This is a genomic window from Halomonas sp. 113, assembly GCF_904067645.1.
GTDB lineage: Bacteria > Pseudomonadota > Gammaproteobacteria > Pseudomonadales > Halomonadaceae > Vreelandella > Vreelandella titanicae.
In genome coordinates this window covers 2055464-2112458 of the sequence record NZ_LR881453.1, presented here as the reverse complement: position 1 = coordinate 2112458, position 56995 = coordinate 2055464, and the positions used below count along the sequence as shown (strand labels likewise).

Annotated in this window: 55 protein-coding genes (2 of these 55 cut by a window edge); 5 read left to right on the top strand and 50 right to left on the bottom strand. The window is 55.6% G+C overall.

Annotation, left to right across the window (positions count from 1 at the left end):
* From mazG to cysM, 4 genes are all read right to left on the bottom strand, one after another.
* Window positions 1–563, bottom strand: the 5' portion of a protein-coding gene (mazG, locus tag YERSI8AC_RS09885) for a nucleoside triphosphate pyrophosphohydrolase (protein WP_022523833.1). The gene continues 277 nt to the left of window position 1, outside the view; only the first 563 of its 840 coding nucleotides appear in the window; its start codon is at window positions 561–563; its stop codon lies beyond the left edge, outside the window.
* Window positions 563–2839, bottom strand: a complete 2277-nt coding sequence (relA, locus tag YERSI8AC_RS09880; protein WP_027959135.1) for a GTP diphosphokinase — start codon at window positions 2837–2839, stop codon at window positions 563–565. The genes mazG and relA overlap by 1 nt, the downstream gene beginning before the upstream one ends.
* 73 nt (window positions 2840–2912) lie before the next feature.
* Window positions 2913–4310, bottom strand: coding sequence for a 23S rRNA (uracil(1939)-C(5))-methyltransferase (locus YERSI8AC_RS09875; RefSeq protein WP_022523835.1), 1398 nt, complete (start codon window positions 4308–4310; stop codon window positions 2913–2915).
* Between the two features lie 2 nt (window positions 4311–4312).
* Window positions 4313–5221: a cysteine synthase CysM gene (gene cysM, locus YERSI8AC_RS09870; RefSeq protein ID WP_009286444.1), complete on the bottom strand. Its 909-nt coding sequence runs from the start codon at window positions 5219–5221 to the stop codon at window positions 4313–4315.
* Between the two features lie 91 nt (window positions 5222–5312).
* Between cysM and YERSI8AC_RS09865 the strand changes: the two genes are divergently transcribed.
* Complete coding sequence (locus tag YERSI8AC_RS09865; RefSeq protein WP_022523836.1) at window positions 5313–8045, top strand: response regulator; 2733 nt, start codon at window positions 5313–5315, stop codon at window positions 8043–8045.
* 83 nt (window positions 8046–8128) lie between these two features.
* On the opposite strand, the gene acpS is transcribed toward YERSI8AC_RS09865, so the two are convergent.
* The 12 genes from acpS to rpoE all read right to left on the bottom strand — a co-directional run bounded on the left by acpS (window position 8129) and on the right by rpoE (window position 19301).
* A complete protein-coding gene (gene acpS, locus YERSI8AC_RS09860) occupies window positions 8129–8506 on the bottom strand; it encodes a holo-ACP synthase (protein ID WP_022523837.1) in 378 nt (125 codons plus the stop codon).
* Between the two features lie 33 nt (window positions 8507–8539).
* Window positions 8540–9364: a pyridoxine 5'-phosphate synthase gene (gene pdxJ / locus YERSI8AC_RS09855; protein ID WP_022523838.1), complete on the bottom strand. Its 825-nt coding sequence runs from the start codon at window positions 9362–9364 to the stop codon at window positions 8540–8542.
* A gap of 56 nt (window positions 9365–9420) precedes the next feature.
* Window positions 9421–10116: a DNA repair protein RecO gene (gene recO, locus YERSI8AC_RS09850; protein WP_022523839.1), complete on the bottom strand. Its 696-nt coding sequence runs from the start codon at window positions 10114–10116 to the stop codon at window positions 9421–9423.
* Between the two features lie 8 nt (window positions 10117–10124).
* Window positions 10125–11024: a GTPase Era gene (era, locus tag YERSI8AC_RS09845; RefSeq protein WP_009286442.1), complete on the bottom strand. Its 900-nt coding sequence runs from the start codon at window positions 11022–11024 to the stop codon at window positions 10125–10127.
* On the bottom strand, window positions 11021–11713 hold the full coding sequence (gene rnc, locus YERSI8AC_RS09840; RefSeq protein ID WP_009286441.1) for a ribonuclease III: 693 nt from the start codon (window positions 11711–11713) through the stop codon (window positions 11021–11023). The genes era and rnc overlap by 4 nt, the downstream gene beginning before the upstream one ends.
* Before the next feature lie 67 nt (window positions 11714–11780).
* Window positions 11781–12584: a signal peptidase I gene (lepB, locus tag YERSI8AC_RS09835; protein WP_159176667.1), complete on the bottom strand. Its 804-nt coding sequence runs from the start codon at window positions 12582–12584 to the stop codon at window positions 11781–11783.
* A gap of 15 nt (window positions 12585–12599) precedes the next feature.
* Window positions 12600–14417, bottom strand: a complete 1818-nt coding sequence (gene lepA / locus YERSI8AC_RS09830) for a translation elongation factor 4 (protein WP_022523840.1) — start codon at window positions 14415–14417, stop codon at window positions 12600–12602.
* Between the two features lie 195 nt (window positions 14418–14612).
* Window positions 14613–16025: a DegQ family serine endoprotease gene (locus YERSI8AC_RS09825; protein ID WP_022523841.1), complete on the bottom strand. Its 1413-nt coding sequence runs from the start codon at window positions 16023–16025 to the stop codon at window positions 14613–14615.
* Window positions 16026–16106: 81 nt separating this feature from the next.
* On the bottom strand, window positions 16107–16574 hold the full coding sequence (locus YERSI8AC_RS09820) for a SoxR reducing system RseC family protein (protein WP_159176666.1): 468 nt from the start codon (window positions 16572–16574) through the stop codon (window positions 16107–16109).
* Window position 16575: 1 nt separating this feature from the next.
* A complete protein-coding gene (locus tag YERSI8AC_RS09815) occupies window positions 16576–17619 on the bottom strand; it encodes a MucB/RseB C-terminal domain-containing protein (RefSeq protein ID WP_159176665.1) in 1044 nt (347 codons plus the stop codon).
* A gap of 54 nt (window positions 17620–17673) precedes the next feature.
* Entirely contained in the window at window positions 17674–18393 is a 720-nt protein-coding gene (locus tag YERSI8AC_RS09810; RefSeq protein WP_022523844.1) for a sigma-E factor negative regulatory protein, read from the bottom strand.
* A 308-nt stretch (window positions 18394–18701) separates the two neighbouring features.
* A complete protein-coding gene (rpoE, locus tag YERSI8AC_RS09805) occupies window positions 18702–19301 on the bottom strand; it encodes an RNA polymerase sigma factor RpoE (protein ID WP_009286436.1) in 600 nt (199 codons plus the stop codon).
* Window positions 19302–19680: 379 nt separating this feature from the next.
* Between rpoE and YERSI8AC_RS09800 the strand changes: the two genes are divergently transcribed.
* Window positions 19681–20757, top strand: coding sequence for a 3-deoxy-7-phosphoheptulonate synthase (locus tag YERSI8AC_RS09800; RefSeq protein WP_022523845.1), 1077 nt, complete (start codon window positions 19681–19683; stop codon window positions 20755–20757).
* A 38-nt stretch (window positions 20758–20795) separates the two neighbouring features.
* Here YERSI8AC_RS09800 and dinG read toward each other — a convergent pair whose 3' ends face one another.
* Both dinG and rhlB read right to left on the bottom strand, forming a co-directional pair.
* The gene (gene dinG / locus YERSI8AC_RS09795) at window positions 20796–22925 is read right to left on the bottom strand and encodes an ATP-dependent DNA helicase DinG (RefSeq protein ID WP_022523846.1); all 2130 of its coding nucleotides are present in this window, start codon (window positions 22923–22925) and stop codon (window positions 20796–20798) included.
* Between the two features lie 5 nt (window positions 22926–22930).
* Window positions 22931–24205, bottom strand: a complete 1275-nt coding sequence (rhlB, locus tag YERSI8AC_RS09790; protein ID WP_236561334.1) for an ATP-dependent RNA helicase RhlB — start codon at window positions 24203–24205, stop codon at window positions 22931–22933.
* Between the two features lie 144 nt (window positions 24206–24349).
* Here rhlB and YERSI8AC_RS09785 point away from each other — a divergent pair, with 144 nt between their 5' ends.
* Window positions 24350–24607: a hypothetical protein gene (locus YERSI8AC_RS09785; RefSeq protein ID WP_022523848.1), complete on the top strand. Its 258-nt coding sequence runs from the start codon at window positions 24350–24352 to the stop codon at window positions 24605–24607.
* Window positions 24607–25434, top strand: a complete 828-nt coding sequence (xthA, locus tag YERSI8AC_RS09780) for an exodeoxyribonuclease III (protein ID WP_159176663.1) — start codon at window positions 24607–24609, stop codon at window positions 25432–25434. Before YERSI8AC_RS09785 ends, xthA begins: the two co-directional genes overlap by 1 nt.
* Before the next feature lie 18 nt (window positions 25435–25452).
* Here the strand turns inward: xthA and YERSI8AC_RS09775 are convergent, their stop codons facing one another.
* The 14 genes from YERSI8AC_RS09775 to YERSI8AC_RS09710 form a co-directional block, all read right to left on the bottom strand.
* Window positions 25453–26517 (bottom strand): tetratricopeptide repeat protein, encoded by a 1065-nt coding sequence (locus tag YERSI8AC_RS09775; RefSeq protein ID WP_159176662.1) that lies wholly within the window; start codon window positions 26515–26517, stop codon window positions 25453–25455.
* Between the two features lie 4 nt (window positions 26518–26521).
* A complete protein-coding gene (locus YERSI8AC_RS09770; RefSeq protein WP_159176660.1) occupies window positions 26522–27292 on the bottom strand; it encodes an energy transducer TonB in 771 nt (256 codons plus the stop codon).
* On the bottom strand, window positions 27289–27696 hold the full coding sequence (locus tag YERSI8AC_RS09765) for an ExbD/TolR family protein (RefSeq protein WP_022523852.1): 408 nt from the start codon (window positions 27694–27696) through the stop codon (window positions 27289–27291). Before YERSI8AC_RS09765 ends, YERSI8AC_RS09770 begins: the two co-directional genes overlap by 4 nt.
* Window positions 27689–28231 (bottom strand): MotA/TolQ/ExbB proton channel family protein, encoded by a 543-nt coding sequence (locus YERSI8AC_RS09760; RefSeq protein WP_022523853.1) that lies wholly within the window; start codon window positions 28229–28231, stop codon window positions 27689–27691. The genes YERSI8AC_RS09765 and YERSI8AC_RS09760 overlap by 8 nt, the downstream gene beginning before the upstream one ends.
* Before the next feature lies 1 nt (window position 28232).
* A complete protein-coding gene (locus YERSI8AC_RS09755) occupies window positions 28233–29579 on the bottom strand; it encodes a MotA/TolQ/ExbB proton channel family protein (RefSeq protein ID WP_159176659.1) in 1347 nt (448 codons plus the stop codon).
* A complete protein-coding gene (locus tag YERSI8AC_RS09750) occupies window positions 29576–30358 on the bottom strand; it encodes a DUF3450 domain-containing protein (RefSeq protein ID WP_022523855.1) in 783 nt (260 codons plus the stop codon). Before YERSI8AC_RS09750 ends, YERSI8AC_RS09755 begins: the two co-directional genes overlap by 4 nt.
* 212 nt (window positions 30359–30570) lie before the next feature.
* On the bottom strand, window positions 30571–30972 hold the full coding sequence (locus YERSI8AC_RS09745) for an NUDIX hydrolase (RefSeq protein WP_022523857.1): 402 nt from the start codon (window positions 30970–30972) through the stop codon (window positions 30571–30573).
* A 62-nt stretch (window positions 30973–31034) separates the two neighbouring features.
* Window positions 31035–32006 carry a class 1b ribonucleoside-diphosphate reductase subunit beta gene (gene nrdF / locus YERSI8AC_RS09740; protein ID WP_159176658.1) on the bottom strand — a complete coding sequence of 324 codons (972 nt, stop codon included), beginning with the start codon at window positions 32004–32006 and terminating at the stop codon, window positions 31035–31037.
* A 103-nt stretch (window positions 32007–32109) separates the two neighbouring features.
* Window positions 32110–34332: a class 1b ribonucleoside-diphosphate reductase subunit alpha gene (gene nrdE / locus YERSI8AC_RS09735; protein WP_022523858.1), complete on the bottom strand. Its 2223-nt coding sequence runs from the start codon at window positions 34330–34332 to the stop codon at window positions 32110–32112.
* Window positions 34314–34748 (bottom strand): class Ib ribonucleoside-diphosphate reductase assembly flavoprotein NrdI, encoded by a 435-nt coding sequence (nrdI, locus tag YERSI8AC_RS09730; RefSeq protein WP_159176656.1) that lies wholly within the window; start codon window positions 34746–34748, stop codon window positions 34314–34316. Before nrdI ends, nrdE begins: the two co-directional genes overlap by 19 nt.
* 9 nt (window positions 34749–34757) lie before the next feature.
* Window positions 34758–34979, bottom strand: coding sequence for a glutaredoxin-like protein NrdH (gene nrdH / locus YERSI8AC_RS09725; RefSeq protein ID WP_008956787.1), 222 nt, complete (start codon window positions 34977–34979; stop codon window positions 34758–34760).
* 263 nt (window positions 34980–35242) lie between these two features.
* Window positions 35243–35854 carry a superoxide dismutase gene (locus tag YERSI8AC_RS09720; protein WP_138801518.1) on the bottom strand — a complete coding sequence of 204 codons (612 nt, stop codon included), beginning with the start codon at window positions 35852–35854 and terminating at the stop codon, window positions 35243–35245.
* Window positions 35855–36056: 202 nt separating this feature from the next.
* Window positions 36057–36983: an electron transfer flavoprotein subunit alpha/FixB family protein gene (locus YERSI8AC_RS09715; protein ID WP_089690688.1), complete on the bottom strand. Its 927-nt coding sequence runs from the start codon at window positions 36981–36983 to the stop codon at window positions 36057–36059.
* A 70-nt stretch (window positions 36984–37053) separates the two neighbouring features.
* On the bottom strand, window positions 37054–37803 hold the full coding sequence (locus YERSI8AC_RS09710; protein WP_039858181.1) for an electron transfer flavoprotein subunit beta/FixA family protein: 750 nt from the start codon (window positions 37801–37803) through the stop codon (window positions 37054–37056).
* A gap of 495 nt (window positions 37804–38298) precedes the next feature.
* Here YERSI8AC_RS09710 and YERSI8AC_RS09705 point away from each other — a divergent pair, with 495 nt between their 5' ends.
* A complete protein-coding gene (locus YERSI8AC_RS09705; RefSeq protein ID WP_159176655.1) occupies window positions 38299–39963 on the top strand; it encodes an electron transfer flavoprotein-ubiquinone oxidoreductase in 1665 nt (554 codons plus the stop codon).
* 71 nt (window positions 39964–40034) lie between these two features.
* On the opposite strand, the gene YERSI8AC_RS09700 is transcribed toward YERSI8AC_RS09705, so the two are convergent.
* From YERSI8AC_RS09700 to YERSI8AC_RS09615, 18 genes are all read right to left on the bottom strand, one after another.
* Complete coding sequence (locus tag YERSI8AC_RS09700) at window positions 40035–42221, bottom strand: putative bifunctional diguanylate cyclase/phosphodiesterase (protein ID WP_236557281.1); 2187 nt, start codon at window positions 42219–42221, stop codon at window positions 40035–40037.
* A 109-nt stretch (window positions 42222–42330) separates the two neighbouring features.
* Window positions 42331–42768: a hypothetical protein gene (locus tag YERSI8AC_RS09695; protein ID WP_022523865.1), complete on the bottom strand. Its 438-nt coding sequence runs from the start codon at window positions 42766–42768 to the stop codon at window positions 42331–42333.
* A gap of 11 nt (window positions 42769–42779) precedes the next feature.
* Window positions 42780–44009 (bottom strand): porin, encoded by a 1230-nt coding sequence (locus YERSI8AC_RS09690; RefSeq protein ID WP_159176653.1) that lies wholly within the window; start codon window positions 44007–44009, stop codon window positions 42780–42782.
* Between the two features lie 160 nt (window positions 44010–44169).
* Window positions 44170–46380 carry an ATP-dependent helicase gene (locus YERSI8AC_RS09685; RefSeq protein WP_138800098.1) on the bottom strand — a complete coding sequence of 737 codons (2211 nt, stop codon included), beginning with the start codon at window positions 46378–46380 and terminating at the stop codon, window positions 44170–44172.
* Window positions 46377–46949, bottom strand: a complete 573-nt coding sequence (locus tag YERSI8AC_RS09680) for a DUF1285 domain-containing protein (RefSeq protein ID WP_027959114.1) — start codon at window positions 46947–46949, stop codon at window positions 46377–46379. Before YERSI8AC_RS09680 ends, YERSI8AC_RS09685 begins: the two co-directional genes overlap by 4 nt.
* Before the next feature lie 39 nt (window positions 46950–46988).
* Complete coding sequence (locus tag YERSI8AC_RS09675) at window positions 46989–47819, bottom strand: TatD family hydrolase (protein WP_009286419.1); 831 nt, start codon at window positions 47817–47819, stop codon at window positions 46989–46991.
* Window positions 47820–47881: 62 nt separating this feature from the next.
* Window positions 47882–48217, bottom strand: coding sequence for a PilZ domain-containing protein (locus YERSI8AC_RS09670; protein WP_159176652.1), 336 nt, complete (start codon window positions 48215–48217; stop codon window positions 47882–47884).
* 52 nt (window positions 48218–48269) lie between these two features.
* The gene (locus tag YERSI8AC_RS09665; RefSeq protein WP_022523870.1) at window positions 48270–49256 is read right to left on the bottom strand and encodes a DNA polymerase III subunit delta'; all 987 of its coding nucleotides are present in this window, start codon (window positions 49254–49256) and stop codon (window positions 48270–48272) included.
* Entirely contained in the window at window positions 49247–49900 is a 654-nt protein-coding gene (gene tmk / locus YERSI8AC_RS09660; RefSeq protein WP_022523871.1) for a dTMP kinase, read from the bottom strand. Before tmk ends, YERSI8AC_RS09665 begins: the two co-directional genes overlap by 10 nt.
* A 48-nt stretch (window positions 49901–49948) precedes the next feature.
* A complete protein-coding gene (gene mltG / locus YERSI8AC_RS09655; protein ID WP_022523872.1) occupies window positions 49949–50956 on the bottom strand; it encodes an endolytic transglycosylase MltG in 1008 nt (335 codons plus the stop codon).
* Between the two features lie 43 nt (window positions 50957–50999).
* The gene (pabC, locus tag YERSI8AC_RS09650; RefSeq protein WP_138800095.1) at window positions 51000–51812 is read right to left on the bottom strand and encodes an aminodeoxychorismate lyase; all 813 of its coding nucleotides are present in this window, start codon (window positions 51810–51812) and stop codon (window positions 51000–51002) included.
* Window positions 51813–51818: 6 nt separating this feature from the next.
* A complete protein-coding gene (fabF, locus tag YERSI8AC_RS09645; RefSeq protein ID WP_022523874.1) occupies window positions 51819–53057 on the bottom strand; it encodes a beta-ketoacyl-ACP synthase II in 1239 nt (412 codons plus the stop codon).
* Window positions 53058–53249: 192 nt separating this feature from the next.
* Window positions 53250–53483, bottom strand: a complete 234-nt coding sequence (gene acpP / locus YERSI8AC_RS09640) for an acyl carrier protein (RefSeq protein WP_008956801.1) — start codon at window positions 53481–53483, stop codon at window positions 53250–53252.
* A gap of 124 nt (window positions 53484–53607) precedes the next feature.
* Window positions 53608–54351: a 3-oxoacyl-ACP reductase FabG gene (gene fabG / locus YERSI8AC_RS09635; protein ID WP_022523875.1), complete on the bottom strand. Its 744-nt coding sequence runs from the start codon at window positions 54349–54351 to the stop codon at window positions 53608–53610.
* Between the two features lie 58 nt (window positions 54352–54409).
* Window positions 54410–55369 carry an ACP S-malonyltransferase gene (gene fabD / locus YERSI8AC_RS09630; protein ID WP_022523876.1) on the bottom strand — a complete coding sequence of 320 codons (960 nt, stop codon included), beginning with the start codon at window positions 55367–55369 and terminating at the stop codon, window positions 54410–54412.
* A gap of 113 nt (window positions 55370–55482) precedes the next feature.
* Window positions 55483–56532, bottom strand: coding sequence for a phosphate acyltransferase PlsX (plsX, locus tag YERSI8AC_RS09625; protein ID WP_159176651.1), 1050 nt, complete (start codon window positions 56530–56532; stop codon window positions 55483–55485).
* 43 nt (window positions 56533–56575) lie between these two features.
* Entirely contained in the window at window positions 56576–56746 is a 171-nt protein-coding gene (gene rpmF / locus YERSI8AC_RS09620) for a 50S ribosomal protein L32 (RefSeq protein ID WP_007114757.1), read from the bottom strand.
* Window positions 56747–56782: 36 nt separating this feature from the next.
* On the bottom strand, window positions 56783–56995 hold the final stretch of the coding sequence (locus tag YERSI8AC_RS09615; RefSeq protein WP_041158158.1) for a YceD family protein. It continues 318 nt past the right edge of the window; 213 of the gene's 531 nt are visible here — the last part of the coding sequence; its start codon lies off the right edge, out of view — the gene reads right to left on this strand; its stop codon occupies window positions 56783–56785.

Here is a 56995-nt window from a genome sequence, read left to right as displayed (position 1 = left end):
AGCTCTTCACGAATTTTAGCCACCACGCCGCGCGCATCGGGCCAATCGAAGCCTACTCGCGCGGCGCGCTTGGACAGCTTGGCAGCGCGGCTAAGGGCGGGCAGCGTGCGCGGCACATCGTCTAGCACAGAGGGCCGCTCAACGGCTCTCTCGGCACGCTCCTCGGCCTTCAATAACTCCCAGCGGCTGTTGACCTGCTGAGTTTGCACCTCTTCGGCACTCACTCCTGGCGGGCGGCGGGAGGCCAGCGTGCCCTCCGGAAACACGTGCGGATGGCGGCGCAGCATTTTGGCGGTCAGCGTATCGACGATATCGGCAAAGTCGAAGCGCTGCTCTTCCGCGCCAAATTGAGCGTAGTAGACCACTTGAAAGAGCAGATCGCCCAGCTCGCCGGGCAGTTCGTCAAAAGCGCGTCGCTCGATGGCATCGGCGACCTCGTAGGCCTCTTCCAGGGTATGGGGCACAATGCTGTCCCAATCCTGCTGGAGATCCCAGGGGCAGCCCTGTTCCCGGTCGCGCAGCACCTGCATTAGGGTCAGCAGATCATCGATACCATGGCGCATTATGCCCCTCCCTTGCGAATTTGTTGTTCCGGGTCGGCGTTGCGCAAACGGCGCACTTCGGTAACGTTGGGTAACTGCTGAATGCGCGAGAACAACCGCCCCAGGGATTCAAGGCCATCGACTTCCAGGGTAATACGCAGCCGGGCAATGCCTTCATCGGTGTCCGTTAGCGTGTTCACGGCAAGCACGTTGACTTTTTCATTACCGAGCAGGCCCGTGACATCGCGCAGCAGCCCGGAGCGATCCCAGGCCTGAATCTCGATGGTCACCGGGTAGCGGGTCTGGGCGCGTTCGCCCCACTCCACTTCGATAATGCGCTGGGGTTCGTCCAGCCGCAATTGCAGAATATTACTGCAGTCCTGGCGGTGAACGGTGACGCCGCGCCCCTGGGTAATAAAGCCGATAATCGGTTCGCCAGGCACCGGACGGCAGCAGTTGGCCATACTGGTTTTAAGGTTGCCGACGCCGAGCACCGTGATATCGCTTTTGGTGGCTTTGCTGGATTGGCGCTTAGGTTTGGCGAGCAGGCGATCGAGCTGCTCTTGGTCGTCGGTTTCACCAAACAGTTGCTGAGCCTGGTGCAGCACCTGACCGATACGCAGGTCACCAGCGCCGATGGCCGCGTACATGTCCTCGGCGTTTTGGTAGTTGACCGCCTTGGCCAGCTTGGGCAAATCGAGACCTTCCACATCCAGGCGGCGCATTTCACGGTCAAACAGCACGCGCCCCTCGTCCAGGTTTTGATCCCGTGCCTGATGTTTGAACCACGCCTGAATTTTGGCCCGCGCCCGGGAAGTGCGCACATAGCCCAGACTGGGGTTTAGCCAGTCGCGACTTGGGCCACCTTTGGTAGCGGTTAGAATTTCAATTTGCTGGCCGGTTTTTAATTTATAGGTGAGCGGCACAATGCGCCCATTAATCTTGGCGCCTCGGCAGCGGTGGCCAATTTCGGTATGCACCCGGTAGGCAAAATCGATCGGTGTGGCAATCCGCGGCAGATCAATCACATGACCGTCGGGAGTGAAGACGTAAATGCGGTCAGGGGCCACATCGCTGGAGAGCCCTTCGCGCAAATCGCCAAAGCCACCCACCTCGTCCTGCCACTCCAGTACCTGACGCAGCCAGGCAATTTTCTCTTCGTAGCTACGGCTTTTGGCGTTGGTATCGTGGCCTTTGTAACGCCAGTGGGCGCAAACGCCCAGCTCCGCTTCGTCGTGCATGGCGAAGGTGCGAATCTGGATTTCGAGCACCTTGTTTTCCGGCCCCATCACGGCGGTATGCAGCGACTGATAGCCGTTCTTTTTGGGGTTGGCGATATAGTCGTCAAACTCGTTGGGCACGTGGTGCCAGCGCGAGTGAATAATCCCCAGCACGGTGTAGCAGTCCGCCACTTCCGGCACCAGAATACGCACTGCGCGCACGTCATGAACTTGTGAAAAATCGATCCGTTTGCGCTTCATTTTGCGCCAGATCGAATAGATATGCTTGGCTCGCCCATCCACGTCGTAGCGGTGGATGTGCTGAGCTTCCATCAAGCCTTTGATGGTTTCGACCACATCGTGAATATAGCGGTCGCGGTCAAGGCGTTTCTCCGCCAACAGCTTGGCAATCGCCTTGTACTCATCTTCGTGCAGGTAGCGAAACGATAGATCTTCCAGTTCCCACTTAAGCTGACCGATGCCCAGGCGGTGGGCCAGCGGCGCATAAATATCGGCGACTTCACGAGCCACCAGTAAACTTTTTTCCCGGGGAGCGTCTTTTACCTGGCGTAGTGCGCAGGTGCGTTCGGCAATCTTAATGAGTGCCACGCGCACATCACCGACCATATTGACCAGCATCTTACGCAGGTTTTCCTGCTGATTGTGTTGGCCCATGCCATGGTCAGGCGCCAACGGGTAGCTAATAGCGGCCATTTGCAGCACGCCATCAATCAGACTGGCCACTTCTTCGCCAAAGCGTTTTGTCACGGACTCAAGGCTCAGCAGCCCTTCCCGCACTGCACGGTAGAGAACGGCGGCCTCAAGCGTGGCTTGGTCTAGCTTTAACTCACCAAGGATATCGGCCATTTCCAGGCCCATGCGAAAACTAGAGCCTGGCGATAGCCATACGCGATGGGTGCGCGGGGCTTCAAGCTCCAGTTGTTCGGCGAGTTCACAGGCGCCGACTAGACGCTCAGGCTCAGGTAGGCGCACATCCTCCTGCAGGCGCGTTAACCACTGCTGTATATCCACCTTTCCGCCCGCGGTTAGCGGCTGGTCTTCACGCACTTTCACCATGACAATTACTCATCCTTTCAGGGAGACGGTCTCTGCACGACCGCCACCGTGGCTTGATGCGATGGGGAAACGTCTAGTCCCCGTATTCGAACAGCATCAGCGTTTCCATATGCGCAGTGTGAAGGAACATATCCGCCACTGCTACTTGCTTGACCCGGTAACCCGCATGCACAAGATGTGCCGCATCCCGAGCAAGCGTCGCCGGATCACAGGAAATATAGACCACCCTGGGCACCGGGTGATGCGCCAGCGCCTGACAAATAACTTCGGCGCCGCTTCGCGGCGGATCGAGCACAAGCGCATCGCTACCGCCATGAACGGTCAACAGCTCCTTAACGCTGGCAGCGCTGTTTAAATCAGCCTGCTGACCGCTGACCATCAGTTGGTTGCGCTTAGCGTTAATCGCAATGCGCGCCACCATGGCAGGGTTACCTTCCACTGCATAAACCTCAGCACCCGCTGCCGCTATGGGTAGGCTGAAATTACCGATACCAGCAAACAAGTCGAGTAATTTTTGCCCCGGCTTAGGCGCTAACCACTGGATGACCTGGGCGACCATTTGCTGGTTAACCGGGGCGTTGACCTGTAAAAAATCTCCCGGTGCAAAACTTAGGCTAAGCGGTGGTTGGCCGGTAACGGTTAGCGACTCTTCAAGCGCCGGCGCTGCGCCATGCCAGTGCAGTGTGGGTGTTTCTCGCCCCAACCAAGTGCCCAGCGCCACTCCCTGCTGCTGCGCAAAGGCTTGCCAGCGTTCGGCGTCCCCGGTGTGCTCTTTTAACTGACGAACCAACACGACCTGCGCGGTCGCCGTTGCCAATAATTCGATGTGCCCTACCTGGCGCGGCGCCTCTAACGTACCCAGCAGCTCACGCAGAGGTGTTAATAGGCGCTGTAAGGGATCGACCAACACCGGGCAGCGTTCAATATCCACCAGGCGATGGCTATGGGCGGCACGAAAGCCCAGGCGCGTAGTGCCTTGGCTGTCGACTTTGACCCCCAGCCGTGCGCGGCGCCGATAGCCCTGATCGCTGCCTTGAATCGAGCCGATCTCGCTTAGCGTTATACCCTGGCGAGAAAACAGATCGCGCACTACTTCTCGTTTATGGTCGCGCTGGGCATCGACACTTAGGTGCTGCAGATCACAACCGCCACAGTGCCCAAAATGCGGACAAGGCGGCTTGACGCGCAGCTCGGAGGTGGTCAGCAGCGATTTGATATGCGCTTCATCAAAGCGTTTGCGAGTGAGATGAATGGCCACTTCGACCTGCTCACCGGGCAACGCCTTATCAACAAAGACCGTTTTACCGTTGGCTGAGTGGGCAACGCCACGGCCATCGTGCGCTAAGCGCTCAATCACCATAGGAGATGTGTCACCCGTAGCCGCATGACGCGTTTTGCCACCAGGCGTGCCCGCTAGCCCAGAGTGGCCTGACGCGGGCCTGGGCGGCCGCCGTTTTCCCAACATGGCCATGGTTATACTCCTGGGGCAAATAGGCCAGTGGAGAGATAACGATCACCACGGTCGCAGACGATAAACACAATCACCGCATTTTCGGTTTGCTCCGCGATACGTAGCGCGCCCGCGAGACTGCCACCCGATGAGACCCCGGCCAGAATGCCCTCTTCACGGGCCAGACGGCGCATATGCTCTTCGGCCTCTTGTTGGCCAATATCAAGGGTGACATCCACCCGCGGCGCTTCAAAAATAGCCGGCAGGTACGCTTGTGGCCAGCGACGAATGCCGGGAATACTGGCGCCATCGGCGGGCTGCAAACCGACAATCTGAATAGCCGGGTTTTGCTCTTTCAAATAGCGCGACACCCCCATAATGGTGCCCGTGGTGCCCATCGAGCTGACGAAATGCGTCACCTCGCCCCCGGTTTGCTCCCATACTTCGGGACCGGTGGTACGATAGTGGGCCAGCGGGTTATCAGTGTTGGCGAACTGGTTTAGCGGCTTGCCTTCGCCCCTGGCGATCATGCCATCCGCAATATCCCGAGCCTCTTCCATACCGCCCGCTTTGCTGGCGGAAATTAATTTAGCGCCATAGGCCGCCATTGCCTGCTTACGCTCTTCCGAGGCGTTTTCCGGCATAACCAGCACCATCTGGTAGCCCTTAATCGCGGCCGCCATGGCTAGCGCAATACCGGTATTACCTGAGGTCGCCTCAATCAGCGTATCACCGGGGGCTATATCACCTCGGGCTTCTGCTTCATTGATCATTGAGAGCGCGGGGCGGTCTTTAACCGACCCAGCGGGATTATTGCCTTCAAGCTTGGCCAACAGGGTATTGTTACGCCCCGCGCTAATGCGCTTAAGGCGTACCAGGGGCGTGTTGCCAACCACATCTTCTATTGTGGGATAGCCCTTAAGATCGTTCATGAATGTTCCTTATCGTCACCGTTATGCTGCATTATATCGGTGCTGCCTTAGGCTGGACAGGCAACCTCATTGAATCAGCGAGCTTCTTTTCATGTCTTTGAATACCCGACTGCTGTTTGCGTTACTCGGTTTCCCGCTCCTGGTGTACGCCATGATGGCCGTACTGCTGGTTATACAGAGTGATACGCAAGCTCGCGAGGCACACCAAACGCGGTTAGAAAGCGTCGGCGAGCTGCTCGCCCCGAACCTTGCTGCTGCGGTCGCAACGGGTGATGAGCAACGTCTGGAAGCCCTGTCGCGTCAACTCCTTGCTATGAAAGGACTGCGAGCGGTTGCGCTATTTGATGCCCAGGGCGACCGTCTATTATTACTCGGGCAATCCAACCTACCACCGCTAAACGCCCCAGATGATCAGCAATTGATTAAGCAGCAGGATGCATGGCGACTGCGCTTGCCACTGAACCCTCCTCAAACAAGTGTCAGCCAAGCTGGGGACAGCCGCGTTGGCTGGCTAGATATCGAGATGGATACCCGTACGCTAACCCTTGGTCGCTATAAGTTGATTGCCAGCCTTAGCTTGGGTGGCATGCTGCTTGGCCTGCTGCTGTTTTTAGTCGCTTTTGCGATCAGTCGCTATACCACCCGCCCGCTGGAAGAAGCCAACCAAGCCCTTTATCGGCTATCCCGCGGCGACTATCGGCTACATCTGGCGCCCTCTAATGCCACAGAACTCCATCACCTGAGTAGCTATATTAACGCCCTGGCCGAGCACTTTCAGCAAGCCCAGCGGGATATGCAAACGCAAATCGAGCAGGCCACCAGCGAGCTGCAAGAGTCCATGGAAACCATTGAAGAGCAGAATATCAAGCTCGACTTGGCCCACCGCAGCGCGCTGCGGGCTAATGCCGTGAAGTCTGAATTTCTGGCCAATATGAGCCATGAGATCCGCACACCACTAAACGGGATTATCGGTTTTTGCCGGTTACTGGGACGCTCATCACTGGATACGCGCCAGCGGGAGTGGCTGCAGCACGTACACCGCGCTTGCGACAATCTGCTGATGCTGGTTAACGACGTGCTCGACTTTTCCAAACTTGAGGCTAATCGCCTCACCCTGGAAGAGACAGACATCGACATTGTCGCACTGGTCGACGAAGTGGTCGGGCTACACGCCCCTGAAGCCCAGCGCAAGCAACTGCACTTGGTGGCCATGGTATATGACGATGTGCCTACCCCGCTAACCGGTGATCCGCTGCGTATTCATCAGGTATTGAATAACTTGATTGGCAATGCGCTTAAATTCACCCAGCAAGGCGAGGTGATCGTGCGTGTCATGTTGGATAATTTAGAAGGCCAGCATGTGGTGCTTAATCTGAGCGTCAGTGACACCGGCATTGGCCTCAGCGACGCCCACCAGGAGGCTCTCTTCAGCGCCTTTTCCCAAGCAGAACCAAGCCACTCACGGCAATTTGGTGGCAGCGGCCTTGGGCTTACTATCTGCCGCCAATTGATTGAACGCATGGGCGGCGAGATTGGCGTGGAAAGCTCGCTGGGCAAAGGAACCACTTTCTTCTTTACGCTGCCCATGCTGGCTCATAAAGCGGCCGAGCGACCTCCAGAAATTAGCTTGGCCAATCCGACCATTCGCCTATATGAAACTCATGCTCCAACCCGCCATGTACTGGAGCACTTGCTAGAGCGCTGGGAAGCACAACCCATCGCCTTTGATGTCTCCGAGCCAGCGAAATTGCTGATATTGGGGCTTGAGCACAGCGACTTTAGCCCCGAATGGCACGCTCACTGGCAAGCGGTGATTGATCAAACACCCTGCCCCACATTGATTTTAGCCAATGGCAATAGTTTTGACCTGCCGCCACTGCACTTAACCCATGGCGGCGAGACACTCTACAAACCTTTTTCCCGCGCGCAGTTGGTAACGACGCTCAAGCAGCTACTGCTATCTACGCACGTGCCGAATAAGAGCGAACAGGAGCTCCCCGCGTTACCAGCGGCGTCTCAGCCACTCAAACTGCTGATTGTCGATGACAATGCACCCAATCGTGAGCTGCTCAAAAACCTACTTGAAGACCCTGCCCTCCATGTCTCTACGGCGGAAAGCGGCCACCAAGCGTTAGATTTCGCCCGTACCAGTAACGTCGACATGGTGTTAATGGATATTCGTATGCCGGGGATGGATGGCGTACAAACCACCCAAGCATTGCGCCGGTTGAGTAGCACCTGGGCCCGCTGCCCCATTATTGCCGTTACCGCCCACGTGCTCAGCAGTGAACGCCAGCAGTGGCTCGCGGAAGGTCTTGATGACGTGCTGGTAAAACCCATTGACGAAACACAGCTAGCACAGTTGCTCAACCGCTTTTTGGGGGTGACTCATCGGCTGACCGCCAGCACTGCAGAGCCGCCCTATCCACAGCACGACATTAACGCCACCCAGAGGCCACGGGTTAGCCATGCGGCACCGGCCACGCTACCCATTATTGATCTGGAGATTGGCGCACGTTTAGCGGGGGGTAAGGAGCACCTGGCACGAGAGCAGCTAAAACGTCTGATCGACAGCTTGGATGAGAGTGAACAGCATATGCGCGCCGCTTTTGGTCAACAGCATTTGCCCACGCTGCTCGATTGGGTACATGGTCTCAATGGCGCTAGCCGCTACTGCGGTGCGCCCGAGTTGGCCTTACTGGTAGAGACCCTGGAAACTCGCCTACGCACCAGCGGCTTAGACCATGTTGAGGGGCTATTGGAAGACCTTTACCGAGCAATGGCCCGGCTGCGAGCACTGCGCCCGCAACTGGTTAGGCATTGATTGAACAGGCTTCAAGGCGTTGCCCATTAGATGCTTGGAATAAATGACATGAACCCAGCATTGGCTGATCTGGCGGCGAGCTGTTAACGCTCTAACACTACAAAAGCCACCGCATACTCGGCTTCATCGCTCAGGGTAACGTGGCTAGCGGTGACACCCGCCGCTAGCAATAGCCGCTCGGCTTCGCCATTAAGCAGGAAATAGGGCTTACCCAAGGCATCGTTCAACACCTGAATGTCCCCCCACTGCAGTCCTTGGCGCAGGCCTAAACCCAACGCTTTTACAAATGCCTCTTTGGCAGCAAAGCGTTTGGCCAGAAACGCCGCGGGTTGGGCTTTGTGTAGCCAAATCGCCTGCTCATCGGGGCCTAAAATTCGCTCAGCAAAGCGTGGCCCGTGCCGTTTCATGGCCCGCGTAAAACGCTCCACACGGGCAATATCCGAGCCAATTCCCACAATCATCGCCTTAAAAACCTCTGAATAGACAACCTCTGATCAGTACCCGCAACAGCCATTATGAACATGCACAGAGTGGTTTTCATGCTCATGGTCGTGAGCATCGAGAGCCGCCATTAAGCCCGCCTCTTGGCCAGCGATGATCAAGCGTTTCATCTCCTGAACGGCCTCTTTGAGGCCCACAAACAGCGCACGGGCAATAATGGCATGGCCGATATTGAGCTCGTTAACGCCCGGCAGCGCCGCAATCGCTTCAACGTTATGGTAATGCAAACCGTGACCGGCATTGACCACTAAACCCAGCGAGATAGCGTGAGTCGCTGCAGTCGTTAAGCGATGATACTCTGCATTCGCTGCATCGCTACCGGGACGCGCTTCTGCGTAAGCGCCCGTGTGCAGCTCAATCGTCGGTGCACCGGCGCGCTGGGCAGCATCAATCTGCTCCACGTCAGGGTCGATAAACAGGGATACATCGCAACCCGCCGCACTTAGCCGTTGGCAAGCGCTGGCAATGGCGTCAAAGCCGCCGACAACGTCAAGACCGCCTTCGGTGGTCAGCTCTTCGCGTTTCTCAGGTACTAAACAGACATGGGCGGGGCGCACTTCTTCAGCCAGTGCCAACATCTCTTCAGTGACAGCCATTTCCAGGTTCATGCGCGTATTAAGCATTTCGGCCAGAATGCGTACATCGCGGGGCTGAATATGACGCCGGTCTTCACGCAAATGCACCGTAATGCCATCGGCACCCGCCTCTTCCGCAACTAATGCCGCCTGCACGGGGTCAGGGTAGCGAGTACCTCGGGCTTGGCGAAGTGTCGCAATATGATCGATATTGACGCCTAACAGTATCCGAGGGGGGTGCATAGTGCCTCCAGCGCAGCGATAAAATAAGAGTTTGTGAACACAAAATTTAAAACAAATCAGGGCCGATGACGACGCCGCGCTAAATCAAGCATCAGTTCCCGTGAACGTAAAACGGTAGTCCCCAGATGGGGCGCAAGCGCCGCGCGCATTACCGCTTTGAGCGCATTGGCAAGCCCTTCATGCTGCCAGTCACCCTGTTCAATGTAACGTAGCGTTCTGCCGTCGAGGCCACGCTCAGCAGGTATGAATGCCCGGCTGGCGGTGTCAAAACGGTAGCGGAGCTGGGGATCCAAAACACTACCCTCTGGTGTCGCAAACTGCGGCGTGGCCTCGAGCGCCTCTAGCAGCGCCCACTCATAGCGGCGCAGCGCCAATGCGCGCTCCGCTGGTGCTGGCAGTGCTTCCAGTAGCGCGGTATAAAACGCGAAAACGTCAGGCGCCGGCAGTTCTAACGGCAGCAGCCGGGTGGCGATCTCATTGGCGTAAAGCCCGCACAGCAACCCCTCCCCGGCCAACAGCGCCGTCTGGCCGCGAGACTCCATCAACGTTAGCCGCTTTAAATCGCGACTGCCCTGCCAGGTCACGAACAGTGGCGTAAACGGCTGCAGGCGTTGGCGCGATTTAGAACCGGGCCTTTGCCCACCATGGGCCACAGCACGCACTCTGCCGTGATCAAGCGTTAATAGATCCACCAGCGCACTGGTTTCACGATAAGGCCGACGGTGGAGTAAAAAAGCCGGCTCTGGCGACATCGCTACCTTCAATCGAGGTCGTAACCCAAGCTTTTCAAGGCGCGCTCGTCATCCGACCAGCCGCGTTTTACTTTCACCCATAAATTGAGCATCACTTTGGTACCCAGGGCGCGCTCCATATCCAGGCGCGCTTCACGACCAATGCTCTTGAGACGATCGCCGTTTTCACCAATTAAAATGACTTTTTGGCCTTGGCGCTCAACGAGAATAAGCGCGCTGATATGCGTTACACGCTCTGTCTCGCGGAACTCTTCAATTTCAACGGTCATCTGGTAAGGCAGCTCATCGCCCAGCTGGCGCATCACTTTTTCACGCACCAGCTCAGCGGCCATAAAGCGCAGGCTTTTATCGGTAATCTGGTCTTCAGGGAAGAAGTGGACACTTTCAGGCAGGTGTTTGGCCACTTCCTCTTCCAGAGTATCGACCTGAGTGCCATGCTTGGCTGAAATCGGCACGATAGCGGCGAAGTCGCGGCGAGCACCGACATCCGCCAGCCAAGGCAGCAAATCGCCCTTTTCGCCCAGACGGTCGACTTTATTAACCGCCAAAATCACCGGCGCTTTTACATGCTCCAGGCGCTTCAACACCGCTTGATCTTCTTCCGTCCAGCGGGTGCGGTCGATAATAAATACTACGCAGTCCACATCACGCAGGGCCTGGGTAGCCGCCTGGTTCATAAAGCGGTTGATCGCTTTATTACGATCCTTGGACATGATGTGCATGCCCGGCGTATCAACATAGATGAACTGCGTCTCATCAACCGTTTTAATACCCATGACCTGGTGGCGCGTGGTTTGTGGTCGCCGTGAGGTAATCGATATTTTCTGCCCCAGAATACGGTTCATGAGGGTCGATTTGCCCACGTTGGGTCGGCCGACGATGGCAACGAATCCGCAGGTTTGGCTCATGATTTATCTCCAGGGCTTTTTTCGAGGTACGACAGCGCTTCTTCTGCCGCCTGCTGTTCAGCATGACGGCGGCTTGGGCCTTTACCAGTGGTATGCTCAGCCAACAGGTCAATGTAGCACTCCACGGTAAAGGTCTGGGCATGCGCCTCGCCCTTTACGCAGACAACTTCATAGCGCGGCAACGCGGCTTGACGCGACTGCAAAAACTCCTGCAACCGTGTTTTGGGATCTTTTTGGGTATCTTGTAAAGAGATATTACCCAGCCTTTCCGCGTACCAGTCCAACACCCGGTTGCGCACCACATCCATCCCAGCATCCAGATAGATAGCGCCAATAATGGCTTCGACCGCATCCGCCAAGATCGATTCACGACGATGCCCGCCACTTTTCATCTCGCCGGAACCTAGCCGCAAGCATTCACCGAACTCCATTTCACGGGCCAGTTCCGCTAGGGTTTGTCCTTTCACCAGTCGCGCGCGCAGGCGCGAAAGCTGTCCTTCACGGGCCTGAGGAAAGCGCTGAAACAGCGCCTCGGCGATGACAAAGTTGACGATGGAGTCACCTAGAAACTCCAGGCGCTCATTGTTACGACCACCGAAGCTGCGGTGGGTCAAGGCCAACTCCAGTAGCGTATCGTCGCCAAAGGTATGACCGATTCGTCGGCAAAAAGCGTTCAAGGAATTACTCACAGCTCTCCTACGTCATTGACGTTAACTAAAGTGACATAACTGACTAAATTCAGCACACGCAGCGTCTTCATTCAATGCGCCGCACGCTGGTAAAACTTGGCAACCCGCCATCCCAGTGCATCCACACCGCAAAGGCGCGGCCCACAATGTTCTCTTCCGGCACGAAGCCCCAATAGCGGCTGTCGTTGGAGTGGTCACGGTTGTCCCCCATCATGAAATAGTGCCCTTCAGGAACCTCCACTTCACGCATTTGCGGGCCAGGGTCTCGCGGGTTGTTATAAATAAAGTGCTCGGTGTCGCCAAGGCGCTCTTCTAACAATAGCTGCTGGGGCGAACCATCGGGCCCATCCTCGATCAGCTCTTTGGCCACCGGTTCGCCGTTAACGTAAAGCTGCTTTCCCTCATAGCGGATATGATCCCCTGGCATACCGACCACCCGCTTGATGAAGTTCACCGAAGGCTCGTCGGGGAAACGAAACACCATCACATCGCCACGCTCAGGATCATCGACTTCGAGAAAGCGGGTGTTGACTACCGGTAAGCGTAAGCCGTAGGCAAATTTGTTGACCAGAATAAAGTCACCCACTTCAAGCGTAGGCCGCATTGAGCCAGAGGGGATCTGAAAAGGCTCAATGATAAAACTACGCACCACCAGCACCACCAGCAGCACCGGGAAAAATGAACGGGCGTAGTCAACCGGCCACGGCTCATTAAGTAGCTTTTCGCTGGTAACTGGATCCAGCCCTTCCTGGGTATTGGCCTCTGCGGCGGCGAAGCGTTGGCGGCGCTTGGGCTTTAATAGCCACACGTCCAACAGGTAAATAACGCCCGAAAGCGCAACGGCAAGTACCAGCAGTAATGAAAAATCCATGAGTGGTGTTCTTTCCTAGTCGTTAACCTTGAGCACAGCAAGGAAGGCATCCTGGGGAATTTCCACACGCCCCACCTGTTTCATGCGTTTCTTACCCGCTTTCTGTTTCTCGAGCAGTTTCTTCTTACGGCTGACATCGCCGCCGTAACACTTGGCCGTCACGTTTTTGCGCAGCGCTTTCACGGTGGAACGTGCCACCACTTGACCACCAATAGCCGCCTGAATCGCCACATCAAACATCTGCCGTGGAATCAGCTCTTTCATTTTTTCCACTAACAAACGACCACGATGGTGGGCGTGATCACGGTGGATAATCACCGCTAGAGCGTCAACTTTGTCGCCATTAATAAGTACGTCAAGACGCACCAACTTGGCCATTTCAAAACGCTCGAAGTTGTACTCTAGCGAAGCGTACCCCTTGGAGATCGACTTCAGGCGGTCAAAGAAGTCCATAACCACTTCGGACATGGGCAATTCATAGGCCAACTGGATTTGGTTACCCAGAAACTGCATATCCAGTTGCGTGCCTCGGCGCTGCTCACACTCGGTGATCACGTTACCCACATACTCCTGGGGAACCAGAATGCTGGCGCGCACCACTGGCTCACGCATTTCATCCACGTCAGCCATATCGGGAAGCTTTGAGGGGTTGGAGACGTAGGTGACGTCGCCATTTTTCATCGCTAGTTCATAGACAACCGTGGGAGCGGTAGTGAGCAGATCGATATTATACTCACGCTCCAGACGCTCCTGGACGATCTCCATGTGCAGCGTGCCCAGAAACCCCACCCGGAAGCCAAAGCCAAGGGCATCAGAATTTTCCGGTTCATAGGCAAGCGAGGCATCGTTAAGCGCCAGCTTCTCTAGCGCATCACGAAAGTCTTCATAATCATCCGCACTGACCGGGAACATACCGGCATACACCTGCGGTTTTACTTTTTGGAAGCCAGGCAGACGCGCGACATCTGGCGTCTTGGTGTGGGTAATGGTATCGCCCACCGGTGCGCCGTGGATTTCTTTGATACCCGCGACAATAAAGCCGACTTCCCCGGCACGCAGAATCCCGGTCTGCTTACGCTGCGGGGTGAAAATCCCCACCTCAGTGGTGCCCCAATCGCGGCCCGTCGATTTAATACGGATCTTATCGCCTTTGCGCAGCGTGCCATCAAACAGACGAACCAACGAAACTACACCAAGGTAGTTATCAAACCAAGAGTCGATAATGAGCGCTTGCAGCGGCGCTTCCGGGTCGCCCTTGGGCGGCGGAATATCGCGCACCAAGCGCTCTAGCAAGGCATCAATGCCCAAGCCACTTTTGGCCGAGACCTGGCAGGCGTCGGTGGCATCCAGGCCGATAATCTCTTCAATCTCCTGGGAAACCTTGTCGCAATCCGCCTGAGGCAAATCGATTTTGTTGAGTACCGGCAGAACTTCTAGTCCCTGTTCGATAGCGGTATAACAGTTGGCCACCGATTGCGCCTCTACCCCTTGTGCGGCATCGACAACCAGCAACGCCCCTTCACAAGCGTAGAGCGAACGCGACACTTCATAAGAGAAGTCAACATGCCCAGGCGTATCGATAAAGTTCAGCTGGTAAACCTGGCCATCGGCGGCGGTGTAATCCAGCGTAACCGACTGCGCCTTAATCGTGATGCCTCTCTCGCGCTCGATATCCATGGAGTCGAGCACTTGCTCTTTTAGCTCACGCTCGGTTAATCCTTCGCAGGTCTGAATCAAACGATCAGAGAGCGTCGATTTACCGTGGTCGATGTGGGCGATAATAGAGAAATTGCGTATGTGCTTAAGCTTTCCGTTGGGAACGTCTTGGGACATCGAGTCTGTTCTGCCTTAGTGGTACGCAAGCGGCCGCATAAACAGGCCGCTTCGAGAGTTCAAAGCTCGAAAACAGCTGCCGTTTAAAAATAAGGGCCATTTCCGACAAAAAGATATCCGCTATTGTAGCGATATGCGCAGGCTAGGAACAGCGGTCCGGCGAGAACCGCCGGACCAGGAGTGAAAATAGGCGGGTTATTCCAGACGCAGCGCTACAAACAGGGAACGTCCGTCGCGGAACAGACGAACTGGAATAGCGCGATCAGTCGGCAACGCCTCGACAATCTCTACCAGCTCAGCTGAGGAGGAAACGCTGCGGTGATCAATACTCACTAACACATCGCCTGGGCGAATGCCGGCCTCAGCAGCCACGCTGCCAGACTCAACCTGACGAACGATCACACCGCCGGGAACATTCAGTTGCTCGCGCATGGTGTCATCAATTTCAGCGACCATTACGCCAAGACGCGCTTGGTTATTGCTGCCTGCCTGTGCCGACTGCTGCTCAGTGTCTGGCCAACTACCTAACTCGACAGACTCGGTCAGTTCTTCACCGTCACGCATCAAGGTGAGCTCCACCTCGGTGCCTGGCGCGCCTTTACCGATCAGTCGCGGCAGCGAGCTTGAGCGCTCAACCTCTTCACCATTGACCTCAAGAATGACATCGCCCGCCTGGAGTCCACCCTGGGCCGCTGGGCCTTCTGGATCAAGATCGGCAATCAAGGCGCCAATCGCATTCTCCATACCGAACGACTCGGCCAGATCATCAGACACAGGCTGAATCATGACGCCCAACCAACCACGGTCTACCCGACCGCCTTCACGCAGTTGCTCGGCCACATCCATGGCAACGTTAATGGGAATGGCAAACGAGACGCCCATAAAGCCGCCGCTACGGGTAAATATTTGCGAGTTGATTCCCACAACTTCGCCGTCTAAGTTGAACAGCGGGCCACCGGAGTTGCCGGGATTGATTGCCACATCGGTTTGAATAAAGGGCACATATGCATCCCGCGGCAAGGTGCGATTAATCGCACTGACGATACCCGCAGTGACCGAGTGGTCGAAACCGAAAGGAGAGCCAATCGCGGCAACCCACTCACCTACTTTTAGCTCGTCAGAGTCACCTAGATTGAGCGTAGGCAGATCATTGGCATCAATTTTGAGTACTGCCACGTCGGTTTGTGGGTCGCTACCAACCACTTCTGCTCTCAATTCGCGGCGATCATTGAGCCGCACAAGGATCTCATCGGCATCTTGCACCACGTGCGCGTTGGTCATTACATAACCATCTTCACTGATGACGAACCCCGAGCCTAGAGACTGTCGCTCTTCTGTGCGTCCCTGACCATTACTGGGGGGCGCTGGAAAGCTATCCCCAAAGAAATGGCGGAAAATCTCGGGGATTTCCTGACCACCGAACCCGCCAAAACCGGGCGCGCTGCTGCGCTGAACCGTTCGACTGGTTGAGATGTTCACCACCCCAGGGGCAGCGTCTTCAACTAATGCGGTGAAATCAGGCAAATTCTGAGCGCTGGCGGCTTGGCCAAACGTCAGCAATGCCACCACACAAACCCAAAGCGTGGAAGGGAGAATCAAGCGCTTCATGCAAGAGCTCCTACTTAATGTGATAGTAAGCGAAGGTATATCAACAACTCACGGCGAGATACCGGAGAACTCATTAACAAACTAATTGACCAAGCGTGGGCGAAAGCGTTCCCCACGCCCGCGCATTAGACATTTAATACTTAGCGCACCGGCCATCAAAGCAATAAAAAAGCCCAGGGGCGCCAGCCAAATCGTAGTACTAACGAGCGCGACCAGCCCGGATAGCAACAGCGCAAGCAGTAGCGGCAGCCCATAAACACAAAAAGCCAGCAACGTGACAGAGGCACGCGGCAGGCTGATAATGACTTGGCTTCCTAACGGATAGTTGCGCTCGGCGTTATCTGTTTTGGAGGGAACCGCTACGGCAATGCGTTGGCTGCGCTGGCGCGCCGGCAATCCGACCCCGCACCCTCTCCCTTGAGCACACTGCTCGCAGTTCTGCTGGGCGGCAATTTCAACGATTACTCCCTGGGAGGTGTAATCGACAACCGTGCCAGTACGAAGCAGAGAAGTGCCAAGTAAAGAGCCACAGGGCGCGGAGGTCGTCATTTTATCTACTCACCTCATCGACGCTTTCTTGAGATTGGTCTTCTAGCAGGTCGAAAGTGATTGAGCGAACAATACGCTGCAGCGTTGCTACGGGCAGCTCACCAATGGCCACCAACTGCCAGCGCCCTTCAGCGGTGATGGTGTGCTCAATGGCGACGGCCGAGACACCCAACTGCTGCACACCTTCCTGCAAGGCAATGGTTGCTTCAGATGCAAGAGGCTCTACAAAGATACTCACGGTAGCCAAACCATCACTGTAAACACGCTGATGCACATCGTCGCCGGCAAAAGTAACCGGTTGCGCAACAAAGCCGTCGGGTAACCAAGTGGTATGCCAAGGCGTGTTGAGGATAACGGTGGGCGAGCCCACTCGTACGCGGCCGGTATATTTTTGGGGCGATTGGAGCTGGGTAATTTGGAAGGTTTCAATGATCCTACCTTGCTGATCACTGAGTACATGCTTAAGGAGTAGGCCGGTATCTCGATCTAACCACCACTGATGGGAAAAACGCCATTGATCCCGAGGCTCGAAAATAAGTTTAACGGCATCGCGACCGGCTACCCGAGCATCATCCTCAAGCTCAATAGCGTAATATTTCTCAAGATGAGCCGCCCACCCTGCAGGAGTAGGCATCTCCCCATTACTATGCTCTTCAGTCCAAGCCAGTCGACCCACCGGCGAGCGCCGCTCAATACTCACGGAAGGACCGTCTAGGTACTGAACCACCTGCTGCCGAATGCCATTCTGGATGCGATGCGACAGCGCCAGCGTGCGAACATCAATAGCATCAATCGCCACCGCCCTGGCTTGGAAGGCATAACAGTGGCTAGCCAACAAACCACGCTCAAGCCACTGCGTGGCATTACTGGGCTGCTCTTCGGATTCCGCCGCGCACTCGTAGCCAGCATGACGAACCGGTTGGCTAACGTCGGACGAGCTATTGGCGTTTTCTGCATGCACTTGAAAAGAGAGCGTACCAACTACTGCTGCCAGTACCCAGGCACGCTTTAATCGCCAGGGCACGATCATGTTGCGCACTCCCATCCCGCGCACTCCCTACTCACTTAACAGGCTTCGTCAAAAAGAACGTCATTCAGCTTAGCGCTGACCTAATGGTTCAGTCACTGCAGATGAACGCATTAATGGCATCCAACTATCACCACTGCCGTAAGCAGCGCTCTGAGTATGCTGCTCTAAATAAGATTGCAGCAAGCCAATCTGATCTACATCAATATTGGTTCCCTGGGAAGCAGTCACTCCCTGAGGCGTCTGCGCTGAAAACCCAGTTTCACTAATATTCATCAGACCGCCCTGACCCGACTGACCGCTAAGCCGAAACGGCGTAGGCTCAAACATGGGCATATCAGCACGTGAGGCTACTGCCGACTGAGAGGCCAAATTGACGGGCTGTACCTGATTAGCGCCAGGTGCGGTCGTTGCCATGTCACCACTGCCCTGGCCAACGGGTGAGTCGTTGCCAAAGAACTGAACGCCGGTGATCACCATCAGTGACACTGCAGCAGCAACGCCAGCGCCGCGGGCGAACGAAATACCCCCCGTACGGTGAGCTACAGGCTCGGCACCTTGTGTCATTGGAGCAGGCTCTTCGCGCAGTCTGGCCATAATGCCAGCGGAGAGATCAACGCTTACATCAACGCCCTGCTCCCGCTGCATCATGCTGCGGGCAAGGTGATATCGGCGCCATGTATCTGCGGCATCGTCATCATTAGGCAGTGCCTTCAACACTCGGCGAAGCTCAAGCTCATCACTCTCGCCATCCATTAACACCGAAAGTGATTCCCGTGTGTTTTGACTCATACTTCACACCCTCACACTGTTTAAAAGAAGTACTGGGGTGATGGCTTGCGTTATACGCACCACCACTCCGACGACTTCCAAGGCCAAGACTCAGTTAAGGCTAATTAAATGAGCAAAACTCATTAGCCTGCGACGCCAAGCTCATGACACTTTGCACATTGATATATCAGCGATTGACACACCAGCGTGCTCATCAAGATAGTCAGGCTTTATGACGCCTTACATGCCAGACAGTTCACAAAAAATAAAACCTTTATTTTTAAGGCTGACATCCTATAACGCTCATATCGCCTCCCCCACTACGACCACTACCCTTCGCGACTGTTCCGCGCGGTCGATACTAATGGGCGGATATGTTCATCAACCGCCTCGCGGGCGCGGAAAATTCGTGAACGCACGGTTCCCACAGGGCACTGCATGACCTGAGCAATATCTTCATAAGCAAGACCATCCAGTTCACGCAGGGTAATCGCCGTGCGCAGATCATCCGGCAAATTTTCGATTGCCTGATAAACCGCGGCTTCAAGCTGGTCTCTGGCAATCGCCGCTTCCGGTGACTCGGAATCTGCCAGTCGACCGCTTTGATCAATGATTTCAGCGTCGACAATATCCATATCACTTCCCGGCGGGCGCCTTCCCCGCGAGACCAGATAGTTTTTCGCCGTGTTAATCGCGATGCGATACATCCAGGTGTAAAACGCACTTTCTGAGCGAAATTTACCCAAGGCGCGATACGCCTTAATAAATGCCTCCTGGGCTACATCCTGAACTTCAGAGTGATCATGAACATAACGACCAATCAGGCCGATAATTTTGTGCTGGTACTTCTTCACCAGCAGATCGAAAGCGCGCGTATCACCTTTTTGGGCACGTTCAACAAGCTGTTGGTCTGTTTCCCGAGTGCCCATTCACACGCTCCTCCAGCTCGTACGGCATGCGCCGAGCCCAATTCCTATTAGCCCTGACAAATGGGCGTTCACAGCAAGCAGCATAGCGTCCCTTGGGCATTGATTAATAATAGAGTGAATAAAAGAGCGAATACGTCGCCCGAGTAAATTGCTGCATTATTATAACGGTACTAAATTTTAACGACAGGGCTCCCAGTGTTGCGCGTTCCGCGCAACGCATCAAGCGCTTACCGCCTTTCGCAAAAACCGTGCGGCTGACACTTTTAATGCCGCTATAGTTCCGCAGCAATTGATTTTTACCTGCCCGGCGAGCGATAGTATGTGCCACTTTTATCGCCCCCTTACTTTTTCAGTCATTACGCAAAGCACAGGTAGCAAGATGCCAGAACAGCAGGTTAATAACCTTAACGTCCTCGCTCAAGACGTTCTCACCACGCCAGAAGCGCTCAAGAATGCCGTGCCGTTAACGGAGGCGGCAGAGCGCACCGTGATCGAAGGTCGCCAAACCATTCAGAACATCCTGGATGGCAATGACCCGCGACTGTTGGTAGTGGTCGGTCCATGCTCAATCCACGATGTGGAAGCCGCCCTCGACTATGCCCGCCGCCTTCGTGAGCTGGCTGACCAGGTCAGCGATAGCCTGTATATCGTGATGCGTGTCTATTTTGAAAAACCGCGCACAACGGTCGGCTGGAAAGGCCTGATCAACGACCCGCACCTCAACGACTCCTTTGAGATCGATGAGGGTCTGCATATCGCCCGTAAATTGCTGGTCGATCTGGCCGAAATGGGCTTACCGCTAGCCACAGAAGCACTGGATCCCATTTCTCCCCAATACCTGCAGGACTGCATCAGCTGGTCAGCGATTGGCGCCCGTACCACCGAGTCCCAGACCCACCGGGAAATGGCTTCCGGCCTTTCCTGCCCGGTCGGCTTTAAAAACGGTACCGACGGCAGCCTGGACGTGGCGATTAACGCGCTTCAGTCCGTGGCCAGCCCGCACAATTTCCTGGGCATTAACCAAGCGGGCCAGGTAGCCATTATTCGCACCCGCGGCAACGCCTACGGCCACGTCGTTCTACGCGGTGGCAACGGCAAGCCCAACTACGACAGTGTAAGCGTTGCCCTGGCGGAGAAAGAGCTCGAAAAAGCCAAGCTCTCACCCAACATAATGATCGACTGCTCCCACGCCAACTCCAACAAAGACGCTGCGCTACAGCCATTGGTGCTGGAAAACGTCACCAACCAGATTTTGGAAGGCAACACTTCCATTATCGGCCTGATGGTTGAATCCAACATTGGCTGGGGTAATCAAAAACTTACCCAAGACCTTAGCCAACTGCAGTATGGTGTCTCCATTACCGATGCCTGCATCGACTGGGATACCACGGTGGAGACCTTCAGCCGCATGAACGATAAACTTGCCGCCACACTGGCCAAGCGCATCGTCAAGTAAGTCAACAACCCCGCTACGGCGGGGTTTTTCATGACGTTCTAGCGACTAATCTCACGCCGAAATGGCGGCAGTGCATCCAGCAGTGCTTGTCCGTAGCGGCGGGTAATCACCCGCTTATCCAGCAAGGTGATCGTCCCACGATCGCTCTCTTTGCGAATCAAGCGCCCACAGGCTTGCACCAGCTTAATAGACGCATCGGGCACGCTAATGCGCATAAACGCATTACCGCCCTGGCTTTCTATCCACTCCGCTAACGTAGCACCCACTGGGTCGTCGGGTACCGCAAAGGGTAACCGCGTAATCACCACGTGCGTCAAATAGTCGCCGGGAAGATCGATACCCTCAGCAAAGCTCGCCAAGCCAAAGATAATACTGCCCTCGCCCCTATCCACTGCCGCCCGATGGCGCTCGATAAGCTCACGCTTAGGTAATGCATCCTGAGCGAGCACGCGCTCCTTCACACTCGCGGGCAACGCTTTGTCTACTGCACGCAGCTGGGCGCGGGAAGAGAACAGCACCAGCGCCGCCTCTTGGTCGGCCAACTGCGAGACAAAAGTCACAATCGCCCGCTCATGGGCCTCCCTGTCGCCAGGGTCAGTGGCCTCTTTAGGCACTCGCAGCACGGCATTGGCGTAATCAAAGGGGCTCGGCAGCGCCTGATAGCGGTAGCGATTCGCCAAGCCTGCACGCTCTTGCAGGCGTTCAAAGCGCCCCAGCGCGGTCAACGTTGCCGAGGTGACCACCGCCCCATGGCAACGCCCCCATAAATGCTTGGCCAGGGTATGTGCGGCTGAAACGGGGCTAGCCGAAAACTCAACTTCCGGCTCCCCCGCTACACGGCTTAGGGTAATCCAGCGAGCGCTGGGCGCCTCATTAGCAACATCCTGCTCACTGAATGCCTGCCACAAGGCATGCGCCTCTAACGCCCGCCCATGAAGCAACGCAACGAGCGGCAGCCAGGTTTCTGCCTGCTCACGATCGAGGCCGGTCTGCTTATCGGGATCAAGGCTTTCGCGCAGAATATCGCTGATACTCTCGAGGCAGCGCGACAGTGAAGCAAACATCACCAATAGCTGCTGCGCCTGTTCCCGCAGGGCATCGGGCACTTGGCCCTTCTCAAAACGCGATTGATGGGTGGCCTCTTCGTCAGCCAAACCGTTTGGCCGCTCCGCCAACTGATGCCCCATACTAAACACGTCGCCCAGTGCGGGCTCCAGGTTATGAATCAGCTCTGGCAAGCTAACCAAAAGCCGCGACACCGTTGGCTGAATAGCCAACGCCTGGTGAAGGTCGGTCAAACTGCTTCTCAGCGTTTTCAGCCAACGCAAGCAGCCGTGTACCGCAAAGCGGTGGGCAAAGTGGGAAAGCGCCTTCTCGGGCAGGTGGTGGCCTTCGTCGAAGACAAAGATGCAGTCCGCTGGGTCGGGCAGAATAGCGCCGCCGCCCAAGGCCAAGTCAGCCAGCACAAGGTCGTGGTTGGCGACGATAACGTCAGCATTCTCAAGCTCTCGGCGGGAACGGAAAAACGCGCAGGCACCGAAGTGCCCACAGCGCCTACCCGTGCACTGGCGATGGTCAACCGTCAGCCGCCGCCAGTGGGCATCCTCAATCGCCTCAGGCCAATTATCACGATCCCCTTCCCATTCACCCTGACCGTAAGCTTGCGCCATATCGCTGGCAATCACGGTGAAGTCGCTACTTTGTGTTTGCAGCGACTGCTCAAACAGCGATAGCGTCGGGTTGGGTTCAGTACCTTCGAGCGCCTGATCCAGACGTGCCACGCACACATAGCGGCCACGCCCTTTGGCTAATGCGTAGCGAAACGCAATGCCGCTATGACTGGCCAGCGAGGGTAGATCCTGATTCAGCACCTGCTCCTGAAGAGCAACCGTGGCCGTGGAAATAATCAGCCGCTTGCCCCGCGCTTTCGCGATCGGCAAGGCGGCGATCAGATAGGCCAGTGTTTTACCGGTACCAGTACCCGCTTCAAGCACACAGACATGGGTATCGCTGGTGCGCTTACCCTCGTCGTCGCTCTCTATATTACCCAGCGTCCGGGCGATTTCGGCGATCATCATGCGCTGACCGTAGCGTGGGGTCAGCTCAAGGGTGTCCACCACGCGACGGTAAGCGTCTTGAATCTCACTTTTGAGGGCTGTATCGAGCATGCGGCTTAGAGCATACCTTCCGGCGGATGCACGCAGGGCAGCTTGTCGTTGATATAGCGTTCGATTTCCGGCAGCGAGAAGGCATCCTCTTCACCGACGAAGCTAATCGACACACCCTTAGCGCCAGCTCGACCAGTACGACCGATACGGTGTACGTAGTCTTCCGGATCTTCCGGCAGGGTGTAGTTGATGACGTGACTAACGTCTTCAATATGGATCCCACGGCCTGCAACGTCAGTGGCGACCAATACCTGAATCTCGCCTTCGCGGAAGCTTTCCAGGGTTTTAATACGCTGATTCTGAGGCACATCGCCCGACAGCATCGCCGCACTGACACCGGCTTTTTTGAGCAGATCGTCAAGCTTGCGAACTAAATCGCGACGGTTACCAAAGACCATCACACGCTCAAAGCTCTCTTGCTGAAGCAAATTAACCAGCAAGCGCTGCTTGTCGTCATCAGACACCAGATACACACGCTGATCTATATCCGCCTGATTCTCAACGGTGACTTCGATCTCAACGTGGGCAGGATCAAGCGTCCATTGACTGGCGAGATTCAAGATGTCGTCGGTAAAGGTGGCCGAGAAGAGGAAGGTCTGGCGCTCCTCTTTTTTCGGCGTGTAGCGAATAATCCGCTTCACATCGGGGATAAAGCCCATCGACAACATGCGGTCGGCTTCATCTAACACCAAAACTTCGACTTCATTGAGGTCGATATCGCGCTTCTGATGGAAATCCAACAGACGCCCAGGTGTTGCCACCAGGATATCGATCTTGCTGCCCAGGCTGTCACGCTGTTTTTGGTAGTCCATACCGCCGACCACACTCGCCACATTGAGCTGCGTGAAACGCGCTAACGCTTTAGCATCTTTTTCGATCTGCAGCGCCAGCTCGCGGGTGGGCGCAATAATTAAGGCACGCGGAGCCCCCGGCTTTTGACCATTGGGTGTTGGCTCTTCCAGGAAGTAGGCCATCATAGAGATCAAAAAGGCTGCGGTTTTACCGGTTCCCGTTTGCGCTTTGCCAACAATGTCGCCACCTAATAGCGTCTGGCGCAGGGCCTCCGCTTGAATAGGTGTGCAGTACTCAAACCCCTGGGCATGAATAGCGCGCATTAAGGGCAGCGGCAGATCAAAGTCATGAAAGCGCCACTTACCGGCCACGGCGGGCACCTGAAACTGACGAAGATCCCAGTTCGACTGGCGACGACGCGGTTTACGGCGGCGACGTTTTGGCTTGCGATTCTGGGCCGGGGCTGTGGTCTGTTCCGACTCGCTCATAGGCTGTCTATCTGTCCATTGCTGTGGAAGTTGGCTTCTTGACGTGCGCATTGTACCAGGGCTTGGCGATAAGAGCGCGTCCTGCTGTCGAAGGAGTCCCAAGGCCTGTTAGAATAGCCGTCAAATCGACGTAAGGAGCGCGACATGACGCGTAAGAAAAAAACTCGTTCACTGGCCGATAAGGTGACAATCCGTACCGGCCGGCGGAAAGATTATAAAAAATGGCGCCACGACAATCCCGACCAAGTGGCCCCTTCGCGCCGTTTTGTAGCGAAAAAGCAGCAGCAGCGCAAACTGCAGGCGGTGAGAAAACTCGCTCGCCAGCAGAGCGGGCAGGATATTGCTATACACCCTGACAAATCGAGCAGCGACGCTAGCAAACCTAAGGGGGACGACTCGTAATGCGCTTGGTCTCGTTCAACATTAATGGCATTCGAGCACGACTTCACCAGTTACAGGCGTTGATCGACACTCAGCAGCCGGACGTAATTGGGCTGCAGGAAACCAAGGTACAGGACAGCGAGTTCCCGCTTGCCGACGTGGAAGCCATGGGCTACCACGTTTTTTATCACGGCCAAAAAGGCCATTACGGCGTCGCTTTAATGTGCCGTCAGGCGCCCGAAGAGATTTTTTACGGTTTCCCCGATGATGAGGAAGACGCTCAGCGACGCATGATCGGCGTTCGTCTGATCGCAGAGAACGGAGAAGCCGTGACGGTATGGAACGGCTATTTTCCTCAGGGCGAAAACGTTACTCACCCGACCAAATTCCCCCATAAAGAGCGCTTTTATGGCCAACTAGCGCGATTGCTCAACGAACAGCACCGTCCCGACGAGCGGCTGGCGATCATGGGCGACTTTAATATCTCGCCGGAAGATCAGGACATTGGCATTGGCGACGCTAACCGCAAGCGCTGGCTGCGCGAAGGCAAAACCAGCTTTCAACCCATTGAGCGCGAATGGCTCGAAGGCATTAAAGCCTGGGGACTTACCGACAGCTATCGCCTCTGCTATCCACAAAGCGATGACCGCTTTAGCTGGTTCGACTACCGCTCAAAAGGGTTTAACCAGGAGCCCAAGCGCGGCCTGCGTATCGACTATATTCTAGTCACCAAGGCGCTAGCCGATCAGGTTACTGCCGCTGGCATCGACTATGACCTGCGCGGCATGGAACGCCCCTCTGATCACGCGCCTACCTGGAGCGACTTCGCTCTCACGCTTAAGGCGTAGTTTTCTACGTAGTCTTTTCTAGTTAAAGCTGGCCAGCCACTGCTCCGCCTCCTCGTCACCTAGCGACGAGGCGCGGGCAAAGGCTTGTTTCGCTTGCCCATCCTCACCCCAGGCGTAAGCAAGTTGACCATAGGCTCGCCAGTCGGCAGCAACTTGCGTATGCAGCGCTAAGGCGTGCCAGGCATTCAGGGCCTTCTCAACGTCTTTAGCCTGCCGCCAAGCGTTGGCAAGCAAACGCAGATGGGACTCATCGCGAACGATATCGCCCTCATTCAGCGCCCGCTCTAGGTGTTCTGCCGCTCTAGCGGGGGTTCCGCCGGCGAGATGGAGTTGAATCAACAGCCAGAAATCTTCCTGCTCGGTCAACTTACCTAATTGCCACCCGGCCTCCCACAAACCAGCGGCAACCCCTGACTGCCCAGCCTGCTGGGCAAGCCCGGCGGCTTGGCGCCAATCTGCGGGGTCGCTTTGCGCATTCAAGTCATCTAGCAGCCAGCCCAATGCCTGATCGCCTTGCCCGGCATTGCGATACACAGCAAGCGCCAGAGCCTGCTGTACTTCGTTGGGCTCTGGCGTCTCATTAAGTGCTTGCTCAAGCCAGCCAGCGGCTTCTTCCCAACGCTCCTGTTGCGCCAGCAGGCGGGTTAGCTGCCAGGTAGTATCACTATCTTGCTGATTGGCTAACCACTCACTGAGTAGCTCAATGGCCTGATCACGCTGGCCAGCAGCACGGCGCAGTGAGGCCTCCTCACGTAGCCAACGGGCTGCTTGGACACTATCCACACCGTTTAAGCCACGGGCAATCGCCAGCCGATCCGCTGCCGCAGCGTGCTGATCCTGACGCGCCAAGGCACCTGCCGCTAACTGTTGATAGAGCGCACTGGCCCACTGATCCGATTGGTTGCCGGATGCCAACCGCTCAGCCTGGGCCGTTGCCCGCTCAACGACCTGAGGCAACGCGCCCTCTTTTAACTGGCTTTGCAGCGCATTGAGGTCAGCAATCACATCACCTTGTAGCGCAGGGCTGGCCTGTGACGAAAGAGGCCAAACGCTGAGTAATAGAATGCATAAAAGACGCTTCATACGGCTACCTCAACTCAAACTCGATCCGCTGGGTGGCATTGCGTAACCGATCGCTGGGTTCAAATTGCCACTTGGCAATCGCCTCCCGCGCGGCATCATCAAACACCCGACGCGGCTGCGCGCTGGTAACCCGTATAGAAGAGCTGTCGACACTGCCATCACGCCGAATCGTAAAGGCCACCTCTACAAAGCCTTCCATACCTCGGCGCTGGGCACGGGGCGGGTACTTTGGACCAACTTGGTTCGTCGGTGTCACTTGGCCCACATTCACCGGCTCATTAGAGGGCGCTGGCTGAGCTTCCGGGGCAGCTTCGCGCACGGCGGGTGCAGAATCCACTGACGCAGGGGCTGCTCTAGGAGCTGCCTCGACAGGTTGCTGTTGCGGGGTCGGCTCTGGTCTCGGCTCAGGAGTAGGTTCGGGCCGGGGTTCCGGTTTAACTTCCGTTAGCTCCGGGAGTTCGCTGTCCATTTCAACCGGCTCGACGGGCTCATCTGGCAGTTCCACTTCCGGCAGACTAATAGTGCTTTCCGCTACCGGAGGCGGCTCGGGTGCAGGCATGGGCGGCGGCGTTTGCTGGGGTGCCGCTTCAACAGGCTGAGGCGTGGGCGCCTCCTGCTCAGGGGCCACCTCCGGCGCTTCAATCATGGTCATCGCCATGCTCATGGTCAGCTCTTCGGGCTCCCGCTCAGGGGGAGCCACTAACTGGGCAAGTAGCCAGAACAAGCCCACCGCCAGCACGACGCCTCCCAATAATGACAGCAGGTGGCGCATCATGACCCACTCCGACTCGCCGCCACCGCCACTTGGTCAACGCCCGCCTCACGTAGGCGATCCATCACCTCGATCAGCAAGCCCGTGGTGGATTCGCGATCCGCCTGAATAACCACCGAGCCATCATCACTTAGCATATCGGCTACCTGCTGGCCGACCCGATGGGCATCCACGGGACTGCCATCTACCCACACTGCACCCTCGGGGGAAATCGCCACGAGCACCTGGGCATCCGGGCGCGGGGTGGCGGCGCTAGATTCCGGCCGCTCAATCTCGACACCGCTCTCTTTGACAAAGCTGGTAGTCACAATAAAGAAAATCAGCATGATAAATACCACGTCAAGCATCGGGGTAAGATTCACCTCGTTGCTCTCAGCAGTCGCATCTATGGAACGACGTCTACGCATCACTCTCCTCCAGTGCCCGCGCCAGGCGATCATGCAGCCGCTGGTCTTCGCGACGGATGACGTGCTCTAAACGGCTAATAAATAACAGCCCTACTACGGCAATGGCCATGCCGGTCAAGGTCGGCAGCGTCGCCCGGGCAACCCCATCTGCCATAGCGCGGGCTTGATGGGTCTCGCTCAGCGAAAGGCTATCGAACACGCTAATCATGCCCGTCACGGTGCCTAACAGGCCTAGTAACGGACATAGCGCGACTAACAGTTTTAACCATGGCAAGGGTTTGCGCAGCCTGGCGACCAGCGCCTCGGCCCACACCTGACGCAGTGTCCGGGCACTCCAACTGGAGTGGTCACTACGTGCCGCCCAGCGGCGTAACAGTTGACGGCGTGCTATACGCCAAGTAATCCGGTAGTACCACCAGCGCTCCATAGCCATGGCAAACACCAGTACGGCCACGACGGCCAAAACCACCAGTACCGCGCCACCCGCCTCTACTAAGCGCTCAACGGGTTCGAGCCAGAGAGGAAGAGTGGACATGTTAATTCACCACGGGCGTGTGAGATTCCAGATGATCTGCCAGTGTCGCGCTCGCCTGCCCTTCAATCACGTGGGTCAAGTAACGGCTGCGGCCTGCCAAAGCGGTCTGTACAAACAACAGCGGTACGGCGGTAATTAGACCTAGTACGGTGGTCACTAGTGCCTGACTGATGCCGCCCGCCATAAGTTGCGGGTCGCCGGTGCCAAACACGGTAATCGCCTGGAAAGTCACGATCATGCCGGTTACCGTGCCCAGCAGGCCGAGCAACGGTGCTATCGCGGCAAGCAGCTTCACCATCGGCTGGCTGCGTTCCAACCTGGGCAACTCGGCCAACACCGCTTCATCCAACCGCGCTTCCAGCGCCTCCGGAGTTTGATGTTTATCCATGCCTTCAAAGCGCAGTAGCACCCGCCCCAACGGGTTATTGTCCCGCAACTGATCGAGGGATTGCCGCTGACGCTTTACGCGCAGGCTAACCAGCACTAGATAGAGATACTGCCCCAGACCGATGATCATACCCAGAATACCCAGCGCCACGACAACGTAGCCGACATAGCCGCCCTGCTGGAAACGCTCCCATAGACTGGGTTGCTGGGCCAAGGCCTCCAGCACGCTGCCCTGGGTAGGATCAATGGCAAAGACGCTGCTCTCGCCTTGGTAGTAATCCGCCAGTACCCCGCCAATGGCATCGGGGGTACGCGGCAGAACCACTAGGTTGCCGTCATTTTCACCGCGCTCTAAAAGCTCGTTCTCGGTAAAGGCCGCAAAATCGCCCAACCGCACCAACTCGCGGGCGGCCACCTCGCCGTTAGCATCGGCTACTGGCATTGAAAGCCGTTCGGCACGGCCGGTGCGCGCGGTTAGCGTTGCCAAGCGATCCACCACGTTTTCCAGCTGATGGCGCTCAAGCACTTCCACTTCATCCAACCGCAGCGGCAGCGAGCCCTCCTCAAGGGTTAGCAGACTCTGTTCGCCAAGCGTGTTGCGAATCTCTGAGCTATGTCGGGCAAGATTGGCCAGCAGACCCGAGAGCGCTTCGCCCTGCTCTGCCTGGCGCTCGCTCAGCTCGCTGGCTTGATCTGTTTGCTCTGCCTGCTGCGCCTGTAGTGCTTCATGCTGCTGCTGGACATCTTCGTGCTCTGCGCGCGCCTGCTCCAGCGCGGACTCTAGCGCCTGCTGGTCATCCAGAAAGCTCATTAGCCGCTGCTGGTCTCGCGCTTCAGCAGCCTCACGGGCTTCACGCAGAGAAGTAGCGCTTTCGGTTTGCGCCATTGATATACCACTTACCGCTACCAGTCCCAATACAACACAGACATAGCCAAGTTGACGGAGTGTTAGTCGACTCATGGTTGCTCTCCCTGCAGGTCATTGGCACTGATCGAGAGCGGCAAGGTTAATAGATCAGGGGCGCGCTGATCTTCCGCCATACGCAGCCCACTGCGCACTTCACGCAGGTACTCGTCATCCAGCGGCTGCCATGCGCCGTTCTCAGCACTCCAAACACCCCCCTCACGGCCATCGGGGGTTAGGTAATAAAAGCCGATACGCCCGATGCGCAAGAAATCCACTTCGCGTTCGCGACCATCCTGACTTAAACGCCCCCGCCAGCTGTCCATCTCCTGACCATAATCGAGCTCAACGCGCCAGGCCTCTAACAGTCCATTAATACGCTCGATAGTGTTTTGACCTTGCTCGTCTGGCTGACGCTCAACCCGCGCCAACCGCTCTTCACGTAGAAACGGCAGGTCACGCTCAATCCAGCCGCTCAGTTGCTCGGCCATATTCTGTTCGATCACGGGCAGCGCTGCGCGGGTCTCTTCCAGCGTATCCAGCGCCGTCGCCAAACGCTGCTGACGCTCGGCCTCTTCCGCCAAGCGCCCGGACAGAGAGGCGTTATCAGCCTTCAACTGGCGGGTTTCGCGCTCCAAACGGCGCAACTCCTCCAACTGCTCCCGGGTCTGTTCATCGGCAGCATCAATCTGCTCCTGAAGCGCTGCCTGGGTTTGCTGGGCTTCGACACTTTCGGCCGCTTGAGCCACTGCTTGTTCACTTGCCATCAGCGTGCCACTGGCCAGCACTCCCGCTAGCCACCATCCACGCAAGGCAAAGAAAGGCCTGTTCAGCACGTCGACTCTCCGTCACTGAGTAGCGGGCGGCGAGCACCGCGCCACTAAAAACTAATTGGGTATTAGAACGATTTGCGTTTATCTTTTCCGGGACATAGCCTACCACTAATAGAATAAATGACAATATTTATCATTAACGATCATTTGATTTCGCTTACCTAACACGCATAAAAAAAGGCGCCCATCAGCGCCCGTTATCACAATATCTAAGCTTAATAGTTAACCACTACGTACTCTTTTGTCAGCGGCGCCAGCGGGAGTTGCCAAGCCTCTTCACGGGTTACCCATCTTGCTTCGGCTATTTCAGCCGCCGCCTCCACAGGCTCGTCGATAACCAGGCTAAACAGGTGCGCTTCAAGCATAATGTCCGGTTCATTGGCAGCGGGAGCGCTGTGCACGCCTAGCGGAATCAGTTGATCTTCATTAACCTGCAAGCCCAACTCCTCTTTCAGCTCACGGCACAGCGCCTCTGGGGCGGTTTCACCCGCATCGATCTTGCCGCCGGGCTGCATAAAGAAGGACGTATTGTGCTTACGCACTAATAGCAAACGACCATCGGGATCGCTCACCATTGCTGCAGCAATTTTTAATACGTTAGCGGGACTGTCTGGCATACCTCCTCCTCTATGCACATTTATTTATACCATCAACTCATCTCCTCCCACTCATACGGCTATTAAAACGCCCAGTCGTCGTCTTCGGTGGCGACGGCTTTGCCGATGACGTAAGAAGAACCGGAGCCGGAGAAGAAGTCGTGATTCTCGTCGGCGTTAGGTGACAGAGCCGCCATGATGGTCGGGTCCACATCGGTGACGCTGCTGGGGAATAGGGGCTCAAAGCCAAGATTCATCAGCGCTTTATTGGCGTTGTAGTGAAGGAATTTTTTCACATCTTCGCTAAGGCCTACCTCGTCATAAAGAGACTCGGTGTAGCGCACTTCGTTGTCGTAGAGCTCCAGCAGCAGCTCATAGGCGTAATCTTTGACTTCCTGCTGACGCGCTGGCGTCGCTTCCGCCATTGCCTGCTGGAATTTATAGCCGATGTAGTAGCCGTGTACCGCTTCGTCGCGAATGATTAGACGAATAAGGTCGGCGGTGTTGGTCAACTTGGCATGGCTTGACCAGTACATCGGCAGGTAGAAGCCGGAGTAGAACAGAAATGACTCAAGGAACACGCTGGCAACTTTGCGCATCAGCGGATCATCCGAGCGGTAGCGCTCCAGAATCAGCTGAGATTTTGCCTGCAGAGTAGGGTTCTCTTCGCTCCAGCGGAACGCGTCATCCACATCACGGGTGGTACAGAGCGTCGAGAAGATCGAGCTATAGGAGCGCGCATGCACTGATTCCATAAAGGCGATGTTGGTGTAAACCGCCTCTTCATGGGGAGTGCGAGCGTCTTCCATTAATACCGGCGCACCCACGCTGCTTTGGATGGTGTCCAGCAGTGTAAGGCCCGTGAAAACGCGGATCGTCAGCTGCTTTTCTTTCTCGGTCAGCGTATTCCACGACTGAATATCGTTCGACAGCGGCACCTTCTCGGGAAGCCAAAAATTACTGGTCAAGCGGTTCCACACTTCCAGGTCTTTATCATCCTGAAGCCGGTTCCAGTTAATCGCATCAATGCGCGATAAACGTTGCATGGTATTCATATCACTCTCTCAAAGCCCGGCTATGAGAGCCGGGCTAGCAAAGCTCGTTTAAAAACGAATGCTCAATAACGGACACAAGGCGTAGCGGCAGAAATCAGTACCATTACAGCGTGCAGGAAACGCAGCCTTCTACCTCAGTACCTTCTAACGCGCTCTGGCGCAGGCGAATGTAGTAAAGCGTTTTGATGCCTTTGCGCCAGGCGTAAATCTGCGCCTTATTGATATCGCGCGTGCTTGCGGTGTCCGGGAAGAACAGCGTTAGCGATAAGCCCTGGTCGACGTGCTGCGAGGCTTCCGCGTAGGTATCGATGATCTTTTCCGGGCCGATTTCGTAGGCGTCCTGGAAGTAGTCAAAATTAGCTTCATCCAGGAAAGGTGCCGGGTAGTAAACACGCCCCAATTTGCCCTCTTTACGAATCTCGATTCTCGCAGCCACCGGGTGAATACTGGAGGTGGAGTTATTGATGTAGGAGATCGACCCCGTGGGCGGTACTGCCTGCAGGTTACGGTTATACAAACCGTGGGCCATGACCGAGGCTTTCAGCTCCTGCCAATCGTCCTGGGTCGGCAGCGCGATACCGCTGCGCTCAAACAGCCCACGTACTTTATCAGTCCGCGGCAACCACGCCTGGTCGGTGTACTTATCGAAGAAAGTACCCGAGGCGTAGGTAGAGTCTGCAAAGCCCGCAAACGACTCTTTGTGCTCAATCGCCAAACGGTTCGACGCACGAATCGCATGGAAGGCAACGCAGTAGAAGTAGAGATTGGTAAAATCCAAACCTTCGTCAGAGCCGTAGTAGATGTGCTCCCGTGCCAGATAGCCGTGTAGATTCATCTGGCCCAAGCCAATCGCCCGCGACTTGGCATTACCTTCGGCAATAGAGGGCACGCTGCGCAGGTTACTCATCTCTGATACGGCGGTGAGGCCACGAATGGCGATTTCCACACTGGTACCGATATCGCCTGCGTCCATCACCTTGGCAATGTTCATGGAGCCCAGGTTACAGGAGATGTCCTGACCGATTTGGCGATAACCCAGGTCATCGTCATACTCGGTAGGCGTATTGACCTGAAGAATTTCCGAGCAAAGGTTGCTCATGTTGATACGGCCAGCAATCGGGTTGGCGCGATTAACCGTGTCTTCGAACATGATGTACGGGTAGCCCGACTCGAACTGCAGCTCGGCTAGAGTTTGGAAGAAGGCCCGTGCATTGATCTTATGCTTACGAATGCGCGCATCCGCAACCATCTCTTGGTACTTCTCGGTAACGCTGATGTCGCCAAAGGGCACGCCGTAAACACGCTCTACATCGTAGGGCGAGAACAGGTACATGTCGTCGTTGCGCTTGGCAAGTTCAAAGGTAATATCCGGAATCGTCACGCCCAGGGAGAGCGTTTTGATACGAATTTTCTCGTCGGCATTTTCCCGCTTGGTATCCAAAAAGCGCAGGATATCCGGGTGGTGAGCGTTAAGATACACCGCCCCTGCCCCCTGACGAGCCCCCAGCTGGTTAGCATAGGAGAAGGCGTCTTCCAGCAGTTTCATAATCGGGATGATGCCCGATGACTGGTTTTCAATACGCTTGATGGGCGCACCCGACTCACGAATATTACTGAGCAGAAACGCCACGCCGCCGCCGCGTTTGGAGAGCTGGAGGGCCGAGTTAATCGAACGGCCAATCGACTCCATATTGTCTTCGATACGCAGTAGGAAGCATGACACCAGCTCGCCGCGCTGCTGCTTGCCACAGTTCAAAAAGGTGGGGGTCGCCGGCTGAAAGCGGCCGCTAATGATTTCATCCACCAGCGACTTCGCCAGCGTTTCGTCGCCCCGCGCCAGGGTTAGCGCGACCATGCAGACGCGGTCTTCGTAACGCTCTAGATAGCGCTTGCCGTCGAACGTCTTCAGCGTGTAGCTGGTGTAGTACTTAAAGGCGCCCAAAAAGCTAGGGAAGCGAAACTTATATGCATAGGCCTGCTCGAACAGCGCCTTGATAAAGGCGAAGCTGTACTGGGCCAGCATCTCGGCTTCGTAATACTGCTCTTCGACCAGGTAATCGAGTTTCTCCTCTAACGAGTGGAAAAACACCGTGTTCTGGTTAACGTGCTGCAAAAAGTACTGGCGTGCCGCTTCACGATCTTTATCCAGCTGCAGCTCGCCATTGGCACCGTACAGGTTGAGCATGGCGTTAAGAGCGTGATAGTCCAGCGTGCGAGCTTCTGTCTTCGCCGCTGGCCGCTTGGCCTCACCGTTTTTAGTGGATACGTCGTTCGAGACTGAGTCTTTCGGCGCTGAGTCTTTCAGGGCTAGGTTTGTCGTTTCCAAAACTCTTCTACTCCTTGACGGACATTGGCCACGTCATCGTCGGTGCCAAATAATTCGAATCGATACAGCAGCGGCACTTGGCATTTTTTCGCAATAATGCGGCCAGCAAGGCCATACGTTTCGCCAAAATTTGTATTTCCCGCTGCAATCACCCCCCGCAGGAGGCTTCGATTATGTGTGTCGTTAAGAAAATGGATCACCTGCTTGGGCACCGCACCCTGCTCGCTTCCCCCACCATAAGTGGGGGTAATTAAAATATACGGCTGGGTGACTCGTGGAACAGGCTCATCTCGATTCAACGGCAGTCGCTTTGCGGCAAAACCAAGTTTTTCTACAAATCGATGGGTATTGCCTGATTTTGTAGAGAAGTAAACCAAACTGCCGGCGATAGGTGAAGGTGAGCAACTTGCCAGCATTGGGATGACTTAAGCCAGCGCTTGAATGCGGTCTGGGCGGAAACCCGACCAGTGATCCTCGCCGACGACTACGACAGGAAGCTGGCGATAGCCGAGAGCTTCGACTTCTTCTTGGGCACCGGATTCGGCGGTAATATCGATAACAGTGTAATCAAGCCCCTGCTTGTCGAGCGCGCGGTAAGTCGCGGTGCATTGAACACAAGCGGGCTTGCTATAAATTTGGATTTCCATGGCTATTTTCCTTTTCATAGCGGCATTTTTCGGGTAGGGCACATCTAGTGCCTGCCCTCTCTAAAAGATACGACGCATACTATATATAGACCAATGAAAAATCAATTCAAGCATATGTGGTATTTTTCATCCACAGGATATTGACAGCTAATGCCCAACCCTGCCCCTAAAACACTGTCCCAGGCAATAAAAAACCGCCCACTAAAAAGTGGACGGTTTTTAACAGCGCCGTGAACCGGCGCAGTTAGCGGCTCATAGCAATATTAGCTAATCGCAGCTTGATAACGACGCTCAACGTCTTCCCAGTTAACTACGTTAAAGAACGCAGCAATGTAGTCAGGACGCTTGTTTTGATACTTCAGGTAGTAGGCATGCTCCCAAACATCCAGCCCGAGCAGCGGCGTGTTGCCGTGCATCAACGGGCTGTCTTGGTTCAGGGTATTCTCTACCACCAATTTCTTTTCAGGAGTAATGGAGAGCCAAGCCCAACCACTGCCGAAACGGCCAAGGGCGGCTTTTTTGAATTCTTCTTTAAAGGCTTCCAGGCCACCCAGCTCAGCGTCAATCGCTTTTGCGACATCACCCTGGGGATTACCACCGCCGTTAGGCGACATCATTTGCCAAAACATGGAGTGGTTGGCATGACCGCCACCGTTATTGATAACGGCTTGACGCTTGGCTTCTGGAACGCGATCCAGATTAGCGACCAGCTCTTCGACAGGTATATCTTCAAGACCTGTGCCTTCCAGCGTGGCGTTCAGGTTGTTGATGTAGGTTTGATGGTGACGAGAATGGTGAATTTCCATCGTCATCGCATCGATGTTTGGTTCGAGAGCGTCATATGCGTACGGCAATTCGGGTAGTGTATGTGCCATATCATCATCTCCTTGAGTGGCTTTCGTTGCTTTCACTTATCTATGTGCGGTCAGCCCGCAGCTTTTTCAACCACCGGGGTGGTTTTTCTTACCTTTTGCCCCAGTACTTTAGTCAACTATTGCCAGTTTACCTAATACACCCGCCAAAAAAAAAGCCGACTTCTGGCGAAGTCGGCCCACCGCTATTGAATCACGGTATTGCTTACAGCTTGCTCTCAAGTTCCGGCAGGATCTCAAATAGATCCCCCACCAGGCCGTAATCCGCCACCTGGAAAATCGGTGCTTCGTCGTCTTTGTTGATCGCGACGATCACTTTGGAGTCTTTCATGCCCGCCAGGTGCTGGATGGCACCGGAAATGCCCACGGCGATATACAGATCCGGGGCAACGATCTTGCCGGTCTGGCCAACCTGCATATCGTTGGGCACAAAGCCTGCGTCGACGGCGGCCCGGGAAGCACCAATGGCAGCGCCCAGCTTGTCGGCGATGCCGTCGAGCAGTTTGAAGTTCTCGCCGTTGCCCATACCACGGCCACCGGAAATCACCACCTTGGCACCGCCCAGTTCAGGACGATCCGACTGCGCCAGTTCCTCCTTCACAAAGCTGGACTGGCTGTTGTCCACCACTACGTCGACGGTTTCAATCGTCGCGCTGCCGCTGGTGCCGACCGCATCAAAGCCGGTGGAACGCACGGTGATGACCTTGAGCACATCGTCGCTTTTCACCGTCGCAATGGCGTTACCGGCGTAGATAGGACGCTTGAAGGTATCGGCACTGTCCACGGCGATAACGTCCGACAGCTGGCTAACATCTTTTAGCGCCGCTAAACGCGGCAGTACGTTTTTGCCGGTGGTGGAGGCGCTGGCCAGTACGTGGGTGTAGCCATCGGCCAGTTCGACCAGCAGCGCGCCCATTGGCTCGGCCAGCTGGTGGGCGTAAACGGCGTTATCCGCGACGCGTACTTTGCTTACGCCGTCGAGTTTGGCGGCAGCTTCCGCGGCGGCCTGAACCCCTTCACCGGCCACCAGCACGTCAATATCGCCACCGATGGCTTGGGCGGCCGCCACGACGTGGGCGGTGGCGCCGGCCAGTTGGCCTTCGTGTAGATCCGCAAGTACCAGAATGCTCATGGCATCAACTCCTTTCAAAGCTCTTTTCTTAAAGTACGGTTTTCAAAGCACTTATCTTAAAGAGCTTATCTCAAAGAACTTTGGCTTCGTTTTTCAGTTTGTCGATCAGCTCGTCTACCGAGGCGACTTTGACGCCGCCTTTGCGCTCGGCGGGCGACTCGACTTTGAGCAGACTGACCTTGGAGGCGACCTCGACGCCGTAGTCGGCGGGGGTTTTCACATCCAGCGGTTTTTTCTTGGCCTTCATGATGTCAGGCAGCTTGGCGTAGCGAGGCTCGTTGAGGCGCAGGTCGGTGGTGACGATCGCCGGTAGCGTCAGTGCGATGGTTTGCAGGCCGCCGTCGATTTCACGGGTCACATGCACCTTGTCACCGTCCACTGCAACTTCCGAGGCAAAAGTGCCTTGGGGCAGACCGGTCAGCGCGGCGAGCATTTGGCCGGTCTGGTTGTTGTCGGTGTCGATGGCCTGCTTGCCCAGCACCACCAACCCCGGCTGCTCCTCTTCGACCACTTTGGCCAGCAGCTTGGCCACGGCCAGGGATTCGGCGCGCTCGTCGGTTTCGATATGAATGGCGCGGTCGGCGCCCAGCGCCAGCGCCGTACGCAGCTGCTCTTGGGCGGCTTTGGGCCCTACCGTGACGGCGACGACTTCTGTCGCCACGCCCTTCTCTTTCAGGCGTACCGCCTCTTCCACGGCAATTTCGCAGAAAGGGTTCATGGCCATTTTGACGTTGGTAAGATCGACGTCCGAATGATCCGCCTTAACGCGGATTTTGACGTTATAGTCGATGACGCGTTTCACCGCGACGAGTACTTTCATAGGTTCCTCGCTTGGCTTGTCGTAAAGCCGTTACCCTGAGACGGCACCCGCCCAGCGGATACCCCTTTTTAAGATGTGTGGTGTATTGAAGACTTACCGGCAATCGCTCAACAGCGATTCGCCTGCCCCAATACAGGCGCTGCCAACAAAAAATGGCGGCGCTTTTAAATTCAATCGAGCGTTTGATAGGTGCGCAATTGAAAAACCCTCCCAATTTGCCATAGCCTGCCACAAAGCGACAATACCTAATGCTTAATCATCCACTACGGCCTTAGTTGTAGCACTGAACGAGGGTTAACAAAGCATACCGTCAATAAATGCTCCTTTCACCATCGTAGGCGTGACCTGACACAGGTATTATGCCTATCATGGGGCATAACCAGAAGCAAACGACCGTTTTAAATTAAGGCCGACTTTTTATAAGCTAGTTCCCTGGAGTTAACCTTAGATTAGCTTTGTAAACGCTGGCACTTAAAGAGAATAAGGAGAAACCGGGTGGAAACTGTAGAACGCGATGTAATGGACTTTGATGTCGTCATTGTCGGTGCGGGCCCATCTGGGCTTTCCGCCGCATGCCGACTAATGCAGCAAGCCAACGAGGCTGAGCAAGAGCTCACGGTTTGCGTCGTTGAGAAAGGCTCAGAAGTTGGCGCACATATTTTATCGGGCGCAGTCTTTGAACCTCGCGCACTGGCGGAACTGTTTCCAGATTGGGAAGAGCGCGGCGCACCGCTCAATACCCCGGCGATTCGCGATGACGTTTTCTTGCTCAAAGACGCCGAAAAAGCGCAGAAAGTGCCCAACGCCTTGGTACCTAAAAGCATGCATAACACCGGCGGCGAGCTTACCCGCTATGTAATCAGTGCAGGCAATCTGTGCCGCTGGCTGGCGGAACAGGCAGAGGGCCTCGGCGTAGAAATCTTCCCAGGCTTTGCCGCCCAAGAGGTCATTATTGAAGAAGGCGCCGTGCGCGGTATTCTGATTGGCGACATGGGTGTTGCCGCAGATGGCACCCCTAAAGATGGCCATATGCCGGGCATGGAACTACGCGCCAAATACACGCTGTTTGCCGAAGGCTCGCGGGGGCATTTGGGCAAGCGCTTAATCAAAGACTTCTCACTGGATGCAGGACGCGACCCGCAACACTACGGCATCGGCCTTAAAGAGCTGTGGGATGTGCCTGCCGACAAGCATGAGCCTGGGCTTGTGTTGCATGGTTCTGGCTGGCCATTAGATAAAAACGCTCACGGCGGCTGGTTTCTTTACCATGCGGAAAACCAGCAGGTGGTGGTGGGTTTGATTATGGATCTGGGCTACCAGAACCCGTGGCTCTCGCCCTTCGACGAATTTCAGCGTATGAAGCATCATCCGGTACTTAGTCAGTATCTGGAGGGGGGCAAGCGCGTGGCTTATGGCGCCCGGGCGATTACCAAGGGGGGCTTTAACAGCCTACCCAAAATGACCTTCCCCGGCGGGCTATTGATTGGCTGCGATGCGGGCACTCTCAACTTTTCCAAGATCAAAGGCCTGCACACCGCCATGAAGTCTGGTTTGGTTGCCGCGGAGAGCGTATTTGAGGCGATCAAAGGTGGTGATGAAGGCGCCCAGGAGCTAACGAGCTTTACCCAGAAATGGGAAGCCAGCTGGGCCTACCAAGAGCTTAAAGAGAGCGCCAGCTTCGGCCCCGCGATCCATAAATATGGCACCGTGGGCGGTGGAGCATATAATTTTGCTCACCAGTTGCTGGGCAACAAGCTGCCTAACGTCCACGACACCACCACAGACTATGGCGCCCTCAAGCCTGCAGCCAAGTTTGAAAAGATTAACTATCCCAAACCGGACGGCAAGCTCTCCTTCGACAAGCCTACCTCTGTGTTTCTGTCGAACACCAACCATGAAGAGGATCAGCCGTGTCATTTGCGCCTGGACGATCCTGAGCTACCGATCCGCGAAAACCTGCCCAAATACGCAGAACCGGCGCAGCGCTACTGCCCGGCCGGTGTTTACGAAGTGGTAGAGGATAGCGCGGGCCAGCCACGCTTTCAGATCAATTTCCAAAACTGCGTGCACTGCAAAACTTGCGACATCAAAGACCCAGCGCAAAATATTACCTGGGTAGCACCAGAAGGCGGTGGCGGACCCAACTACCCTAATATGTAAAGTAGTCGGCTAAAACCTGTGCACTGCTTGCCCTACATTGGCTGTAAAAGGGTAAGCGGTGTCTGTCTGGGCTATTTCTCCCTTTGACAGCTCTCCTCTGCTGATAACGGTCTATTACTATAAAAGCCGTGAAAAGGGAGACTGGAGTGGCTGCCTATGAACTGGGACTGCTCATGAGAAGCGACCCCTTTCGCGAACACCTGCATCCCTAGACGCTTACCCAACTCAATGACCGATGACGATAACTGCTGGTCGCGACGAGTGCCTGATAAGCGCTTAACTAAAGAAGAACTTACTTTTAACGTATCGACAGGCAAAGCGTTTAAGTCAGATAAAGAAGAATACCCTGTACCAAAATCGTCAATGACTATCTTAACCCCGAGTTTTTTAATCTCGGCAAAGATACTCGCCGTACTCTGAACATCCTGCAGCAGCATGCTCTCTGTCATTTCCAACTCAAGTAGCCAGGGATCCATTCCAGTAGTGGCTAATGCCTCCTTGATACTCTCCACAAAGCTGTTGTCGTAAAATTGACGTGCAGAAATATTGACCGCCATTGTTAATGTGGGAAACCCTTCTTGTTGCCACAGCATGTTTTGCCTACAGGCATTTTCGAGCACCCATTGAGCGATAGGCATGGCCAAACCGCTCTCTTCAGCCAGGGGCATGAATTGGGCGGGTTCCAGCAATCCAAGCGTTGGATGCTGCCAACGAAGCAATGCCTCCATGCCAAGCGTGCTACCTACTTCGACGTCATGCTTTGACTGGAAGAACAACCTAAACTCATGACTCACAAGCGCACGATGCAGGCCAGACTCCAAGGTTAAACGCACATCCATCTCCGCACTTAATTCATCGGTATAGAACTGGACAGTGTTTTTGCCCAGCAGCTTCGCCTGATACATCGCCATATCAGCGCTTTTCATTAATGTTTGCTCGTCAAGCCCGTCAAACGGATACAGCGAGACACCAATACTTACCGAGACATGGCACTCCTGGCCCGCTAGCATAAAGGGCTCTCTGATGGCTGAAAGAATTTTTTGGGCGATGGGCTCAATCTGGTCTCGTCGACTAACCTTACTCAAAAGGATGACAAATTCATCGCCCCCTAACCGAGCGACGACATCACTTTCACGCACCGAAGTGGTCAGTCGACTTGCTGCTTCTTGCAAGAGATGGTCTCCGGCATCGTGACCCAAGGTGTCATTGATTAACTTAAAGCGGTCAAGATCCAAGAAAAGCAGCGCGAAGGATTCACTATGGCGACCGCCAAGCTTCACGGCCTGAGTAATCAAGTGGCTCAAAAAGGCTCGATTAGGCAAATCGGTTAGCGTGTCATGGAAAGCTAAGTGTTCGACCTGCTGAGCATGTGATACACGCTCTTCCATTACCCGCCGCCGCGCCCACTGAAGTTGCCAGCTCAAACGACCGAGTATAGCCAGAATGATGAGTAGCAGGCCGCTAGTCCAACCGGCCCGCTGCCAATAGTTTCGCGCAAGCTGGTGAGCTGCGGCCAACTGCTCCTGGGCAGAGAGCCCTACCACGATCGAGAGTGGAAAATCATACAGCTCGCGCACCAGTGTGTAACGCTCAACCCCTTGCCAGTGGGTCATAAAGGGCGCACTAACAGCATCCAGTGTGCTACTTTTCCAGGCTCCTATATCCATTAACTCGCCTGAATGGATCACATCTCCAGAACGCCTGACCCGTACGATGCCATCCGCACCGACGAGTGCCAGCATGCCCTGCTGGCCCAAAGACCGAACTTCATAACTGCTCACAAAGTAATTGGCATCAATAGCGATGATGACCCAACCTGAGCCTCCCCCTTGCGCAGATTCTTGCTCAGGCCTTAATGGCCGAGTAAAGGTAATCTGGTTAGCATCCTTTTCTCCCACGGCTAAGTAATCATCGTCCAGAATTGCTTGCGCAGGAGGCGTTAGGCGCTGCCCAAGCAGCCCAGGATCAGTGGTCTCAACAACCATGCCCTGCGAATCAACAATACTGATGGTAAAAAGCAGTGCGGGAGGCAGCAGCCGCTGCTCATTTAACACACTGAGCACGCTCGAGTGATTGCTGCTATTGGCGGTAAAACGTACTAACTTCAGTGTCGTGTCAATTTCCCTGAGGGCCCTTACAACCCTTGCTTCGTAGGTGTCGGTGATTTCACCCACGGACAGCTCTGCCTGGCGCTCAATGGACATACGCTCTTTATTGACTAAAAAATAAGTACTTCCCCATATAACCAGTAACATCATAAAAGCCACGATGCTAAAGAGTACCAGTGGCTCTACAAGATGATGTGACCATCGATGAATAAAGGCTCTGGATGAGCTGACCCGGCTCGGGCCTCTTGGATCATTGAGACTACTCAATTGTCACCACTCTCAAACGCTCATCAAGAAAGGAAGGGTCTATATAGCCCAGTGCTTTTGCATCACTGACTAATCGCTCTACCACTGCGCGACTATTAGCCAGCGCTTGGGGCGGCTGCCCTCGCCCGGTAAATATCTGCCTGGCCCAGTGTGCCTTGATCTGCGCAGGGGTTTGCCCCGTGTAGCGGGTATAGAACTCACTTCTCGCTGCCGTACCTTCAGTCAGATCCAAGGGCACCACCTGTGCTCCGTTAACTATTAGCGTGCGGCGCCCTAAATAAACATCCCTTAAATCGCTGCTGGTAAGGCGAGTAAAAGGCGCCTCGGCTGATACCACCACCAATACTTCGGCTGAAGCAGGATGATAAGTCATGCTCAACATCGCCCCCAATAAGAGGCTGATTCCGGATCCAGTTAGACGTTTAAGCATGGCCACTCTCCTTAAAACACAAAGTCGAGCGAAAGGCTGAACAGGTTAATACGTCCACCTGGGGTAAACTCGGGCTGTTGATTAATCAGCCCCCCTGATGTCCCTGAGCGCATATCGATGTGATCATATTGGGCCGTAAGAGCCATACCCGGTCTGAAATCCCAGCGTGCACCAACCGTTATGCTTTCTTGCTGTATTCCGCTGGATAGTAGCTCATTCAACATCCCGTTAAGGAGCTGGGCACCTTCTGCAAAGGGTGATGGATACAGGGCAGCATTTAGCCCAGGCTCTGACGTATTGCTGGTGACTTTTGCTCGCGCCACACCTACATACGGTGTCCACTCGGCGACACGGTAACCTAACGTCATGTAGGCTCCTTCGCTCTCCCCTAACAGAGAAGGCGACGAAGAGCGTGCCCACTCGCCCATAACAAACCATGACCCAGGGTCATAACCTAACCCTAAACTCAGCAGGCTCGTACGCTTACCATCAACTTCGTAGCGGCTAGCAAGCTGTTCACCGGGTAGACCAAAGAGGCGGTAAACATCGAAAAATTGTGAGAGTTCATCTGCGCTTACTTTCAGTTCGCCGTAGCTGGCGAACAGGGTGACATCCCCCCAATGAGTACGGTGAGAAACGCCCCAGGAATCGCTGGCGTCGATACTACCCGTTGAGTAATCAACGCTGCCACCACCAAAATTCAACTGCAATTCATTGGTAGTCTCCCCTACTGGGTATCGATAGCGCATATCAACACCGTCAAAATTAGCCACCGGCATTAGACGATAAACTTCTTGCGGAGACCGCACCCATGGAGTGGCGTAATTAACTTTACGATGTTCAGAAGCCATGAATGAGCTCTGCACCATACGCCCAACGCGGAAACTAAGATTAGGGGTAATGTCGTATTGAACATTCGCCCATTCAATCTCAGGTGCGTAAGAGCCGTCATACCGCTTCTCGCTGACTACTTGAACAACCGAGGACAGTTTAGGCGTGAGATGCAGCGTAGCTTGAAGCCCTAAGCGGCTATCAACTTCTGCGCTCCAATCATGGCTGTATCCAGCACCTTGTGAAGCAAAAGGGTCGTTAACGAAGTCAGCATTTTGCTCGTCAGAGTGAACGACCCCCAGCGTGCCAAAACCATTGAATTCAAGATTAGGTAGGGAGTTATCAGCAAGCAAGGCGCCGCTTTGGGTAACGATCAAAATGGCGCAAAGCCAAGTGACTTGCCTTACCATGCTCGTTCCCTATTTCATTAGTTATATACTATGAGCTGCTGAGTATTAACTCGGTAGAAGTGTGGGTATTAAATCGGCAGGGCGATGCTAAGTCAAACAGCTCTAAAGCTTAATTTGAGTTCAAATGTGAAAGAGTGTGTACTATTAGAAAATCAATGACTTACCCAGCAAGCGTTGAGCCATTTTCGAGTAGCTCAATGGGTGCGCGGCGGGCAATGAGTCGCCTTCGCCCTGCCTGATCAAAACGCACATCAATGACCGGGTCGCTGGCGCTTCCCTCCACCGCCGCCACTTCGCCTACGCCAAATACCGCGTGATGAAGCCGTTGACCAGGGTAGAAATTCGCCTCTGCTGAATAACCCGCTTTGACCTCATCAACCTGTGCCGGCGCAAGCGCAATATCGTCTCGCCCCAGCCGAATCAGATAGCGTTCAACCAGGCCCACCGATGTCACTTGCAGGGTCGCCGCGGGCGCACTGGTACTGGCCAAGCAGGAGGCAACCCGCATGCTATCCTGCCAGGCGCTTTCGGCAATAAAGCGACTCGGCCGGTGCACGCCCCCATCATGAAGCACTAATAGCTGCTCCTGGGCGCGAGTAATTGCCACGTAGAAGAGCCGCCGCTCCTCCTCAAGCCGCTCATCGCTGAGCGGGTTATCGCGGCTATAGTGAGGAAAGTCTTCTTCGTTAACACCGGCTACCGCTACCAGTGGCCACTCCAGCCCTTTGGCCCCGTGCACAGTGCTAATCAGCACACCACCCGCCTGATTTTCTACCGGGCGCTCAAGAAGTTCGATAAAGGCATCCGGGTCTTGCACGCTTTGCGCTTGTTCGATCAGCACGTCAAGTAAGCGCACATCCTCTTCGCCTTTATCCCGCCGCGCTGCCGCACGCTTAAGCGTTTTTTCAGCATCAATGCTTTCCACCACATGGCGTAGCAACTTCGCGGGCGGCCATGCACTCAGCTGTGGTAGCTCACAAAGCAGCAGCCAGCGCTTTTTCAGCGTGCGCCTCTGGATCGGCTTTAACGCCGTTAACATGGCGTCATGCCGCTCGGGCCACTGCTGAGTAGTCGCCAGTTGGTGCGCCAAACGCTGAAGCCGCTCACGGGCAACGAAGGGGGTCGGCTGTGAAAGCAGCAGTAACAGTTGCTGCGGGTCGCGAAGAAGATCTGGACGACGCGACAGCTTTAAATAGCCCGCCAAGGCCTGCACCAGCGGCAGACGAAACACAAAACGATCCTCGCGCTGAAGCCGAAATGGAATCCCTGCTTGTAGCAGCGCCAGTTGAAACGGCACCGAAAGCGCCCAACTGCGTACCAGCAAACTAGCTTCGTTAAACGCTCGTCCCTGGGCCTGCCAGTCCATCAACGCATCAAGTAGCAAACGGCTCCCCTGCCCGACTGAGACGCGGGTCTCCGGGTTATTAGCCGCTGCAAGGCATAGCTGATTAGGACGCCGCTGGTTAGCGGCAATGGCATGGTTAGCAGCCAGCGCCAACGCATGACCGTGCCGGAAGGTGGTTGATAGTGGGTAATCGGTCGCTTCGCCAAAGGTGGCGGCGAAATTTTCCAGCATGGTGTCGGGCTTGGCACCGCGCCACTCGTAAATACACTGGTTGGCATCGCCAACTGCCATTACCTCGGCACGAGTGCCCACCAACACAGATAAAAGTCGCTGCTGTGCGGCGTTAATATCCTGATACTCATCAATAATGACATGGTCGAGGAACCCTTCGACGCGACCACGTAAAGCACTATCTGCTTCTAGCGCCAACAGCGGACGATAAAGCAGATCGGCATAAGTCATCACACCTTCCGCTTCCAATAGCCTCTCTGCTTCGGCAAACGCCGCTGGGAAATAGTCGGTGTCTGGATCAAAATTCAGCCGCTCATAGAGCGCCTCTGGGGTGATCATTTCTGCTTTAACCAAGCCGCAAAAGTGGGCTAAGGTTTCTAGCCGATCCCCTTCCAGAGCAGCATCTCGGCGCTCAACGGCATCACGCAGTACATTAATACTTGCCTGACGAAGCAGCCTCTCTAATTGCCAATCGGCGGATAATAGCTGGCGCGGCGCTAGCGCCCCCCAGCGGCATAAGCTTTGAGTCAAGCGGTGCCCCAGGGAGTGGAAGGTGCGGACATCGGGCAATGCCTGCCCGGCAGGTGCCATTGCGGCTAAACGACGCTGAAAATCATCCTTTGCTGAGCGGTTAAACATCAGCACTAAAATACGTTTTGGCGGTACACCGCTGGCCAATAGATGCAGCACCCGAGCGGCCATGGTGGTGGTTTTGCCTGCCCCGGCCACCGCTGCCACGCGCGCATGCCCGGCCTGATGATTAACAACAGCTTGCTGTTCAGCAGTTAACTTCACGGCGCCTCGCCAAGTAATTCATCATCCACCTGACCCAGCGCAAACCACTGACCGGCACTCGTTAGCCCCAGTTCACTCTTGCCACCGGCCACATCACGGCTTTCAGCCGCCTCAACCAACTGGTAATAAACATTGCGGTGCAAGCGGGCAGCTAGCCCAAAACGCACTGGCAGCTGTGGCACCGCCTCACCTTGGGGGGTTGAGGTGACGGTGAGCGGATGCTCGGCATCTAAGCGAACAACGTCGTCAAACTGGGTGGTAAACCACCAGGCACCGTCACGGAAGTCAGCCTCTACCGCCACCAATGGCAGGTCTTCGACCTTTATTCGCCAGCGCTCTACCGGCGTAACCAGGCAGTAACCCTCGTCATCCAGGCGCAGCAGCGTTGCCAATAGGCGTGCCACCTTGGGTCGGGCAAACGGCTGACCTTCGTGCGACCAGCGACCATCGGCGTGAATGATGATGTTCATATCGCCAGAGAGCGCAGGCTGCCACTCATCGAGTGGAGGAATAGCGCCAGTGCGCCCTTCATCTCCATTACCTTGCTGCAGCAATCGATCAATATTCATCTCACCCACCTCGCTTGAGCGTATTCAAGGCACTTCAGGCTATAGAAGCCCTGAGTGGGCCAACGCCTCTTTAACGTGTTCCGGGGCATCGGGAGCGGCGGCACGAAAAAGCTGATAAAAGTTAGCGGTCGTCTGCATGGCCACTTCATCGACACTGATACCTCGCTCCTTGGCGATGCACTCAGCTACTTGCACCACCCACGCGGGCTCATTGGGCTTGCCGCGATGAGGAACGGGTGCTAGATAAGGGCTATCGGTCTCAATCAGCAGGCGATCCAGCGGCAGTTGACGGGCAAGTTCACGCAGCGGAGCGGCGTTTCGAAAAGTAATAATGCCCGACAGCGAGATATAAAAACCCAGCCGCACCGCTTCACGGGCCATCGCCAAGTCTTCAGTAAAACAGTGTAATACACCGCCCACTCGCGGGTCGCTATATTCACGTAGCAAGGCCAAGGTTTCCTCTTTGGCTTCGCGGGTATGAATAATCACCGGCAGTTCTAACTCACGCGCGGCGATTAAGTGACGCTTAAAGCGCTCGTGCTGAATCTCGATAGGTACGCTGTCGCGATAGTGGTAATCCAGGCCAGTTTCGCCGATCGCCACCGCACCATACTGCTCAGCGGTGTCTTTTATATCGGCAACGCTGGGTTCATTCTCACTGTGGTGCAGGGGGTGCAAACCAGCGGAAATCGCCACATCGTGATGTTCGCGTGAAATGGCCGCAAGCTGCGGCATGTCTTCTAGGGTAACCGCTACAGCAAGAAATTGGCTGACATGGGCAGCGCGGGCGGCGGCCAAAGTGGCGGCAATATCGCCCCCATGGGTCTGGTCGGATAAACGATCTAAGTGACAGTGTGAATCAACAAACATACGGTTCTCAACAAATAGGTCAAAACAGATAGGCCATAACGACTGGATCAGAAAAATGGCATTCAGAGCGTGAACGATGGAGCTGCTTTATCTAATTGACCGGCAAGCAGCGCCTCAATGCGGTCACGCACGGGATAGTCCTGCTGGCTGAAGTGAAGGCCAATGCCTGGCATACGGCGGCCATTCACCCCCTCTGGAGATACCCACACCACCTGGCCGGTAATTGAAAGGCGCTCGCTTTCACCCGGCAGCGTAAGCAGCAAAAACACTTGCTGGCCAAGTGCGTAAGGGGTTTGAGTAGGTACAAAAATCCCCCCGCGATCCAGAAAAGGCATATACGCGGAAAGCAGTGTCGGAACATCCGGAACGGTAAGAGAGAGCGCTTTCTGAGCTGCCATGACGACCTCGCTGCACTGTTTTGAACAGCCGTGGGGGATTGAATAAACACCACTATGAACGCAGCAGCGCCGCCCAGCGCACCAGCCATGCTTCAAGCACTAGCTGAGGATTGGGGTTTGCCCCCACCGCCAACAACCGTCGCTGCTCGCGGGCATAATCAAGCAGGCGAAACCAATCCTGAACACGACCATTTTTCACCGCCTGGCGGTAGAGCGGTTCTAAATCAGGGTTATGCAACACCGCCGCCTCCCCAGACAAACCTAGACGAATCAGGTCTTCCAGCCAGGCGATACCGTACCACAAGATGGCATCAATCGCCTGGCGATCCAGACGGGCCGCCTCTGAAACGGGCTCGGCCCCGCGCACCAGCTGTTCGAAACTGTCGTGAATTTGATGGCGTAAAGCGCGCTCTTCGGGCGCTGCCAGCTCCACGGCGAGCAGTGGTAGCCCACCCGCTACCTGCCACCAGAAGTAGGCTTCGTCAGTGCTGCCCAATTGCTCAATCAACCAACCACGACACGCCTCAAAGGCAACGCTGGGTAGTGACCACTGCTGACAGCGCGAACGGATCGTCGCCAGCATCCGCGACGGCACGTCGGAAAGCAGAATAAACAGGGTTTTGTCACCGGGCTCTTCAAGGCTTTTGAGCAGCGCATTGGCGGCGGCAACGTTCATTGCCTCGGCGGGGGAAACCACAATCACTCGATAACCGCCCTGCTGAGCCGTTTGCGACACAAAGCGATTAACCTCGCGGATAGGGTCAATGCGGATTTGGCGCTTTCCCTCTTCTGGTGAAACCCGCAGCAGATCCGGGTGATAGCCCGATTCCAGCATCGAGCAGCTATGGCAATGGCCACAGGCTTGATCAGCGGGCGAGGCGCATAGCGTTCGGGCAATTAACGCCTCCGCTAACTGCTGCTTACCCACGCCGTGGGCGCCGTGAATTAACAACGCGTGGGGCATCCGTCCACCATCAGCCAAGCGGGTCAAATGCTGCCAGGTGGCTTGGTGCCACGGCATTACGCCGGTTAACGCCATGCCGCGACCTTTGTTAATAGGACTTGTCGGATTTGGCTTTGTACCTTATCCAGTGTGTATTGTGCATCGATCACCGCAAAGCGCTCGGGCGCTTCTTCCGCTCGTGCCAAATAGCCATCCCGCACAGCCTGGAAAAAGTCAGCCTGCTCCTGTTCAAAACGATCAAGCTGCTCATGGCGATCACGCAGGCGCGACTCTAAGCGTTGTCTTGCAGCCTCTTTGGGCATATCGAGCAGTAGGGTTAAATCGGGAGAGAGCCCCTGCTGAACAAAATTCTCCAGCACGGCGATACGCTCCTTGGGAATGCCCCGCCCCCCGCCCTGATAGGCAAAGGTGGCATCGGTAAAGCGATCACACACTACCCACGCCCCTCTTGCCAAGGCGGGGAGTATTTTTTCCGCCAAGTGCTGCGCTCGCGCGGCGAACATTAGCAGCAGCTCAGCGTCGACATGTAGCGGCTCTTGGGGGACAGGATCCAGTAACAGTGCGCGAATAGCTTCACCACGAACGGTGCCGCCCGGCTCGCGGGTACGCACCACTTCCAACCCCTGGGCCTCCAAACACTCGGCCACAAAGCCCACATTGGTGGATTTACCCACACCTTCGCCGCCTTCCAGCGTAATGAAGCGTCCACGCTTACTCATCATGCTCCCTTACAGTGGTCATCAATCATGGGTGATGTGTCATGGCGATTAGCGATTGCGGATATAGCGATTAACGGCATTGTTATGCTCCCGCAGCGTACGCGAGAAATGGTGCGTGCCATCGCCACGGGAAACGAAATAGAGCGTTTCGCCAGGCAGTGGATTCACCGCTGCCTCCAAGGAGGCACGCCCAGGCATGGCAATCGGCGTGGGCGGTATGCCGTCAATGACGTAAGTGTTATAGGGCGTGGCCTCGCGAATATCGGCGCGGGTAATTCGCCCTTCATAACGCTCCCCCATACCGTAAATAATCGTCGGGTCGGTTTGCAGGCGCATGCCCTGCTCCATGCGGCGCTTGAACACACCGGCAATTTCGCGCCGCTCCTCGGGCGCACCGGTTTCCCGCTCGATCAAGGAGGCCATAATCAGCGCTTCGTAGGGGGAGTCAATGGTTAGGTCGTCCGCGCGCTCCTCCCACACCTCTTCCAAAATGCGCTCCATCCGCTCCAATGACTGGCGCAGGATATCGACATCGCTCATACCCAGATGATAGCGATAGGTATCGGGAAAGAACCAGCCCTCGGGAAAGGTGCCTTCTCGATCGAGTAACGTCATCACCTCTGCATCGCTCAACTCCGCCGTGCGGTGGTCGAGTTTCGGCGCCGCATTGAGTAATTCGCGCATCTGCCGAAAAGACCACCCCTCAGGAATGGTCAGCGAGTAGGTAACCACCTTATTGCTACCCAGCAGTGCCATCATTTCCAGACCGCTCATATTCGGCAATAGCTGATACTCGCCGGTACGCAGTTGCGGCACGCGTTCCGGCTCGACCCGCGCTAGCAAGCGAAACGCCCAAGCATCCTCCAGCACGCCCTGCTCTTCCAATTGCGCCACGACCTGATTAAAGCCCGCACCAGAGGGCACTTGGTAAAGCATTGGCTCATCGAGCGCTAGCGGTGCCTCTAATCGGCTCTGCCAATAGAAATAACCGCCTGCTGCACTTGCAGCCCCAACCACTACTAACACCAATAAAGCGGTTAATAACCGTTTCACCATGACACCTCTAAAAAATTGCAGAGCGATATCTAAACACTGGCGTTTAAACAACGCCCAATAGCTGATGTGCCAAACGCTGGAACGGGTCAGGCTGACTCAGAGGCCAGCGTTGCAGCAGTGAACCATCCGCGGCAAGCAAGGTGGTAACAGGCCATACACCCTGAACAGAGTTGGCCACCCATAGCCGCTCGACATCAACAAGTTGATGAAGCGTCAGCGACGCCTGAGCGGCAGCACCTTGGTCAAGCAATGCAGCACGCAACGTGCCAGCCACGCCGCACTGGTCAAGCAGAGGCGTTAACACTTCCCCCGCCTGTTGCCAAAAAACATTCATACTGGTGGCTTCTACCACAAGGCCTTCACTGTCGGCGAGCAATCCTTCGGCAATAGTGGCATCGCCCCACTCTTGGCGGGCCAGTACGTTTTCCAGTCGATTGAGGTGCTTGATACCCGCCAACCGAGGCTGACGGGCCAGCCGCAAATCGCAAAGCCGCACTGTCACGCCTTCCTGCCAGCGCTTAACCGACGGTTGAAACGGCGTTCGACGACTGAGCAGCCGCGGCGTGATCTGATCGGGCTGGGCATAGCCACGCCCGCCGCTGCCTCGGGTCAGTATCAGCTTAAGCACTTCGAACTCAGCAGTGGGATCGCCTTGCCAAGTGGCGTCAAGGGCCTCCTGGCAAGGTAACGGTAGCCCCAGGCGATGACAGCCTTGTGCCAGACGCTCCCTGTGATAGCGCCATAGCACCGGCTTTCCCGTACGCAATAGCACCGTTTCAAACAGACCATCACCATACGCCAGCCCACGATCATCAAACGGCACAGATTGATCATCACATAACGTAGGCGTCAGCATCGCTAACTACACCTTCTTAAATAGCAGCGAGCCGTTGGTACCACCAAAACCGAAGGAATTTGAAAGCGCCATATCAATGCGCATATCCCTCGCAGTATGCGGCACATAGTCCAGATTGCAGCCTTCCTGCGGGTTATCCAGATTAATCGTGGGCGGCGCGACCTGATCACGAATAGCCAGAATACTAAACACCGCCTCTACCGCACCGGCGGCGCCCAACAGGTGGCCAATCATCGATTTGGTGGAGCTCACTGCCACGCTGCTTGCAGCGCCACCCAAGACGTTCTCAATGGCACGACTTTCGGCCAGATCGCCTGCCGCAGTGGAGGTACCATGGGCGTTGATGTAGTGAACCGAAGAAACGTCAACCTGGGCATCTTTAATCGCATTGCGCATGGAGAGCGCTGCGCCACGTCCATCTTCCGGCGGCGAAGTCATGTGATAAGCATCATCGCTCATACCAAAGCCCACCAGCTCGGCGTAGATATTGGCACCCCGCGCCTTGGCGTGCTCATACTCCTCAAGCACCAGCACACCGGCACCATCGGATAACACGAAACCATCACGGTCGGTATCCCAAGGGCGGCTTGCCGCTTGTGGATCGTCATTACGCGTAGAGAGCGCGCGAGCCGCAGAAAAACCACCCAGGCCCAGCGGCGTGGTGGCCATTTCAGCCCCACCACAGATCATCACGTCCGCATCGCCATAGGCGATGGTGCGTGCGCTATAACCAATATTATGAGTACCGGTGGTGCAGGCAGTCGTAATGGCAATGTTCGGGCCTCTGAAGCCGTGCTGAATCGCCATATTGCCCGAGATCATATTGATGATAGAGCCCGGCACGAAGAATGGCGATATCTTGCGAGCGCCACCTTTGTTGAGTGCGTTGTGGTTATGCTCAATCATGGGTAGGCCACCAATGCCTGAGCCGATAGCCACACCGATGCGATCGGCATTCTCTTCGGTGCACTCAATCCCCGAATCTTCTACCGCTTGGGCGCCCGCCGCCATGCCGTACTGAATAAACAGATCCATCTTGCGGGCATCTTTAGGATTCAGATACGGGCTAATATCAAAGTTTTTGATCGATCCACCAAAACGAGTGTTAAAACCGCTGGTGTCGAAATGCTCAATAGGCGTAATACCGCTTTTACCGGCCACAATGTTGGCCCACGACTCATCAACGCTATTACCCACTGGGGTCACCAGGCCTAACCCAGTTACCACTACCCTTTTCCGTGCCATCAGCTTTCCTCCAGGCATCCATGGTGACGCGACCCACTTGGGTCATTTGCTGCTTAAATTTGGTCAACAGTATAACGGAGATTGAACGTTATAAGCATTGTGGCAGCAAAGCAAAAAAGCCGTCCTGGAAAAGGACGGCTTTTAAGGCGGGTGGCTAGCACCCCACCCTGGTTCGATGCATCGACGCAGCCCTTACTGGTGGGCGTTCACGTAATCGATGGCTTCTTGAACCGTGGTGATCTTCTCAGCTTCTTCATCGGGAATTTCAGTATCGAATTCCTCTTCCAAAGCCATGACCAGCTCAACGGTGTCGAGCGAATCAGCACCCAAGTCTTCTGTAAAAGAAGAGCTGTTTTGGATGTCTTCTTCTTTAACGTTCAGGCGCTCTGCTACAACTTTCTTAACGCGCTCTTCAATAGTACTCATTAACGTACTCCAGTCGTTCACATTAGCCGTTTTTGATAACCAGCTATTTGGAAACCGCAAGCCAAAAGCTGCGGGGTAGTTTATAGACGCCCTTGGGTAGACGCAACCGCCAAGCCCAAGGCCATCAACGCATATTCATGCCGCCATTCACGTGAAGCGTCTCGCCAGTGATGTAACCGGCTGCATCACTGGTCAAAAAACCCACTGCTGCGGCGATCTCTTCCGGCGCCCCTAAACGGGCCAGCGGAATTTGCTTAAGCAGCATTTCGTGCTGTGCTTCAGGTAGCGCTTCGGTCATATCAGTCGCAATAAAGCCCGGTGCCACTGCGTTAACCGTAATCGCACGAGAGGAGACCTCACGCGCTAGCGCGCGGCTAAAACCTTCCATACCGGCCTTAGCTGCAGCATAGTTAGTTTGGCCCAGGTTGCCCATGGTTGCCACTACAGAACTAATCGACACAATACGCCCAAACCGCGCCTTGGTCATACCCCGTAAACACGCCTTGCTAACACGATAGACAGATTTCAGATTGGTATCCATGACGGAATCCCACTCATCTTCTTTCATGCGCATCAGCAGATTATCACGCGTGATACCCGCGTTGTTGACCAAAATAGTCGGCGCACCAAAGCGCTCAGTAATCGTTTTCAATACGCTATCGATACTGGTCTGGTCGGTCACGTTAAGACATAGACCTGCCCCTTCAATGCCGTGCTCTTTCAAATCGGCATCAATTTTTTCAGCGCCAGACTCACTGGTCGCGGTGCCAATGACGATACGGCCCTGGCGACCTAGCTCGCGAGCAATGGCCTGACCAATACCACGACTCGCCCCTGTTACCAGGGCAACTCTACTCTCTTGTGTCATAACGTTCTGCCTCTAACAGTGTAATCAAGCAAGGATAGTGGATTGCAATCTCTCTTGGTCACGCCTTATCAGCCAAGGTTTCACGCGCCAGCTCAAGCGCGGCTTCCAGACTGTCAGGATCATTCACCGCCAATCCCTTGCTACCCTTCACGATACGCTTATTGAGGCCAGTCAACACCTTTCCTGGCCCGCACTCAATGAACACCTCCACGCCTTGATCCGCCATGGCTTCAACACAGGCGCTCCAACGCACCGGCTGATAGAGCTGCTCGACTAGCCGCGTGCTCAATGTCGCGGTATCGGCATGGGCCTGGGCATCGACGTTTTGGATGACACTGTAGCGCGGCGCCCGCAGCTCGATAGTTTGTATCGCCTCTGCCAGGCGCTCGGCCGCAGGGCGCATCAATGCACAGTGCGACGGCACGGAAACCGGCAATGCCATGGCACGCCTGGCACCGGCCTCCTGGCAAGCAACAATAGCTCGCTCAACGGCCACTTTAGAGCCCGCTATCACCACTTGCCCAGGGGAATTGTAGTTGACCGCTGAAACAACGTCGCCCTGGGCAGCCTTTTCACAGGCGGCTTCAACCGCATCGTCTGCCAAGCCCAGGATCGCCGCCATACCGCCTTCGCCAGCAGGCACCGCCGCCTGCATGGCTTCTCCGCGCAGACGTACCAAGTTGACGCCTTCGGCAAAGCTCATGACGCCTGCGCACACCATAGCGCTGTATTCGCCCAGGCTATGGCCCGCCATAACCGTCGGCCGCGGCCCTTCCAGCTCTTGCCACACACGCCAAATGGCGACGCTGGCAGAAAGCAGCGCAGGCTGGGTACAAGCGGTTGCATTAAGCGACTCTTCGGGGCCTTCTTGGACGACTTTCCACAAATCGTAGCCCAAAGCATCCGACGCTTCCTCAAATGTCGTTCCCACCACACTATAGCGCTCGGCAAGCTCTCGCAGCATTCCAAGCTGCTGAGAGCCTTGCCCGGGAAAAATGAGGGCAAGGGGTTGAGACATGTCGTTCACCTTTGCTCTTGTAGGCATTTGCTCATATGAGCGATAGGCGAGGTTATTGGCACATCCTGATGCCACCTATAAACCCGCAAAAAAGTTAAATCGTTATTATCTGATCATGGCTGGCCTGTGCCATCGTTTTCACTTGATGGCGCTTGCCAGCGGCCTGCGATCCGCGCAGGTAAGTTATGTTCTACTTCCTGCAGGGCGCGATGAATAGCGTAGTAAAACCCATCGGCATGAGTACTGCCGTGACTTTTCACTACGATACCGCGCACCCCCAATAAACTGGCCCCGTTGTAGCGCACGGGATCAAGCTCTTGCTTTAAGCGCTTTAACACAGGCTTGGCCAGTAGGCTTGCCAAACGACCACTTAGGCGCGACTCAAACGCCATCTGCACGCGTTCAACCAACATACTCGTCAAACCTTCGCTCGCCTTGAGGACAGCGTTGCCCACAAAGCCATCACACACCACCACATCAAGCTGGCCTTTAAACAGGTCGCCACCCTCAGCATAGCCTTGATAGTCGAAACCACTACCACTGGCATACTCACGCAGCAGACGATCAGCCTCACGTACGCTCACACTCCCCTTGGTGGCTTCAGCGCCAACGTTGAGTAGCGCCACGCGCGGCACCGCAGTGCCATCGATACACTGCGACATCGCCGCCCCCATCAGTGCAAAATCGACCAGTCGATGGGCAGGGGAATCCACGTTGGCGCCTAAGTCCAGCAAATAGCAGCGGCGCCCTTGGCGGGCTGGGATCGCGGTACTGATTGCCGGACGGGAAATCCCCTCGACCATCCCCAGTTCGCGCCTTGCCAAGGCAACAAGCGCTGCCGTATTGCCTGCGCTGACACCAGCCACAGCTTCACCCTGGGCGACACACTGCAGCATGTGCGCCATGCTCGTTGCCTCGCCTCTGCGCAACGCCCAGGCCGCTGTTGACCCCGGCATTACGCTATCGGGCGAATCACGCGCCACCAAACGTGACGTTGCCGCAGCCAGAGGCTGCGGCAAGCGCGAAAGCTCAGCAATAATCTGCTGACGCGGGCCAAACAGAACCAGCTCAAGACCGGGGTGTTCTAACACCGCTCTTGCGGAGCCTGCGATAATCGCATGAGGGCCTTGGTCACCCCCCATCACATCAATCGCTAAGCGCATACCGCACTGAGTCCGTTTAGCCGCTTAGTAATGCAATTGAGGCTTATACCTCAACCACTTTACGACCACGGTAGAAACCGTCTGGAGAAACGTGGTGACGCAGGTGAGTCGTACCGGTTTCTTTGTCCTGAGACAGCGTCGGAGCGGTCAGCGCATCGTGGCTGCGACGCATGCCGCGCTTGGAACGAGTTTTACGGTTCTGTTGAACTGCCATGGGGGTTTACTCCAAGGTATTTAAGGTAAAGGGTGCTTATTTTTTGCCTTTCAAGACATTCAGCACCGCGAAAGGGTTCGTCGCTGGCGCTGTATCTGACGCCGCGCCTTCTGTTTTGCTGACCAGCTGCTCCGCCGAGACATGACATTCGGCTTCATCGTGATAGACCACCTGGGGCAGGCTGAGAATCAATTCATCCTCAACTACCGTCAGAAGATCCAGCTGTTCCTTTTCCACCAGCACCGGTTC

Bases quoted from the DNA above. Each gene is read 5' to 3' on its own strand.
- YERSI8AC_RS09680 (WP_027959114.1), bottom strand. From the start codon at position 46,949: ATGAATATTGATCGATTGCTGCAGCAAGGTAATGGAGATGAAGGGCGC.
- YERSI8AC_RS09700 (WP_236557281.1), bottom strand. From the start codon at position 42,221: ATGATGTTACTGGTTATATGGGGAAGTACTTATTTTTTAGTCAATAAA.
- YERSI8AC_RS09865 (WP_022523836.1), top strand. From the start codon at position 5,313: ATGTCTTTGAATACCCGACTGCTGTTTGCGTTACTCGGTTTCCCGCTC.
- acpS (WP_022523837.1), bottom strand. From the start codon at position 8,506: ATGATTGTGGGAATTGGCTCGGATATTGCCCGTGTGGAGCGTTTTACG.
- nrdH (WP_008956787.1), bottom strand. From the start codon at position 34,979: ATGGAAATCCAAATTTATAGCAAGCCCGCTTGTGTTCAATGCACCGCG.
- fabG (WP_022523875.1), bottom strand. From the start codon at position 54,351: ATGACACAAGAGAGTAGAGTTGCCCTGGTAACAGGGGCGAGTCGTGGT.
- YERSI8AC_RS09695 (WP_022523865.1), bottom strand. From the start codon at position 42,768: ATGCTTAAACGTCTAACTGGATCCGGAATCAGCCTCTTATTGGGGGCG.
- nrdF (WP_159176658.1), bottom strand. From the start codon at position 32,006: ATGAATACCATGCAACGTTTATCGCGCATTGATGCGATTAACTGGAAC.
- recO (WP_022523839.1), bottom strand. From the start codon at position 10,116: ATGTCGCCAGAGCCGGCTTTTTTACTCCACCGTCGGCCTTATCGTGAA.
- fabF (WP_022523874.1), bottom strand. From the start codon at position 53,057: ATGGCACGGAAAAGGGTAGTGGTAACTGGGTTAGGCCTGGTGACCCCA.
- tmk (WP_022523871.1), bottom strand. From the start codon at position 49,900: ATGAGTAAGCGTGGACGCTTCATTACGCTGGAAGGCGGCGAAGGTGTG.
- xthA (WP_159176663.1), top strand. From the start codon at position 24,607: ATGCGCTTGGTCTCGTTCAACATTAATGGCATTCGAGCACGACTTCAC.
- pdxJ (WP_022523838.1), bottom strand. From the start codon at position 9,364: ATGCACCCCCCTCGGATACTGTTAGGCGTCAATATCGATCATATTGCG.
- YERSI8AC_RS09690 (WP_159176653.1), bottom strand. From the start codon at position 44,009: ATGGTAAGGCAAGTCACTTGGCTTTGCGCCATTTTGATCGTTACCCAA.
- rpmF (WP_007114757.1), bottom strand. From the start codon at position 56,746: ATGGCAGTTCAACAGAACCGTAAAACTCGTTCCAAGCGCGGCATGCGT.
- mltG (WP_022523872.1), bottom strand. From the start codon at position 50,956: ATGGTGAAACGGTTATTAACCGCTTTATTGGTGTTAGTAGTGGTTGGG.
- nrdI (WP_159176656.1), bottom strand. From the start codon at position 34,748: ATGCTGGCAAGTTGCTCACCTTCACCTATCGCCGGCAGTTTGGTTTAC.
- YERSI8AC_RS09820 (WP_159176666.1), bottom strand. From the start codon at position 16,574: ATGACGACCTCCGCGCCCTGTGGCTCTTTACTTGGCACTTCTCTGCTT.
- YERSI8AC_RS09815 (WP_159176665.1), bottom strand. From the start codon at position 17,619: ATGGGAGTGCGCAACATGATCGTGCCCTGGCGATTAAAGCGTGCCTGG.
- era (WP_009286442.1), bottom strand. From the start codon at position 11,024: ATGAGCCAAACCTGCGGATTCGTTGCCATCGTCGGCCGACCCAACGTG.
- YERSI8AC_RS09720 (WP_138801518.1), bottom strand. From the start codon at position 35,854: ATGGCACATACACTACCCGAATTGCCGTACGCATATGACGCTCTCGAA.
- plsX (WP_159176651.1), bottom strand. From the start codon at position 56,532: ATGCGCTTAGCGATTGATGTGATGGGGGGTGACCAAGGCCCTCATGCG.
- YERSI8AC_RS09785 (WP_022523848.1), top strand. From the start codon at position 24,350: ATGACGCGTAAGAAAAAAACTCGTTCACTGGCCGATAAGGTGACAATC.
- YERSI8AC_RS09760 (WP_022523853.1), bottom strand. From the start codon at position 28,231: ATGTCCACTCTTCCTCTCTGGCTCGAACCCGTTGAGCGCTTAGTAGAG.
- acpP (WP_008956801.1), bottom strand. From the start codon at position 53,483: ATGAGTACTATTGAAGAGCGCGTTAAGAAAGTTGTAGCAGAGCGCCTG.
- lepB (WP_159176667.1), bottom strand. From the start codon at position 12,584: ATGGATTTTTCATTACTGCTGGTACTTGCCGTTGCGCTTTCGGGCGTT.
- YERSI8AC_RS09755 (WP_159176659.1), bottom strand. From the start codon at position 29,579: ATGAGTCGACTAACACTCCGTCAACTTGGCTATGTCTGTGTTGTATTG.
- YERSI8AC_RS09875 (WP_022523835.1), bottom strand. From the start codon at position 4,310: ATGGCCATGTTGGGAAAACGGCGGCCGCCCAGGCCCGCGTCAGGCCAC.
- YERSI8AC_RS09745 (WP_022523857.1), bottom strand. From the start codon at position 30,972: ATGCCAGACAGTCCCGCTAACGTATTAAAAATTGCTGCAGCAATGGTG.
- cysM (WP_009286444.1), bottom strand. From the start codon at position 5,221: ATGAACGATCTTAAGGGCTATCCCACAATAGAAGATGTGGTTGGCAAC.
- YERSI8AC_RS09770 (WP_159176660.1), bottom strand. From the start codon at position 27,292: ATGATGCGCCACCTGCTGTCATTATTGGGAGGCGTCGTGCTGGCGGTG.
- rpoE (WP_009286436.1), bottom strand. From the start codon at position 19,301: ATGGGCACTCGGGAAACAGACCAACAGCTTGTTGAACGTGCCCAAAAA.
- relA (WP_027959135.1), bottom strand. From the start codon at position 2,839: ATGGTGAAAGTGCGTGAAGACCAGCCGCTAACCGCGGGCGGAAAGGTG.
- YERSI8AC_RS09810 (WP_022523844.1), bottom strand. From the start codon at position 18,393: ATGAGTCAAAACACACGGGAATCACTTTCGGTGTTAATGGATGGCGAG.
- YERSI8AC_RS09775 (WP_159176662.1), bottom strand. From the start codon at position 26,517: ATGAAGCGTCTTTTATGCATTCTATTACTCAGCGTTTGGCCTCTTTCG.
- YERSI8AC_RS09710 (WP_039858181.1), bottom strand. From the start codon at position 37,803: ATGAAAGTACTCGTCGCGGTGAAACGCGTCATCGACTATAACGTCAAA.
- YERSI8AC_RS09825 (WP_022523841.1), bottom strand. From the start codon at position 16,025: ATGAAGCGCTTGATTCTCCCTTCCACGCTTTGGGTTTGTGTGGTGGCA.
- fabD (WP_022523876.1), bottom strand. From the start codon at position 55,369: ATGTCTCAACCCCTTGCCCTCATTTTTCCCGGGCAAGGCTCTCAGCAG.
- YERSI8AC_RS09670 (WP_159176652.1), bottom strand. From the start codon at position 48,217: ATGGCAGCTCAGAAAGCGCTCTCTCTTACCGTTCCGGATGTTCCGACA.
- YERSI8AC_RS09765 (WP_022523852.1), bottom strand. From the start codon at position 27,696: ATGCGTAGACGTCGTTCCATAGATGCGACTGCTGAGAGCAACGAGGTG.
- lepA (WP_022523840.1), bottom strand. From the start codon at position 14,417: ATGTCCCAAGACGTTCCCAACGGAAAGCTTAAGCACATACGCAATTTC.
- YERSI8AC_RS09800 (WP_022523845.1), top strand. From the start codon at position 19,681: ATGCCAGAACAGCAGGTTAATAACCTTAACGTCCTCGCTCAAGACGTT.
- YERSI8AC_RS09715 (WP_089690688.1), bottom strand. From the start codon at position 36,983: ATGAGCATTCTGGTACTTGCGGATCTACACGAAGGCCAACTGGCCGGC.
- YERSI8AC_RS09665 (WP_022523870.1), bottom strand. From the start codon at position 49,256: ATGGCGTTAACCGGCGTAATGCCGTGGCACCAAGCCACCTGGCAGCAT.
- dinG (WP_022523846.1), bottom strand. From the start codon at position 22,925: ATGCTCGATACAGCCCTCAAAAGTGAGATTCAAGACGCTTACCGTCGC.
- pabC (WP_138800095.1), bottom strand. From the start codon at position 51,812: ATGCTGACGCCTACGTTATGTGATGATCAATCTGTGCCGTTTGATGAT.
- rhlB (WP_236561334.1), bottom strand. From the start codon at position 24,205: ATGAGCGAGTCGGAACAGACCACAGCCCCGGCCCAGAATCGCAAGCCA.
- YERSI8AC_RS09675 (WP_009286419.1), bottom strand. From the start codon at position 47,819: ATGTTTGTTGATTCACACTGTCACTTAGATCGTTTATCCGACCAGACC.